Origin of the sequence: Thermodesulfobacterium sp. TA1 (genome assembly GCF_008630935.1) — a bacterium.
GTDB lineage: Bacteria > Desulfobacterota > Thermodesulfobacteria > Thermodesulfobacteriales > Thermodesulfobacteriaceae > Thermodesulfobacterium.
The window spans coordinates 57,672-115,155 of record NZ_CP043908.1 but is presented as its reverse complement, the minus strand read 5'-3'; the positions used below and the strand labels follow the sequence as shown (position 1 = coordinate 115,155).

Genomic DNA, 57,484 nt, shown 5'->3' with positions numbered 1-57,484 from the left:
ATTAATATCTAAGGATGTTGAAGTTTTATGTGTTGAGGACGGTTTCATAAGGTCTGTTGGTTTAGGTGCAGAATTTGTCCCACCAATGAGCATCGTCATTGATAAAACCGGCATTTACTACGATGCTACTCAAGAAAGTGATTTAGAAAGAATTCTAAATACTTATCAGTTTAGTAAAGAAGAGCTTAAAGAGGCAGAAGAAATACGGGATTTAATAATTAAGCATCGGATAACAAAGTATAACGTGGGAGCATCAAGACCTTTGAAAAGACCTAACTACGACAAAAAAATAATCCTCGTTCCTGGTCAAGTTGAAACAGACCAAGCAGTTATTTTGGGAAACGGAATAAAGACGAACTTCGAATTAATTAAAAGAGTTCGTACAAAGTATCCAGAAGAATACATAATCTACAAACCACATCCTGACGTAATTTCTAAGAACAAAAGAATGGAAAAAAACTTTAAAGAAATTCAAAAGATGTGTAATAGAATTGAAACTGAGACGGACATCCTTAGTTTAATTGAGGTGGCAGACGAAATCCACACCATAAGTTCTCTTTCTGGGTTTGAAGCTTTGATAAGAGAAAAACCTGTTTTCACTTACGGAGGTGCCTTTTACGCCGGATGGGGTTTGACCTTTGACGAAGTTAGTTTCCCGAGGAGAAAAAGAAAACTTTCCCTTTTAGAACTTATTGCAGGGGTTTTGCTAGTTTATCCTCTTTACTACGATTGGAAGTTAAAGGGATTTGTAGACTGCAAAACTATCATCTATAGAATTATTGAAGAACGTGAAAGGAATGTTAAAATTTTACGATCGAAATCTTTTTACCCTTTTAAAAAACTCAAAAACTGGATTTGTGCCTTGAAATGGTTACTAAGAGCGTAGTTTTATGGCAAGAGATGTAGAAAAGGAGCTTTTACCTTACAAAAGTGTTCTATTGCTTCAAGGACCGAAAGGTTTGTTTTTCTACAAACTTGGTAAGTATCTTAAAAGTCTTGGGAAAAAAGTTTATAAAGTAAACTTCAACGGAGGAGATTTGATAACTTATCCTGATTTTAAAAACTCTTACAACTTTACCGATAAGTTTGAAAACTTTAGAAAGTTTTTAGAAAACCTTATTGAGGAAAAAGAAATTGACTTAGTTCTTATGTACGGAGATTATAAACCATATCACAAAGTTGCAATTGAGGTCTGTAGAGATTATCAAATTGATTGGTATGTTTTTGAGGAAGGCTATGTGAGACCACACTACATTACTATGGAGAAGTATGGATTAAACGGATTTTCAAAAATTCCCAAAAATCCTCAATTTTACTTAAATTTACCTAATTTTGGAATTCCAGAACCAAAACCGAACGAGTTTCGGTTCTCAAAAAGGGCTTTAAGTTCCTTTTTACATTACTTGTTTTTAGAACTTCTGAGATGGAAATTTCCGCATTACAAACCATATAAAAACTACTTTCCTTACGTTCCTTATCTTTTATGTTTATTAAGAGGTGTTATAAGAAAAAAAATTTATAAAATAACCGAAAAACCTATTTTTTCGCTGTTAACAGGTGAGCTCAAAAAAAGGTATTTTTTGGTTCCCTTGCAGGTTTTTAACGATTCTCAAGTTCTTGTGCATAGTGAGTACAATTCTGTAAGTGAATTTATTGAAGAAGTCTTGGAATCATTTTCTAAGCACGCTTTAAAAGAACACTTCATCGTTTTTAAACATCATCCAGTTGACAGAGGCTTTGTGTGTTATAAAAAACTTATTAAAAACTTAGCAGAAAAATTTGGTATAAAAGGACGGGTATTTTACGTTCACGATTTGCATTTACCTACTTTAATTAAGAACAGTTTGGGAGTTGTGGTGATAAACAGTACAGTTGGATTGCAAGCCTTGTATCACAATATTCCTGTTAAAGCGATGGGAAGAGCAATTTACGACGTTCCTGGTCTTACTTTTCAAGGAGAATTAAATGACTTTTGGAAAGATCCTGGAACAATAGACAGAAAACTTTTTAAAAATTTTTACAATTACATCGTAAAAACCACGCAGTTAAACGGAAGCTTTTGGGGAAGGTTCCCCTTTGAGTAAAATTTTGTCAATCACAAAATTTAAAATCTTTTCTACGCTTTCTTCTACAGTGAGCAAATGAGTGTCAAGAATGAGGTCAGGATTTTCTGGCTCTTCATAAGGAGCAGAAACTCCCGTGTAGTTCTTAATCTCTCCTTTTTCTGCTTTCTCGTAAAATCCCTTAGGATCTCTTTTCTTACACACCTCAACAGGACACCTACAGTAGATTTCAACGAAGTTTTCGTTTCCTACTATTTTTTTGACCTTTTCTCTATCTTTTTTGTAAGGAGAAACGAAAGCACAGAGAACAACGATACCAGCGTCTAAAAAGAGCTTAATTACTTCTGCAATTCTTCGCAAATTTTCAGCTCTCTCCTCAGGAGAAAAACCTAAGTCACTACAAAGTCCGTGACGTATGTTGTCTCCATCTAAGGTGTAAGTTCTTACCTTTAGGTCATAGAGCTTTTTCTCTAAAGCGTGGGCGATAGTAGACTTGCCAGAGCTTGGAAGACCTGTAAACCAAAGAACAAGGCTTTTGTGCCCATTCAAAACTTCTCTCATTTGTCTTGTAACGAGAGGTCTATGCCAAACTACGTTGTTATTTCTTTGCCTGGTTATCATGGTTATGAAATTTTAACCTTAATTTCTAAAAAAGTAAAGATGAACTCATGGTTACAATTTAAAACGCCATAGGAAGAAAAGAAAGTGATCTTTAAAGTGACAGAGGAAGAAGATTTTGACGATGTATTTTAGAAATTTCATTTTTAGAAATTTCTTGAGTAAACTTAATAAAATTCTTGAGTAGCACTCATAGTGTCCCTTTTATTGTGTAAAAAATTTTCCGGGAAAGGCATGGTAGTTCCCCAATTCAATTTCATTAAACCCTCTTAACTTCCTTGAGTTTAACCTCTCATTCAGTTCTTTCAAGATTAAATATAACAACCTCTCAACAGAGCCTTCATCCGGAAATACTTCTATTACCTTTATCCTCCTTTTTATCTCTTTCGCTAACCCCCTTCCCTTCAGACCCAAATATCCAAAATCCAAGTATTTCTCTTCTCCCATCAGACTTTATCCCTAAAGCTAAATATACTGGCTCCTTTGCTACCTCATTTCGCCGAATAGACAAATAAGTTCTTTAACTTCATCTTCAGTCACCTTTATTAACCGGGAAATGCTTTTCAGCCCTCCTTCTTTCAGGAAGTAGGAAGACACGAAAAGTAAATCTCTGGTATAAAAACCATTTGCATAGGCTTCTTGCTCTTCTAAATAAATCCTTCTTTCTTCAAGCATAAGGTTTTCTAAAAGGTTTTTAATAAGATTGTTGACTTCTTGCTGAAAAAAGTTTAGAATCCTTTCTATAGGTTGTTTTGTTAAAGTTTTAGTTTTTTCTTTCACGGTAGCTTCCCCTCCTTTCTGGTAGTTTTGGTTATTATGCATTGGGGAAGCTACCATACCCTTCCCTTTCCCTCAAGTCTTTACACAATTAATGAGACACTACCTAGCAATTTATTAAGGAACTAATCTTTTTACTTCTGGAAGTTCGTCAAAATCTTCGTCGTATGAATAAATTTCTTTTACTTCATGTTCTAACATAAAAAAATAATTAAAAAGGTCTGCAAAAGAGACGTTTGTATTAGGAAATACTTCTAAAGTTTTTTCAAAAACAGCTTTATAAGGTAATTTCAACCCTCTCAAATTAATTAGAGGCAAAACTAAATTCTTTATTTCCTCTTTTGGAAGTTTATAATACTTTTGAAGAGTAAATATCAATTCAAAAATCACTAACGGGCTTGTAATTACTTTTTCTTCTCCCTTTTCTATTTTCTTTAATAAATCTAAAACCTTATAGGCCTTTTCTTCATCATCTTTTGTAAGATAACGAGGGAAAATATTGGTATCTAAAAATTTTCTCATTTAAGTTCCTCTATCACATTTTTTGCCATTTCTTTTTCCACGAAATTTCTTATTTCTTTGAAATTTTCTGGCTTCCTAAGTGCTTTTACTTTTCCAAAATTTTCTTCAAGTTTTGATTTTAAAGGAACAATTTTTACTTCATTTCCTTCAACTATAAAACCTATCCTTTCTCCAGATTTTACTTCAAGAATTTGTCTTATTTTTTTAGGTAAAGTAATTTGAAACTTTTTAGTAAGAACTGAGGAACTTGCAAGATTTTTAGTCATTCCTTACCTCCATTAAAGTATTACCTTAGTTTTAGTATTATAATTCTTTATAAAAATTATTCAAGTATTTAGGTAAGGTTGCATAGTGTCCCTTTTGACGATGTATTTTAGAAATTTCATTTTTAGAAATTTCTTGAGTAAACTTAATAAAATTCTTGAGTAGCACTTTAAAAGTGTTATAATAGTTTTTCGTGAGCAATATATCGAAAATAAAAGTTGATGAACGACATTTGAAATTTGAAGCCGTTTGGCATGACTTAGAGCCAGGATATTACCTAATAAGAGGAATTTTTAAATCTGATAAAGCTCTTTGTGAAGGAAAAATAATTATAAAATCTTCTAAAAAAGAACTTTGTTGGGTTCTTCCTATACCAAGAAGTGGAAGAATAAATCACATAGTAAACGCAGGTTCGTCAAAAATAGAATCGTTAAGTATACAAATTCCAATTACTAAAAATACGGTAATTCACGAAAAAATTTCTATAAGAAAGCTAAACTTCTTAGAAAAATTTGCCCACTTTTATAGAAGGATTTTGGGAATTTACTTTTCTAAAAGTCCTGCCACCAAAGAATTGCGCAAAGTTGTGAAAACGTCTTTACTTAGAGCTCTTTTAAATCCCGAAAAAGCTTATTACAGAATTAGTGAATTAAGACACAGAAGAATATGTGGAGCCAAATCTTATGAAGATTGGTTAAAAGCTTACCGAGAAGACGAGCTATTGTTTTGGAAAAAGAAAAGAAAGTTACCAAAATCACCTTCAATCCTTCTCGTAGTTATTCAAAACGAAACTGAGCAGTTAAAAAAAAGAACTATAGAATCTATTAAAAATCAAATTTGTAAACCAGAAAAAGTTGTTTTCTGTACCTCAGAAAACATAGAAAAAATCTTAAAAAAGGTAAAGGAAGATTACGTAATTTTTCTTGAAGAAGGAGACGTTTTGAGTCCGTCAGCTATACGTACTTTTAAGCACTTTGCTTTTTATAAAGACTATCCAGATGTTATCTATGCTGATAACGATTACTTTGACGAAAATGGAAATCCAAGGGATCCACAATTTAAACCAGATTGGGGTCCTGAATACTTCTTTGAATACGATTACATTCAATCTCCTGTAGCTTTTAAAAGGGAGATTTTAACGGACGTAAAGGAATTTGGTTCTAACTATGAAATCATTCTTCAAGCTCTTAAAAAGAAAAACTTAAAGATAAAACACATTCCTGCCTTGCTTTTAACGAAGACCAAAACAATTGAAAATAGATACGTTCAAAAGCTTAACAAGCTAAAAGAATATTTTGGGAAAAAAGCAGAAGTACTTTCCTCTAAAGGTTCAAATACTTTTAGAATTCTATACAAAATTAGTGAATATCCTAAGGTGTCTATTATCATCCCTACAAAAAACAAACCAGAGTTAATTAAAAACTGTATTAGAAGTTTGCTTGAAAAGACAATTTATCCAGACTTTGAAATTGTGGTAGTAGACAATGGATCAACAGATAAAGAAGTGATTGATTTTTATTCGGAATTAAAAAATGAAAGAAGGATTAAAATTTTAAGTTATGACATGCCTTTTAATTTTTCTGCATTAGTAAACTTTGGATTATCTAAAGCTGAAGGAGACGTTGTTTGTTTACTTAACAATGATGTTGAGGTAGTAAATGATAATTGGTTAGACGAAATGATGAGACATGCTACGAGAAAAGAAGTTGGCATAGTTGGAGCAAAGCTTTTATATCCTGATGGAACCATTCAACACGGTGGCGTAATAATGGGTATTTGGAATGGAGCAGACCATGCTTTTAAAGGTGAAAGCGACGGAATTGGATATATGTATCGTCTTTGCACAGTCCAAAATTATTTAGCAGTTACGGGAGCTTGCATGATGTTTAGAAAAAACGTCTTTTACGAAGTAGGAGGATTTGACGAAGAATTTAGAGTTGATTTTAATGACGTTGATTTTTGTCTAAAAGTTTATGAAAAAGGTTATAAAGTCATCTGGACTCCTTATGCAGTTTTAATCCACTACGAATCTCAATCAAAAGCAAAAGTAAAAGATAAAAAAATCGCCGAAAAGGAAATAAGACTTTTAAAAAAGAGGTGGAAAAAATACATAGAAAGGGATCCCTTTTACAATCCTAATCTAACAATTTACAATACAAACTTTGACCTAAGCTACCTTCCACAATTTCTCGCTTTGTAAAAACATTAAAAACGTTTGTTTTTTAAAGTGAATTTTAAGTTTTTTCGTAATAACTTTTTATCCTTGTAAAAACCTGTGTAAAAAAAACGTGAAAACCCACCATTTAATTTTACTAACTGCTATGTTATTATCATAATACACGGCAAGTTCTTTTTACAAAGCTTTATGAAGGTTTTTAACAAATTGAACGAAAAGAAAAATAAAGGACGCAGGAAATTGTGGTAAGAGAATTTTGATGATCTTTTATGTTTTTTGAATTTCCATTTGAGATAAAGAGGTTTATTTATACAACGAATCAACTTGAGAAGCTTTTTGAGGAAGTGAAACGGGGACTCAGAGTAATGGAATTTCTTTCAGATGAAGAGAATGTGGAGAAGATTTTATTTCTTATCTTTTTTTGAGCTTAGTGAGAAGCTTTCAAAAAGAAGACTTTCGGGTTTTGAATTTATATTTTTTGATAATACCTTTAAACTTTTTTGTCTCCTAGTCTATTCCTTCCACCTCCTATTAGTATTTTGCATATTATAAATAAGACACAAATTTAATCTTACCCCCTCCCTCCGTCATGTTTTATTCCCAAAGATAAATATACCGGCTCTTTTTCTACTCCATTTCGTCGAATAAATAACTTCCGTCTAAAAATATCGCAAAATATTTCTCTGAAAATGGTCTTCCCCTCCAAGCCTTTACTTCCTCCTCTGCAACCTTTATTAATCGGGAAATGCTCTGAGAAGAATAGTATGAACCATAGATCCTTTCTAAAACTGAGAAATCTTTCTTGTGCTTACTCCTACTGCATAAAGATTTACAACTACTTCTGTAAGGTCTAAATCAGCCCTTCTTCTTTCAAAAAGTATAATAGGACGAAAAGACTTTTTCTGACTCGAGGCACTCTTAAGCCTTCATTTTACTCCATCCCATACTAATTCTTCTTCCCTCAAGCATAAGGTTTTCCAAAAGTTTTTAAGCAGCATGTTGACCTCCTGGTGAAACAAGTTTAAAATCTCTTCTAAGGAATGAAAAGGTAGGTTTAGCTTTTGTTGTTTCATGGTAGCTTCCCCTTCTTTTTTGTAATTTTTGTGGTGTTAGCCTTTAGAAAAGCTACCATACCCTTCCCTTTTCCTCAAGGCTTTACACAATTAATGAGACACTAACTTTTTTCTCGCCCTTTTTCTCTAACGTGTGTTCTAAATACCAATTTTCCTTTAATCAGGTAGAGGTTTTTTATGCCTTTATACATTGTATATACATTTTTTTGAGTTTTTTTAAGTTCAAAAAAGCTTTTTTTATATATTTAAAAAAATTGGTGTGGTGTGGTAGGTTCGGTGTTTCTTCTACACCTGATAAAAAGCCAGATTGCTCTGGGGGTTTGTTGCAGAAAATTTTAGTTGTGAAGGTTGGACTTGAATCGGCACAGAGCTTTTATTTTCAGCTGGGGGAGGAGGACTCGAACCTCCACTCGTGGATCCAGAGTCCACTGTCCTGCCAATTAGACGATCCCCCAACACCTTTATTTTAAAAATTATAATATTTTCTGTTTTTGTCAATAGTGATCCACCGAAATATATCTCTTGATTATTTTTGTATCTTCATATTATATCCTATTTTGGACAATAGACCTAAAGTCATTATTTCTGTTTCAGCTTTCCAAAAAAAGGCCTCTCAAGTTGTTCTGTCAAGGTTATAAAAGTTCGGTCTTTAGACCTAACGTAGTTGGTGTTATTTGAAAAACAAGGTAGTTATTTTATAGGCGGTTACGATTACGATGAGAGTGGCAAAGATTTGTTTAATTCTTTTACTTGGAACATAAAGACTTGTGGCTCTCGCTCCAAGATAAGAAGCAACAGCTCCTACAGTTATTAACGCTATGGTAAGTGTAAAGTTCCAATGGGCAGTGCTTATATGAGGGAGAAGGGCAGAAAATGAAGGTGGACAGACGGCAAAAGCATTGATACCTGCCGCTCGTTTAGGATCAAATCCACATATAATAAGGGTCGGCATAAGTAAAAAACCTGGTCCAACGCCAAGAAGTCCGCTTAAAACCGAGATTGGAACAGCTAAAATTGCTGCTAACTTAAAGTTTGTCTTATCTTCCTTAACGGCTTTAATCGGTTTAAAAAGTCTGTAGGCAAGATAAAGGACTGAAAAGAAATAGATTACCCAGATTATATCTTGAGAAATATAGTGAGCCAACACCGCACCCACAGGTGCCGAAAGGGTAGTAATAATAGAAAGGTAAATGGCTTTTTTCCATTCAATAAACCCACTTTTAGCAAAGCCTAAAGCACTGAGAAGGGCTGTAACCCCGTTTAACAAAAGACTGAGAGGTTGTACTTGGTGCACAAGGTCATCCATGAACAAGCCCAAAAAGGGGATGGCAGAAAAAGCTACCCCAAGACCAATCATTCCTGAAACAAAAGCAAGAATAAAAATCCCAATAATAATTATTATACTTTCCATAGACAACCTTTCTTAAGACTTTTAAATTTTTAATTATATAAATGTATAAAAACTTTTTTAGGGCCCTTATTATTAACTTTTTTAGGTCTGGATTTTAATCCTTTTTCTTTTACCTCCGCTCAATTTTTTTCTGTCCAAGGTCTGCACAAAAAGCTATTACTGGGCACTCATACCTTTCTATAAGCCATTTTAAGATTACTAAATATCAAGCCAACCAGAATAAACTAAAACTACTTTTAAAAGGTTTCAAGAAACCCCATTAAAACGTGCTTAAATTTTGGAAGATCAGGCGGAGCCACCGTCGCAATCCCTTTTTAAGTAGGGCAGGTTTCAACAGGGGGTAGAGGTATGGTTTTAAAAGAGCTTTTAAAAGAAATGTCGCAATCCCTTTTTAAGTAGGGCAGGTTTCAACAAAATAAAAGTAAATGAAATAGAAATTTCAGAAGAAATATTGTCGCAATCCCTTTTTAAGTAGGGCAGGTTTCAACTCTTAGTGATAAAGTAATAATAGTCTTTTGCAAGGTAGAGTCGCAATCCCTTTTTAAGTAGGGCAGGTTTCAACCTAAAGAATACGTTTATAATCATAGAAATATTTTTAATGGTCGCAATCCCTTTTTAAGTAGGGCAGGTTTCAACACAAAAAAGTTGAACCAGCAGGAGGTCGCAAAAATACTTGTCGCAATCCCTTTTTAAGTAGGGCAGGTTTCAACAAAAAACAGGACTAACAACTTTGAATTATATCATAGAAAAAGTCGCAATCCCTTTTTAAGTAGGGCAGGTTTCAACAGGGGGTAGAGGTATGGTTTTAAAAGAGCTTTTAAAAGAAATGTCGCAATCCCTTTTTAAGTAGGGCAGGTTTCAACATTCAGAATGGGGTGGTGCAAAGAAGGGGATGCCCCTGGTCGCAATCCCTTTTTAAGTAGGGCAGGTTTCAACAGATGAGAAAGAAGGATGGATCGTAATCAAAGAAATAATTTGTCGCAATCCCTTTTTAAGTAGGGCAGGTTTCAACAAGGTTTATTTTTCGAAGTAGAAATTTGCGGGGAGGTGTATTTGTCGCAATCCCTTTTTAAGTAGGGCAGGTTTCAACTTAAGAGGTACCGAAAAATCACAAAAAATGAAAGATTTTCTCGTCGCAATCCCTTTTTAAGTAGGGCAGGTTTCAACAAAAAAGATGCCTTAACACTTACAAACACCGTTTTCGAAGTCGCAATCCCTTTTTAAGTAGGGCAGGTTTCAACTGGACTAAGTTAGACGACAACCGTGGGGAGTTGATTGAGAGGTCGCAATCCCTTTTTAAGTAGGGCAGGTTTCAACTTATATGAAGACTTTAATATCAAAAGAGAGTTTTTATTTAGCAAGTGTCGCAATCCCTTTTTAAGTAGGGCAGGTTTCAACTGATGTACCAGGTGGTAGTTATTGCGGTCACCCGCTGCAGTCGCAATCCCTTTTTAAGTAGGGCAGGTTTCAACAAAGAAATCGAAGAAAAACTACGAACCGAACGAGAAAAATGTCGCAATCCCTTTTTAAGTAGGGCAGGTTTCAACCATTATTTATAAGTTTTGAAAGATTTCTCCCATTGAAAGGAGTCGCAATCCCTTTTTAAGTAGGGCAGGTTTCAACCGAAGTAATTCGAAGTATAAATAATCCGTACATTTACAAGTCGCAATCCCTTTTTAAGTAGGGCAGGTTTCAACCTAAAGAAATCGCAAAATTGTTAAGAGATACAGAAGGCAAGTCGCAATCCCTTTTTAAGTAGGGCAGGTTTCAACAATGAAAGCATGGTATATCATAATTAAAAACAATTTATTTGTCGCAATCCCTTTTTAAGTAGGGCAGGTTTCAACTTTTTGACTTTTGAAAAAAAATTAAATTTACGCGGTCACGAAAGGTCGCAATCCCTTTTTAAGTAGGGCAGGTTTCAACTTATGGAAGTAATCCAGCTGCAGTAATTTATGATTTACTTGTGTCGCAATCCCTTTTTAAGTAGGGCAGGTTTCAACCCTAACTACTTAAAACCTTGATTTTATCAAGGTTTTTAAAATTTAGTATAAAACTAATTTTTACAAAACAGCCCCTCGCAACCCGCATGAATTCTAACCTCCAGAGCCAGCGATACAAACTTTTTCTTACATAAAATCAATAATTTATAAATATACCTTTTACCTCTTCTAACTGCGATTGAAACTCAAAAACACAGCCTTTAAAACCACCCTTTGCAATCCACATAATTACTTGCTTGTAAGGTAGCCTGTTTTTCATATAGTTGTTTACTAAATATACTTACATACACCCTTAACCAAATCACACCATCCCCATAATTTTCCCCTTGAAACTTTTGCCTTTTCACCTGCCCTGCCCGGCTATTCTATTGTCAAAGAACAACCTTTATTGTTTAATATTAACACAAAAATTTTTAAAAAACAAACCTCATTTTTTCCCAATCTGTCCCGATTTTTAGTATTTTACCCTTAGAATTTATTCTAAACACAGAAATTCTAAAATTTTTTTCCTCTTCCTAAAACAGCTTTTTATTAAACTTCTTTTGCTTCTAAAGTAAAAAAAAACACTCCTTTGCACATGAGGTCAAAGTTTTTTTAAGTTGCAAGACACTTTTAGAAAAAGCTTTTTCTGGACCTAAATAGTCGGTATATCCTTAATCTGTTTATGGTTAAAGTCTACTTAAAAACCTGAAAATTTTCAAAAATCTTTTTTTTTACTACCTGTCATCTTTTAAAAACTTTCTCTTTCGGTATTTTGACGTTTTTTTTAACTTTGACAAAACTGCGTTTATATTTATAATATTTTTATATTAAAAAGTTCTTTCGGAGGGGTTAAAAGATGAAAAAAATGTGGGTATTTCTCTGTTTAGTTTTAACCTTTTTTCTGACAACCAACTCTAAAAATCTTTTTGCACAAGAGGTAATAGATGTAAGCAAGGAAATCAACATAACCGGTGCTAATAAAGACCTTGTTTATTTTCCTGTGCCTTTTATTCCAGTATTAAAAGACCTTAGTTATCAAGGAGAACAAAGTGCCCTTTTAAAAACCGGCAAAGTAATCACAGGCATGCTTGTTTTCAAAGGAAACTACAAGGCTAATTCTTTGTTAGAATTTTATAAGGTCCAGATGAAAAACAACGGTTGGGAAGAAGTAGGGAGCTTTACCTCAAAAATTACTTTTATCGCCTATAAACGCCCTGAAGGACAAGCCTTTATCTCGGTTTCTGAAAGATATTTCTCTACAGAATTAAGAATCGTAGTTATTCTTAATCAAAACTAATTTTAAATATTTTTATAAGGAGAGAAAATTGTTTGCTAACGGATTTAAGGGAAAAAATGTACTTGTTGGGCTTACAGGCGGAATAGCCATCTATAAAGTTTGTGAGCTTATAAGAAAATTTAAAAACTCTGGGGCTAATGTTAAGGTCATATTATCTAAAGGGGCAGAAAAGTTTGTAACGCCTTTACTTTTTGCCAGTCTTTCAGGGCAAAAGGCTTATACTGAAGAAGACTTTTTTAAACCAACTGGAGAAATCTTGCATATAGAGCTTGCCAACTTTCCTGATGTGGTGGTGATAGCCCCTGCTACAGCCTCTTTTATAGCCAAATTAGCATCAGGTCAAGCAGATGAGCTTTTACTTTCTACCCTATTAGCTACTAAGGCTCCTGTATACATTTTTCCTGCTATGAACACCAACATGTGGGAACATCCTGCCACCCAAAGAAACATCGAAATTCTAAAAACCTGGGGATATAGAATTTATGAACCTGCTTCTGGAATTCTTGCCTGTGATACTACAGGTAAAGGCCGTTTGCCAGAGGTAGAAGAGATTTTTGAGACCCTGCAAGCCCATTTCGTTAAAAAAACGCTTCTTAATCACAAGGTTTTGATTACCGGAGGTCCCACTAAAGAATATATAGACGAGGTGAGGTGTATCACCAACGATTCCTCTGGTAAAATGGCTTTTTTACTGGCTAAAGAGGCTTATTACCGCGGGGCGGAAGTATATCTTATCTGGGGAGGTAAAGACCTACCAGGTGTTTTCCCAAGGATAAACGAATTTTTAGGAATTCCTTACCCTAAGGTTTTTCCTGTTTCTACTACTAAAGAAATGTTAGAGGTAGCTAAAAGAATTTTTCCTAAATGTAGGTTGGCAATCTTTGCTGCGGCTCCTTGTGATTTTAGACCAAAAACTGCTTTTAAAGGCAAGCTAAAAAAACAAGAGGTGTTAACCTTAGATTTAGAGCTTACAGAGGACATAGCTAAAACCCTTTCTTCTCAAAAAAAGCCAGACCAAATAACCATCGGTTTTGCCTTAGAAAACCCTGAAAATTTAGAAAAATATGCCCTTACCAAAAAACAAGAGAAAAACTTTGATTTAATCGTAGCCAACCCTATTAGCACTTTATCGGCTGAAATATCTGATTTTATCGTTTTTACTCCCAAAGACAAACTTTATTTTAATCAAGTTTCAAAAGACTACTTAGCCAAAGTTTTATTTGATTTAGTTGGTGTATAAGGGCAGAGAGGTTCTTCTTCTAAGTAGTCACCTGTAGCTTCATAGGCCCTGGCACGACAACCACCACACACCCTTATATATTCACACCGTCCACATTTACCTTTATACTTAGAGAAATCTCTAAGATTATTGAAAACCTCTGAATTTTCCCATACTTCTTTAAAGGTTTGTTCTCTTAAATTTCCGCAAGGAACCTCTAAATAGCCACAGGTTTGAACTATACCTACATGAGAGATAAAGCAAAAACCTGTGCCAGCAAGACAACCTCTGGTCATAGCATCAAGCCCAAAGTTTTCAACGGTTACTTCTTTGCCTTCCTTTTTTGCCTTTTGTCTTAAAATCCGGTAATAGGTAGGAGCACAAGTAGCCTTAAGCTGAAGGTTGCATTTATCTCTTTGCTCATAAAACCAGCCCAAAAGTTCTTCGTATTTTTCTGGGCTGATGGTGTCTATGGCTAAGTCCTTACCCCTTCCTACAGGGACCAACAAAAAGATATGATGGGCCACTGCTCCTAAAGTTTTAGCAAGCTCGTGCACCTTAGAGAGTTCCTCTAAATTCCAAGGTGTGATTGTAGTGTTTATCTGGAAAGGAACCCCAAATTTTTTTAAATTTTCTATTCCTTTTATAGCTCCTTCAAAAGCCCCTGGTACCTTTCTAAACCCGTCGTGGCTTTCTGGAGTGCTTCCGTCAAGACTAATACTAACCCTGGAAATACCAGTCTCTTTAATTTTTTGGGCTATTTCTTCAGTAATTAAAGTCCCGTTGGTAGCAAGCACCGGCTTAAACCCTAAGTCTATCGCTTTTTTAGCTATTAAAAATAGGTCTTCTCTCAACAAAGGTTCTCCGCCTGTGAGAATGATTATAGGTTCTGCTACTTCTTTTATCTCCTCAAGGATTCTAAAAACCTCTTCTGTGGTAAGTTCGTTAGAATAAGGACCTTGAGAGGCTGCTGCCCTACAATGCACACAATCCAAATTACAACTTCTGGTAAGTTCCCAAGCGATAAGTCTTGGTTTAAACTCTTTTTTCATGATAAAGCCCCTTTTATAAAATTTGATATATTTCTCTTAACATCACCGCTGTACTTTTAGGCTGTTTTTCCTTTTTTAGGTTTATTAATTCTATGATAACCACATCAGGAGGGGTTAAAAATCTCATCGGAGGTCCCCCTGTACCCACTCCTTTTGATACAAAAAGATAAGACCCCTTACCCAAATATTTTAACCCCCTATCGGTTTCATATAAAAACCTTACTAAGAAGGACCCTATCGGTCTATATAAACCTCCATGAGTATGTCCAGAGAGCATAAGGTCAAAATAACCCAAGGTTTCCTTTTTTACCAAAGGTTGATGTTTTAAAACCAAAACAAACTTATCCCGAGGGAGTTTAGACAAAAAGGCGATCTCGTCAAAATCTGTAGTACAGGCCTTAGCATAACGACAATCTTTATCATCAAGCCCGGCTATTACCAGAAAACCACCTACTACCTCTACCTGGTCTTTTAAAAGTTTAAAACCTGACCTTTCGATAAACTCTGAGGCCTCTCTCCAACCTCTGTAATATTCATGATTACCCATGATGGCATACTTACCAAGAGGTGCGGTAATTTTAGCAAGTTCCTCTGCCAAATAGTCCTTTTTTCTCATGTTTCCATCAACCAAATCTCCTGTTTCTAATATTAAGTCTGGTTTTTCTCGTTCCCAAACTTTTTTAACCAGTTCTATCTTCTCTTTTCCTAAAAGAGGTCCTAAGTGTAGGTCTGAAACCTGCATGATTTTAACCTGTTCTATATGAGAAGGGAGTTTATCGGTTTTAACCTGAAGCCTTATAACCTCTAATCCAAGGGTTTCGTAATAACTATAAACCGAAAAACCAAGGGCTAAGGCCAGGGCACCTAACAAAACCTTTTTTGAGGTAAGTGATTTCCAGCGAAAAATCAGGCGTATCAGGTCAAAAACAACACAAAAAAAGAAAAGATAAAACACAAATCCTATCCAAATAAGGACTACAAAGGCTATCCATTTAGAAAAAATAGGTTCTAAGAATCGATCAGCCCACCTGATAAAAACAGGTGAAACCACAAGCCAAACAAAGACCAAAAAGGAAAATTTACGAAGGTTAGCCTTTTTAACTATAGGCTTAACCTTCGTAAAATAAATATAAAGATGAATTAAGCCAAAAAAACAAAAAAAGAACAGTAAAAACCAGAACATGTGGTGTTATAAAGATGTTATGGTTTGACCCCGTTTTCCTCCCAATACTTATAGATTTTAGTCTTTACCTCTTCTGGGAGAGGTACATAGGTTAGCTTTTTAGCTATTTCATCCCCTTGTTTAAAGGCCCATTCAAAAAACTTAACCACCTCCTTGTTTACCTCTCCTTTTTCTTTAGAAAGTAAAATATAAGTTACTCCAGTAATTGGCCAAGCCTTCTCTCCAGGTGTGTTGGTAAGCCAGACATAAAAGTGTTTTTTTGGGTCTAAATCTGCAGCCCTAGCGGCTTCTTTAAAAGACTCTTCAGAGGGAGAAACTACAACCCCTTGTGCGTTTTTTAAACTTACCATAGAAAGCTTGTTTTGAACCGCATAGGCATATTCTATATACCCTATAGTATAAGGAGTCTTTTTTACATAATTAGAGACTCCTTCGTTTCCTTTAGCCCCTACTCCGGTTTTCCAGCTTACCGAAGTTCCTGTCCCTACTTCTTTTTTCCATTCAGCACAAACTTGAGAAAGATAATAGGTAAATATGGCTGTAGTCCCTGATCCATCAGCCCTATAGACCACTAAAATTTCTTTATCAGGGAGGTTTATGTCTGGGTTAAGTTTTTTTATCTCTTGATCGTTAAACTTCTTTATCTTACCTAAAAAGATATAACAAAGGGTTTTTCCGTCTAAAACCAAACTTTTATCTTTAAGCTCAGGTAAGTTAACCACTGGAACGACCCCTCCGATAACCGTAGGAAACTGAAGAAGTTTGTTGTCTTCTACCTCCTTAGGGGTTAAGGGTTTATCTGTAGCACCAAAATCAACGGTTTTTTCGATGATCTGTTTGATACCACCTCCAGAGCCTATAGATTGATAATTGACCTTAATACCTGTAAGTTTATAATACTCATTTGCCCAATTAGCATAAAGAATATAAGGAAAACTTGCCCCTGCTCCGTTAATAAACTTAGAAGCCTTTTCATTACCTCCTTTACAACCAAAAAGTCCTAAAACTAAAATTAAAATCAGAACCAAGGTTTTTAGCTTCATGAATTTACCTCCCTGCACCTTTTTGATAGGCTTTAATGATTTCTGAAAAAGTAAAAATAGATGTAAACTCATACCCTCTTTCTTCTATCCTTTCTCTTCCTCCCTCTTCCCGATCAACAAAAGCCATAACTTTTATGATTTTTATCTTTTCTTTTTCTAAAACCTCGATCGCTTTTAGTAAAGACCCTCCTGTAGTTATTACGTCTTCTACTAAAACTACCTCCATACCAGGATAAAAATTCCCCTCTATTTGCTTAGACGTGCCATATTTTTTAGGCTCTTTCCTTATCAAAAGTCCCTCTAAAGGATAGTCTTCTTCTTGGGCTTTAGAAAGGATGGCACAGACAATCGGGTCAGCTCCGATACTCATCCCTGCAACTCCGTCTACCCCAAGAAACCTTATTTCTTGCCAAAAAACACAACCTACTAGCTCAAAGCTTTTAGAATAAAGGGTCACCTTTCTGCAGTCTAAATAATAAGGACTTTCTTTGCCACTAGCTAAAACAAACGGCTTTTCTGGAGAATAAAGGAAGGCTCTTTCTAAGATAAAATTTAGAAGAGTTTCTCTTTTAGCCTGACGACAGATTTCACTCACAGTCTGTACCAAAGGATTAGCCTTACCTAAAAACCTTCTTAGTTCTTTAAAAGCTCTTTCTTCAGAGGGAAAATTGTAATAGATAAGATTTTTTAAATGTTCAAAGCTTTCAGGAGAAATGTAGGTAAACTTTATACCAAATCCCTTTCCTTCTTCCTTCCTTACCACTATACCTTTGATAAAAATCTTCACCTCAGGGCTTAAAAATAAGACTAAGACCACCTCTTGATTAGGTTCTGGACAAAACTTACTTTCTAAAAATACCCCTCCATAGCTTATGTCTTTTATCTTGGCTGGGTAACTCTCAGTCCCTACCAAAAACTCAACGTCTACAGGAATAGGTATACGAGTAAAAGAGCGTTTTTCCATCAGAACCAACCCCATCTATGTTTTTTTTTCTTACAAGGCTTACATTCACACTCAGGATTAACCACCTTACCCAACAGCTCAACCATTATGTTTTTAGCTACATCAAAACTTATAACTACCTTTGAAGTTTCATTTTTAAGTAAAAAGTTTCTTCCCCAAACTCTTAAAACCTCAAAAACATCCCCCTTTCTTAATCCCATCGCCTCTATTTTTTTTATTATAGCATCTTCTCCTAAAAAGTCTTCTATCTTTACCTTATCTCCGCATTTAGCGTCTATTAACAACATAAAAAATACCTCCACTATCCTGTCTGCCTGCATCTCTGACAGATACCAAAAATTTCAAGATGATAGGTTAAAGGTAAAAACCCTTTCCTTTTCATGTCCTTTTGTAGCAAAATTTCCAGTCTTTCGTCTATCATCTCCTCTACTTGTTTACACTTTATACAAATAAAATGTAAATGCAGTTTTTTCTTTAAAGTAACTTCATAGAAGGATCGGCCATTCTGTCTGTAAACTTCTTGAATATATCCTCCTTCTATCAAAAGAGGAATGGTTCTATAAACCGAAGCTTTTGAAATTTTATGTCCTTTGTTTTTTAAACTGAGATAAACGTCTTCTACATCAAAATGTTTAGTATATTCCAAAATTTCTTGAAAAATTTTCTCCCTTTCTGGAGTATACTTTAAACCTTTAGATTTTATAAAACTTCGAAATTTCCTTATCTCTTCTAACATCCTTTTAACTCCATTTTATTTGATTTTTAAACTCAATTAAATAAATATATAGTATTAACAAAAAACAAAATGTCAAGGGAGGATTGAAGCTAATTAAAAATTTCCTTTAGGATCCCTCTGCCTTATTCTTAAAATAGGTATTCTTAAGATAGAAATAAATTCAGAACCTGTTCCAGCCCCTAAAACAAATGGCTGTTTGAACCTGTGGCTCAGAAGGATAAAAAATTTTAAAAACATCGTGACCTGGTAGTAAATTTTTAAAAACCTATTATAATTTTTCTATGCTTGATAAACAATATCTTACCCTTAAAAATGCCTTAGACCTTCTTTTAGCTAAAATTCCGTTTAAAAGTTTACCCTCAGAAGAGATCCCTATAGAAGAAGCCTATTTTAGGATTGCTGCAGAAGACGTTTTTTCTCCTGAGAACCTGCCAGGTTTTAAGAGGTCTACCGTAGATGGGTTTGCAGTAAGGGCGCAAGATACCTTTGGTGCCAAAGACACTATGCCTGCTTATCTTACGGTAAAGGGAGAAATTTTGATGGGAGCGGTCCCCTCTTTTGAGCTAAATCCTGGAGAAGCCGCCTATATACCTACTGGTGGGATGCTTCCTAAAGGTGCAGATGCCGTGGTAATGGTAGAACATGTAAACGTAGTTTCCTCAGACCTGATAGAAATTTTAAAACCTGTAGGTCCTTTAGAAAATGTAATTTTAGAGGATGAAGACATAAAAAAAGGAGAACTTGTCATCTCTGCAGGAACTAAGCTCAAACCCCATCATATAGGTGGTTTAGCAGGATTGGGTATAACAAAAATAAAAGTAACCGCTAAACCGAAGGTAGGTATTATTCTCACAGGTGATGAAATCATCCCCCATCATGAAAAAGTCTCTCCTGGTAAAGTAAGAGATATAAATTCTTTTACCTTAGCAGGTATGATCTTAGAGGAAGGAGGTATCCCTGTTAAGTTTGGGATAGTAAAAGACGATTATCAGGCTATAAAAGAGTTGGTAACCAAGGCTTACCATCAAACAGACATGGTGCTTATTACCGGCGGAACCAGCGCAGGAACCAAAGACGTAACTGCTCAAGTTATAGATGAACTTGGCCCCCCAGGGGTTCTTTTTCATGGAGTTTCTATAAAACCTGGAAAACCGATTATTGGAGGCTTATGTGGAAATAAACCGATTTTTGGTTTACCAGGCCATCCTGTAGCGGTATATGTTTGTTTTTCCTTTTTAGTAAAGCCAGTTTTGCAAAAGATGATGGGACTTGCCTCTAAAAACTACACCCCTTTTATCAAGGCTAAAATGGCTAAAAGTATACAATCTCAAGCAGGTAGAACTGATTTCATCAGGGTATATCTGGAGGAAAAAGACGGAAAACTCTATGCCGTTCCCCTTATTTCTAAGTCTGGCCTTATTATGTCCTTAGTCAAAGCTGACGGAATAGTCATCATTTCTGAAGACCTTCTTGGTATAGAAAAAGACGAAGAGGTAGCGGTTTTTCTCTGCTAATTTTTTCACAAACCTTTTCCAAAATTTTTTGGTTAACTAATTTATAAAATTACAGTTAACACAAAACTTTTACCTTATTTTAAAAGGGGGAGGCTTATGCGAAAAAATTGGGTTGTCTTTTTTTTATTTTTTTGTTTTTTGGTTTTAAGTCCTGTGATCAGTTTAGCTGTGGAGCATGAATTTGGTGGGTCTTTAAGGTTTCGTTATGAGTTGTGGGATAACATCGTTTCCTTAGGTTATCAAGAAGAAATTAAAAATTCAAACAAAGACCGTAATTTTTTTAGACTGAGGGCCCAGGTTTGGGATAAAATAACCTTTAACAATTCTACCTCTTTTTATGTAAGACTGGCTACTGAACCCAAGTATCATATGGGACCAAACTATTTAATATTAAAAGACGCTCAAGAGAAAAGACATTTTGACCAAGATGAAATCTTTATAGACAACCTCTACTTAGACCTTAAAAAACCTTTAGGTTTACCTGTTAACCTTAGGATAGGAAGACAAGATTTCCTTGGCAAGGACATGTATGGAGAGGGCTTTTTGATTTTAGAAGGAACACCTAACGATGGCTCAAGGTCCTTTTATTTTAATGCTTTAAAAGCCACCTTACTTTTTAACCCTAACCATACGGTAGACATAGTTTTAGTTTCAAACCCTCAAAGAGACGTTTATCTCCCGGTAATACATCCTTCTTATGACGACGGAAAAGACATAAGTTATATCCAGCATAAAAAAAGGCTTACTGGGTCTAATGAAAGAGGTTTTTGGGTTTATGGAAGGCACAAGCTCTCAGAAAAGCTCAACGTTGAACCTTATTATATTTATAAAAAAGAAGAAAAATCACAAGTAATAAGCCATGCAAGCTATATTCATACTATAGGAATGAGGGCGGTCTATAAGCTTGGAGCTTATACTTTAAGAGGAGAGATCGCTAAACAATGGGGTGAATACTCAAACGAGGTTGATAGGTCAGGACTTGGAGGATATGCATTTTTAACCAGAAAGTTTGAAAAATGTCCGGTAAAACCAGAGGTTGAGATAGGTTATGTTTATCTTTCAGGAGACGACCCTAAAACCCAAAAAAACGAAGGGTTCAACCCTCTTTTTTCCCGCGCTCCTATCTGGAATGAACTCATTTTTTATACCTATATCTATGAAACCAGCTCCAAAGGAGGACCTATTCCTGGATACTGGACTAATCTTAAAGCACCGATGATTACCCTAAAATTTTATCCCTACAAAAACACCGAGTTTAAGATAAGTTATCAAAAACTTATGGCAGATGAAAAAGCAACAAGCTCTCCCAGTGGGATGTTTGGAAACGGTAAAAACAGGGGAGACCTTTTGGCCTTTCTTTTACAACATAGGTTTAACCAAAAACTTAGTGGATTTTTACAGTATGAAATCCTAAATCCCGGAGATTTTTATTTTGATAAGTCTAAAAGCGCCAACTTTTTTAGGGCGCAACTCTTTTATCAATTCTAACCTACAAATAATACTTTTCCCCTTAGGCAAGGTTTTAGCCTAAGGGGAACTTTTAAAATACTCATAAATCTTTTGAGAAAAACTTTGTTGAGCCTCCCAGTCTCCAAACAAAAGTCCTTTACCTACCAAAGATTTTATCAGTTTAACTAAGGTTTCTGGAAGTCTACCAAGAGGTTTGTTTAAGAAAGGGGTTTGAGGAAGAGGCATAAAGGTATGGGCATGCACCACCGCACCCATTCCAACTAAGTCTTCTATAACCTTTATCGTCTGAAGAACGTCTTCTTCTGTTTCTTCAGGCAGACCAAAAATAAAGTCTACTTTAGGTTTTAAGCCTGATTCGATGGTTAATCTTACTGCTCGATAGACATCTTCTACGGTATGGCCTCTTCTACAAAGATTTAACATCCTTGGACTACCTGTTTGAGCTCCTATTACTAAGTTATCGTTTGATGCATAGGTTTTTACCAAACAAATAGTCTCAGGGGTTACATGTTCAGGCCTTACTTCAGAGGGGAAGCTTCCGAAAAAAATCCTACCTTGATTTCCTACCAAGGCTTTGATTTCTTTTAATAAGGTTTCAAGACTTTCTAAGTTTATAGTTTTCCCATCTTCTGAACCATAGGAAAAAGCATTAGGGGTAATAAACCTTATATCTCTAAGTCCTCTTTTTAAAAGCAATTCTACCGCGGTTAAAATTTTATCTAAAGACCTGTGCCTAACTTTTGTTCCAAAAAGCCGTGAGGTTTGACAAAAATTACAACCAAAGGGACAACCTCTGGTAATCTCTAAAGGACCGAAACGTTTAAACTTAGGGCTAAAAGGCAAAAATCTATCAAGGTCTATTTGATGGCTTCGGGGGTTCACCCTTATTTTTCCCTCTTTATCTTTAAAAGCTATACCTTCTACATCTTCAAAAGATTTATCGTTTAAAACTCTCTCTAAAACCTCTATCCAGGCCTCCTCCCCTTCTCCTAAAACCACCACATCTGCACCTACCTTAATTACCCTTTTAAAATCTCCGGTAGAATGAGGACCTCCTGTAAAAACAACAACTTTATCTTGATAAAGAGCCTTTACTTCTTGAATGATAGGTAATACTGTCCAAACCTGAGTAGTAAAAAAGGAAAAACAGGCTAAAACAAGAGGATGTTTTTTTATACCTTCGGAAAGCTCTAAAAGCAACTCTTCTTTGGTTTTAGCTAAAGAAACTTCTATTTCAGAAAGGAGCTCTTCTTTGGTTTCTAAGCTTCCTAAGAGGGCGTTAATGCTGTATTTATTCTGGGGAAGGTCCAGGAAAACTAACTTAAGTTTTTTCACCTTTAACTAAGGTTTAAGTGCCTCTATAGTTTCCTCTAACTGAAGGATACAATAGTCTATTTCTCGGTAGTTGAGGATAAGCGGAGGCGAAAGTCTTAAAACATTAGGCTTGGGGGTAGTAGTTAAAATTCTTCTTTTTAAAAGCTCTTGATAAACAGGTTTTACTTCTATGACAAACTCAATCCCTATCAATAAACCTTTTCCTCTAACTTGTTTTATTATTTCCGGATACTTTTTGTGTAAGGCCTTTATTTTTTCTTGGATAATCTTGCCTTTAAGATCTACTTCTTCAAGAAAGGTAGGGTCTGATACTATTTCCAATACCTTACAGCCTACAGCACAAGCAAGGGGGTTTCCTCCAAAGGTAGAGGCATGGCTTCCTGGGGTTAAAACATCTATTATCTCTTTTTTAGCTATCATGGCTGAAAGAGGAAGTCCGTTAGCTAAGGCCTTAGCAAGACACATAACGTCTGGTTCTATCCCAAAATGTTCATAAGCAAAAAGCCTTCCAGTTCTTCCCAACCCGGTCTGGATTTCATCAAAAATCAGTAAAGCTGAATATTTTTGGCAAAGCTCTTTAGCTTTGTAGATAAACTCTTGGGTTAAAAGGTTTATTCCACCTTCCCCTTGGATAGGCTCCATGATGATGGCACAAACCGTTTCGTCAAAAGCCTCTTCCAGTCCTTTTAGGTCGTTTGGTTCAACCCAAACCACCCCCGGGACTAAAGGCTCAAAACCTTCCCAATATTTAGACTGACCGGTTACAGAAAGGGCCCCAAAAGTTCTTCCATGAAAGGAATTCTTAAGGGCGATAAACTTATGTTTCTTCTTTCCAAAATTTTGATAAGCCCATCTTCTTGCAAGTTTTAAGGCTGCTTCGACTGCCTCAGCCCCGCTGTTAGCAAAAAAAACCTTGTCTCCAAAGGAAAGTTCTACCAGTTTTTTAGCAAGTCTTACCTGGGGCTCGGTGTAATAAAGGTTTGAAGTATGCCATAAAAGCTCTGCTTGTTCTTTTAACACCTGCACTAATTGAGGATGGGCATGACCAAGATTACATACAGCAATACCTGCGGTAAAATCTAAATATTCTTCCCCTTTATCTGTAAAAAGTCGAGTCCCTTCTCCTTTAACAAAAACCAAAGGTTCTCTTTTATAATTCGGAGCAAGATAAACCTCTCCAAGGTCTGCAAGGTAACTCATTTCTTTTCTCCTGCAATTTTTATGCGTTGATTATCTCCTCTAAAGCAACCTTTTTTAGTTCAACCTTTCTTCCTAAGAACATCTCTGCAATTTTCCCAAAGTAAGGGGTAAGGTCTGAAACAAAGATTTCAAGACCGTTAAGCTGTAGGTTAGGCTTAAACTCTGGATTTTCTTTTATATATTTAACCACGCTAAGTGCTACTTCTTCTGAAGGGTCAACCAGTTTTATCCTTTTTCCTGCCTTTTCCTGGATTAGTTTTTTTATGATAGGATAGTGGGTACACCCAAGGATTAAAGTATCTATCCCTCTCATCTTAAGAGGGATGAGATATTTTTTTACTATCTTACGGGTTTCCGGCTTTTTAAGCCAACCCTCTTCTATTAACGGTACAAGAAGTGGAGCAGGATTGGAATAAAGCTTTATTTCTGGGTCTCGTTTAGCAAAAAGTTTATCATAAACCTTACTTGCTACGGTAGTCCGGGTGCCTATCAAGCCTATTTTCTTGTTTTTGGTCAAACTAAGGGCTTTTTCCATAGAAGGAGTGACCACCTCAAAAAAAGGAACTTCAGAAAAAGTCTGTTTAAGAACAGACATAGCGGTACTTGAAGCCGTATGGCAGGCAACAACTACTATTTTAGCACCAAGCTTTAGTAGAAACTTAGTATTTTCTATGGCATAACGGGTAACAGTTTCTGCGCTTTTGGTGCCATAAGGGGTCCTTGCAGTATCTCCGAAATAAATTATCTTATAACCTTCAAGTTTTGTCAAAAGCTCCTTTACTACCGTAAGTCCGCCTAAACCAGAATCAAAAACCCCTATCATTTCCCCATTCCAAAGTAAAATTCAAGACTAGCTCCTACAGCGGTCAATACAGCTAACCAAAGGGCCATTTTTAAAAACTGGTCTCGATTTAAGCTTTTTTTGGTAAATTTAGCCAAAAGCCCGTTAAAAATTATCGTAATACCTAACCCATAAAGACCGCTTCCTATCAGTATTTTACCTGAATGCCATAAAGTTTTTTCTAAATCTGTGGGATAAATCCTTAAACTTAAAAGCACCCACAAAAGTATCCCGATAAAAACCTTAGGTTGGAGAAACCAGCGTAGGTTCATTTTTTAACCCTTAAATTAATTTTTTCAAGTATAGGCTTGGGGCCTACAGCCTTAAAAAAAGCTTGGGCCCCTTTTCCTTCACAAATCTTAGTAAAAAGTTGATCAGGGTCCTTTACCACTGCCCCACAAAGCCAGGTGATCGGAGTAAACCGAAAAACCTCTGGACAAAGAGGGGTGCTCGGCCCCATCAACACCACCTCAGGCACTCCATAAAGACTCTCTAAACAGTCCTCTAAGGTTTTGTTAACCAAAGTAGATGAAGTAATAATTACTAACTTAAGCCTATCCTTTATATCTGCTACTGAAAAACTTTTCATATCTTCTTCTTTTTCTAATACCCAAATTTTTTTAACCCTACCTTGTAGTTTACGAATAACCGGGTCAAACCTTCCTATCATAAGGACTTCATCGCGATAGCCAAGTTTCAGCTCAAGAAAAAGGTCTCCTTCTAAGCTGTTTTTAAAGTTTTCTTTTTTAGAAGATAAAACGGCATTGATGGTAGCAAGTCCAACGATTACCTCAACTTGATTGTTAGAAAGATAACCCTTTATCGCTATATCCGCAGGCATTTTCCAAAAGTTTATACTGTCGTTTAGTTCACAACAACTCTTTATTTCAGGTAAAAGGGTATAGGCAAGCCCTGCCCCTAATCTTTCTACCTCAACCATCGTATAATGAATCCCTAACACCATCCTTTTTATCTTCTTAGCCCTAGAATAAGGAATGGCTTTTTCTACCAACTCAGTATAAATCCCCATTTACCTTATCCTAAATAACGCTCTTTCAAGCACCTGGTCTACTAAACCTTGTAAAAAATCTCTTTTTTCAGGTAGCTGAAACAACTTACTAACGTCTTCAAAAGAAGAAAGCTCCTTTATAAAAGGAATTTCAAAAACAAAAGGAGGCTTAGTTTTTTCCAAAAAGGCTTGAAAAGCCTCTTCTTGATCAAAAATTCCTGCGAAATTTTTTATCACCCCTAAAACCGGAACTTCTTTTTCTTTTAAAATACCCATTGTCCGCAAGGCATCGGCTAAAGCCATCTTGTTGGCTGTGGTAACCAACACAAACCCCTCTGGAGAGAAAAGGTCTAACATTGTAAGAAAGATATCTCCAGTGCCAGGAGGTAGGTCAAGCACCAAAAAATCAAGTGGTCCCCATTCTACCTTTCCCACAAGCTCTTGTAAAAGCTTAGAAGCCATCAAGCCTCTCATAAAAACTGGCTCTTTTTCAGAAACCATAAGAGCAAGGCTCATAACCTTTAGGTTTAAAGGCCCAAGAACCGGTTTTATCCTTCCGAACTCAACCAAAGGGGACTTATCCTTTAATCCCAAAGCTAAATTAACATTAGGCCCATAAAAATCCAAATCAAACAGTCCTACAGAATATCCGTTAGCCCTTAAACCAAGGGCAAGAAGGGTTGAGGCAGTGGTTTTACCAACACCACCTTTTCCGCTACCCACCGCCAAAACAAACCTAACATCCCTTAATCCAGTATGTTTTTTTAACTCTTCCTTTAAGGATTGAGCTCCTTTAGTAGGACAACCTTTTTCTTCCATAGCCTTTTATTCCTTTTAAAGATTTTTTAGCCCAAGCACGTCTTGCATACCATAAACCCCAGGGGTTTTTCCTACCACCCAGATGGCCGCTTTGATAGCTCCTCTGGCAAAGGTTTCCCTTGAACTTGCTTTATGGGTAAGCTCTATCCTCTCTCCTATACCAGCAAAAAGGACCGTGTGTTCTCCTACGATGTCTCCTCCTCTTATAGTCTGGATTCCAATTTCCTTAGCTGGCCTTTCTCCGATAATCCCTTCTCTACAAAACCGATAGTCTTTTTCAGTTCTTCCTAAAGCCTGAGCTATTACGTTAGCCAGCTTTAAAGCCGTCCCACTGGGTGCGTCTTTTTTCATCCTATGATGGGCCTCTATGATTTCTATGTCATAACCTTCGGCAAATACCTTGGCGGTTATCTCTACTAACTTACAAAGAAGATTGACCCCCATACTCATGTTGTAATCTTGGACTAAAGGAAAGTTTTCCTTAGCTAAGCTATGGATTTCTTCAAGCTCCTCTTTGCTAAAACCGGTAGTCCCAAGCACATAAGCCTTTTTGTATTTAGCGTTTAGCCTTATGTGTTCTAAAGAGGCCTTATGAAAAGTAAAATCTATAATAACATCCCCTTTTTCTATTACCTTTTCTAAAGAACCTTCTAAAACAATCCCTGTTTTAGGCAAACCTACAACCTCTCCCACATCTTTTCCTACCGCAGGATGTTCAGGATGTTCAAAAGCTCCTACCAAGTCTATCTCAGGATTATTAAAAATAAGGTTGATAATCGTTTTCCCCATCCTACCTGCAGCACCTGCTACTATCGCTTTTACCGGCATTTTGTCCCTCCTTTTTGTGATTTTTATGGTTTTTATTTCCTCCTTCTGGAGGAAAGGGAATTTGTCATCCATGTATTCCCAAATTAGGTAATACCTTGATCAAAACCAACCATACAACTACTATCCCTAACAAAACCAAAATCCCTTCTAAACTCATAGTTTTTTCTCCTGATTTTCTGCAAATTCTTTTAAATAACCAACAAAAGCCTCAAAAAGATAAGCCTCTACCTCTTTACCCTCTACAAACCTATAAAACTTACGAAAAAGCTCTTTCTCGTCTAAAGCATGCCCTTTATCCAAAGCCCAGTTATTAACATCCAAAAGACTGAAGTCCTTTTCTTGAGGCTCGACAGGTTTTTCATACCTAAGCTCAATAAGGTTAGGAAAAACCTTTCTTAACCTTTCGTAAGGATGAGGAACCGGGGTTTCATCCTTTAAGACCACCCGCACAAAACTTTCATCTCTCTTAAGCATAAGGTCTTTAAAATATCCTTCATAGGTTTTTAATCTGTATGGAGGGTCTAAAAAATAAGGTTCTGCTGTAAAATTTTCTTTTTCAAACTTAATAAACCAAATCCCTTTTTGATAACCGGCCTCTTCAAAACTATAAGGAAGTGGTGATCCCGAATAAAGCACCTTAGGTGCAGGAGACTGAAGCCTATGAAGATGACCAAGAAGACTAAGGTCAAACCTGCTTAAAAGATTTGTAGGTAAAACCTCTTCGTTTCCTAAGGTTAGTTGCCATCTACTTTTAGATACCTCTTCTCCTGAAAAAACAGCACTGTCTACTGCTAAATGCCCTACGAAAACAGCAGGCTTTGTTAACTCTAATTTTGAAAAAAGTAAACTTAAGAGGTCTAAAGTAAAGACCTGGCTTTTTTCTTCTAAAAGCTTTGAGGTTTCCTTAGGAAAGATTTCTTTAACCTTAGATATCAGCTCAAATACCGAAAGATAAGGCATTACATAAAAATAAACCTTTTCCTCAGAGGTTTCCCAGACAAAAGGTTTAAGAAAAAAAGATAGATCATCCACTAAATAAATTCTACCAAGCTCTAAAAATTCTTTAAAAAGGCTAATTCGTTTAGAATCATGGTTGCCTAAGATAAAAAGGGTAGGAACCCCGGTTGAGGCTATCATGTGAAGGACTTCTTTGTACCCTTTTAAAGTCTCATAATCAGGATTAGGCTTATCTACTATATCACCTGAAACTATAAGAAGGTCAGGAGTTAACTCCTTGATAAGTGGGATAAACTCTTTCTCAAAAAAGGAAAGTTGATAGTCTATTAATTTTTTATTAGCGATGGTTTTACCTAAATGCCAATCAGAACTGTGTAAAATCTTCATCTAACCTCGGTTTGGTCTTGGTTTTAAAGTTTTGGGCTATGATAAACATCTCTCTGCTTTCTTTTCTTGAGCTCTTGGGTTTAAAAAGTTTAACACTTTTAAAACATTTTTCAATTTGTTTTTTCAATTGAGGCAACTTCTGTCCTTCAAAAACCTTAGCTACAAAGTGCCCACCAGGTTTCAAAACCACTAAAACTAACTCTAAGGCCCTTTCTACCAAGCTTACAGACCTTACATGGTCTCCAAATTTATCTCCGGTGGTTTTAGGTGCCATATCACTAACTACTACTTCAAATTCTTCTATCCCTAAGGCTAAAAAGTCCTGCTTGGTTAATTCAAAAACATCTTTTTGTAAAAAATAAAAATTAGGAAAGTTTATTTTTATCTCTTGTAAATCAACCCCTACTACCTTTCCTTCTTTCCCTACCAGCTTACAAAGGTATTTTGACCAAGACCCTGGAGCAGCCCCTAAATCAAGCACCTTGTCTCCTTTTTTAACCAGATGATAAAACTCCTGAATTTCCATCAGTTTATACACCGAACGGGCAGGATATCCTGCCTCTTTTGCCTTTTTAGCCCAGCTGTCAAACCAAGGGTTCTTACTCATAAAAACCCTAATGGTATTTCTTGATTTCTGTTATTAAATGCTCTAAAGCCTCAAAGGCTTCATGTCTATGTTTTGCAAAGATAGCAAACCCTGTCACCCTATCTCCAACCTTTAAAAACCCTTGATTATGATAAATGATCGCCTCTATCAGACCAAACCTTTCTATGGTTTCCTTTCTTATGTCTTCCAGATGGTTAAAAACCTCTTCTTTAATATGTAATCCTTCTGCAGGCACAACCTTTCCTTCTTTTAAGTCATATTCTCTTACAAACCCGTTAAACTCAACGATACAACCGATTTTCCCCAATAATTTTTGAGTAAGTTCTTCTTTTTTTTGTAAATAGGCCTGATAATCCCTAAAAACCATAGGTCTATTCCTCCTTTTTTAGAGATTTGTTTAACTCTTTTTTTCGTGTTTTAGAATATCTTTCTTCTTCACTAAAAACACATCCACAATAAGCCTGTCTGTAAATCCCGATGTTTAAAGCCTCTTGCTGGCCAAGTTGGTATCCCTTCCTAAAGTCCTCATAAAAAAAGGGTATCTTGTATTTATGGCTTAGGTCTTCGGCTATCTCCCTTATAAGGTTGTGTCTCTGATAAATACTATAAAGTAAGGTAGTAGTAAAGGCCTCTGCCTTTAGCTCTAAGGCTTTTTTTACCGTTTGTTTAAGGCGAACTACATAGCAACGCTCACATCTTTTTTGAGGATTTTCCCAAACCATCAAAGTTTCTTTAATAAACCATCTGAGACCATAGTTCTTATCCCAAAGGATGTTTAACCCCTTTAAAGCTTCTACCTCTTCTAAAGCTTTTATCCTTGCCTTAAACTCTCGATAAGGATGAATGTTAGGATTATAAAAATAGCCTACTACCTCTATTCCTCTTTCTCTAAACCAAGCTAACGGGTAAAGTAGACAAGGACCACAGCAAACATGTATTAATATCATAAGTAAATAATACAATAATTTTGAGTAAATGCCAGTTCTTTATTTTCAAAAAAGGTTAAGTTTTAAGAATTTTGAGGTTGTTTCCAAATAACCTTAAGTAGTAGAGGAGGAAGAAAGGTGGTTATCGCAACAACAAACACTATCACTGCATAGAGCATCTCATCAAAAACTCCGCTCATTCTTCCAAATTCAGCAAAGATAAGTCCTACCTCACCCCTTGGTACCATAGAAAGACCTACGCTTAAGCGCTCTTTAAGATCTCCCTTCACTACCAGCCCTACCACCAACTTTGTTAAAATTGCTATTACTGAAAGAGCTATTCCTAAAAACCAGAAGGTAGGAGATAAAAAGTCTATAACCTTTAGATTAAGTTGGAGCCCTATATAAACAAAAAAGATGGGAGTAAACACCCAAATCAACGGATTAAGGGCTTCTTCTATCCTATGGATAATTTCTTTGTCTGTTTGCAAGCTCATAGCAAAAGGTATGGTAAACCTACGAGAAAAAGCTATCCCTGCAGTAAAAGCACCTAAAATTTCCGGAGAACCTATCTGATGGGCAGCATAAGCAAAAAAAAGCATCAAGGCTACTACTACAGGCGGTACAAAATCAAAGGTAGCCAACCTTTTAGCTACAAAAGATATAAAATAAGCAAAAATTTTCCCTAAAATCGGGGCTACAAGAAAAAAAGTGCCAATGTAAATCACAAACCAAATCGTATGTGTTATTTCAATCGTCTGGGTTTTAGCAAACTCAAAAAGCACAGAAAGTAATACTACTCCAAAAATGTCATCAAGCACCGCTGCCCCTAAAACTATTTGGGCAAACCTTTCGTTTAATTTTCCTAAATCTTCAAGCACCCTTACGGTTATTCCTATACTGGTAGCTGTAAGGGTACCTCCTATAAAAAGACTGGTTATTAAGTTTAGTTTCAATACATAAAAAGAAATAAAAATACCAAACAATAAAGGGAAAAATGCCCCGACAAAAGCCACCCCTAAAGCCCAGAGGCCTACTTTTTTTAGTTGTTTTAGGTCTGCTTCTAATCCTATGTGGAACAATAAAAAGATTATCCCAAGCTCTGCCAAAATTTGAATTGCCTTATTAACAGGAACTAACCCCAAAAGGCTTTGCCCAAGAAACACCCCTACTAAGATTTCTCCTATAACTGAGGGGATACCAAACTTTGCAAAAACATCCCCTGTTAACCTCGCCAAAAGGAGTATAATGCCAATATATAAAAATAAAGTATGAACCTCTATCCCTTCCATCTACAGAAACCTCCTACACATAAAAACTAAGTTTCAAATTCTTTTAAGTAAATTAATGCCTTACTAAGATCCTCTTCTTTTCCTATCAATATTAAAACGTCCCCTTTTTCTATCCTTTCCTCTGGGGATGGGTTTACCTTGATCTCAAGACCTCTTTTTATGGCGATAATGGTAACACCTGTTTTAGTCCTAAGGGCTATATCTTTTATAGACTTTCCGACTAACCTGCTATTTTCTTTAACCAAAAAGTTTTGAGTATTAACTTCCTTTAAAAACTCAAAGTTCTCTAAGTTTTCAAACTTTAAATCCTGAATGCTTCTAAATGCTTTGTAATGTTTACTTCTTAGATTATCTAAAAGCTCATAAATAACATTTCGAGGTACCTTGTATGTCTCTAAAACCTTTGCAAAAATCTCTATAGATACCTCAAACTCTTCTGGGATTACTTCATCAGCCCCTAACTTTATTAATTCTTCTATTTCGGCTACGAACCTACTTCTTACGATGATATAAAGCTGAGGATTTTCCTTTCTGGCTATAGAAACGATTTTACGAGCAGCTATAACATCGCTCATAGAAATGACTAAAGCTTTAGCTTCTCTTATTCCAAATTTTAAGAGGATTTCTCTGTTGGTAGCATCTCCAAAATATATAGGTTCTCCCTTTTGTTTATACTTTTTAACTGTAATAGGGTTCATCTCTAAGATTACATAAGGGATTTTTAGGGATTTTAAACCATAAACGACATTTTTACCCGCTACCCCAAACCCTACAACTATCGTGTGGTCTTTAAAAATTGTTTTATCCTCTTTTATAAGAGACTTTCTTTTCTGATAACGCCTATAAAGCTTAGGAGAAACCCTGGATAAAATAAAGTCGGTTATATTGTGGCTGAACTGTATCCAAAAGGGGGTTATAAATAAAGAAACGATAGAAGCTCCGATAAAAACTTGATAAAATTCCTCGGAGATAAGACCAAACTTTTTGCTTTCTAAGGCTAAAACAAAAGAAAACTCTCCTATCTGTAAAAGATAAAAGGTGGTTAAAAGAGATACCCTTAAGGTTTTATTTACCAAAAGGGTTGCTAAAAAAATGCCCAAAAATTTAACTACAAGGATGGCACCCAATAACAAAAAGGTGGTTAAAAAGTGTTCCCAAAGAAACTTAGGATTTACCAAGAGCCCCACTGAGACAAAAAATATAGCCATAAGTAGGTCTTTTAAAGGTTTGATTTCAGCAATACTTTGGTATGCATAGTCTGATTCAGAAATCACCATTCCGGCTAAAAATGCACCTAAGGCAAGAGAAAGGCCTAGTTTATAAGAAAAAAAAGCAGTTCCCAAGACAAGGGCTAAAATGGTCATCAAAAAAAGTTCACGACTTCTGGTCTTAACTATCTGATGGAATAAATAAGGGACCACATAATAAGCTACCAAAAACAAAAACATAAGAAGACCAAAAGATTTAGCTATAGAAAATAAAAGTCTAACTAAATGAGCGTCTTTACCCGCCAGAACAGGCAAAATAAGTATGATAAATACTACAGCTAAATCTTGAAAAATTAAAACCCCAAAGGCAGAACGACCGTAAGGAGTGTTTATTTCTCCCCTATCCATCAACATCTTAAGGACCAAAGCTGTGCTGCTCATAGCCACAAGAAATCCATAAAAAATTCCGTTTGATAAAGGTATCTTTAGGAAAACCAAGCTTAAAATTACTATTAAAACTACGGTAAACGATACCTGAAGAAATCCGGTAAAAAGGACTTCATTGCGATAGGCTATCAATTTTTTTATTGAAAATTCAATACCGATAGTAAACATTAAAAAAATAACACCCATTTCAGCTAAGGTTTCTATTAGATGAGCGTCTTTTAAAAGACCTACCCCAGAAGGACCGATCAAAACCCCTGCTATTAAAAATCCGATGATAGGAGATATGTTAAGCCTGATGGCTAATAAAACCGTGGGGATACAAACTACAAAGATAAACAAAAAACTTCTTAAAAGTTCAATCAAGTTTTCCATGATTTTAAATTATAACAGAAAAACAGAAAAACAGAAAAACAGAAAGAATGAAATCTTAAAAAAGTTAGAAAGAAATTTAAGGCTCTGCCTTTTAAAAGGCAGAGCCTTAAGGTAGTTTAAAGGATGATGTTTTCTTCGTCTGGAGTAAGGATTTTTTCTAACTTGATTTTAAAGATTAAATCTTCTCCTGCTAAAGGTGGGTTTAAGTCTAAAACTATCTCTTCTTCAGTAACTTCTAAAATAGTAGCCGGGAAAGTCATTTCTCCTTGAGGGGTATCTACGATAAGGTTTAACATTAACCCTGGTTCAGGGGTTACGTCTAAACTTAAGGCTTCCCTGGGAATAGACCTAACAAGGTTTTCGTCTTTTGGTCCAAAAGCCTTTTCTGAAGGGATAAGCACTTCTTTTTCTTCCCCCTCCTCCATACCAACCACCGCTTCTGAAAGTCCAGGAATAATCTCAGCAGAACCCACCTGGAAAATAAACGGCTCACCATCATAGGTGTTTTCAAAAACCTCACCGTTTTTTAGCTGACCTACACAATGGATGCTTACTACATCTCCTAACTGAACCTTACGCATAGCTAAACTCCTTATTTTTTGAAAAATTGATAGAAGTTGAAAGACAAGAGGATTGGACTCTTGAAACCCTCATCCTTCTATCTTAATCGTTAAAAATAACACATAAAAACAAAAAAACAAGTCTAATTACTGTTTTTTTAAAATTTAATCAATCTTTTTCATCACTACTAAACAAAAACACGCGATAGCTTCTTTATTTTCTCCTAAAAAAAACCCTTCAGCAGTCCTAGCCTTTAGCCCTATGTCTAAGGGACTAATTCCTGTAAGTTCAACTAAACGATTTCTCATAGCCTCATAGTATGGGCTTAGTTTAGGCTGATCACAAACAAAGGTAAGGTCTATCTGCTGCAAACCATAACCCTGTTCTTTTACCCTTAAAAGGGCTTGTTTTAAAAGTTTAGAGCTGTCTATGTTTTTATACCTCGGATCCTTATCAGGGAAAAGGGTTCCTATGTCAGGAAGATTGGCCGCAGAAAGCATAGCATCTATCAAGGCGTGAAGCCCTACATCCCCGTCTGAATGTCCCAAAAGTCCTTTTTCAAAAGGTATTTCTACTCCGCAGAGTTTTAATGGCCTTCCCTCAACCAATCGATGTAGGTCAAAGCTAAATCCGACCCTCAAAATTTATCCTCCCCTTTAGGTCTAATTACCATTTAATTTTAATAAATATACCATCTATTTACTCAAACCAAAAGAAAATTTTTGAGTATACCCTAAAGCCTGCTGATTGAACTTTTTTTTAACCAAGTTATAATATTATGAGATTATTTATTTAAAAATGTATCCCAACCTCTTAGAAAGAGTGCTTCTTTGGTAGGAAAAACTTTAGTTCACGATAAAAAGGCTTTAGTTCTTTTGATAGGTACCAATCCTTTAGCTAACTATATAATCCCTCTTTATTTTAAAACCTTCCATCGGTATAAAAATTTTGTGTTCATTTTTTCTGAAGATAACCAGGAACAAAAGGGCACCCAAGCTTATGCTGAAAGAGTAAAACAGCTACTTCATTTAAGCCCTAATCAAGTGTTGTTTGTCCCTCTAAAAGACATTGGCAATGTTCAACAGATTATAGAAGACCTTGATACTATCGGTATTTGGGAAAAATTTGACGAGGTTCATCTAAATTACAAACCAGGAACTAAACCTATGGTAGTTGCGATTTACAACTACCTTAAAAACCTTTATAAAGACCGCTTTTCTGCTTCCTATTTAGATACCAGGCGTTTTAAACTGGTATATGACAACGGCGACATATTCCCGGTAATAGGGGACTTACGGAATTACTTTTTTCTTGAGATTAAAACTTTGCTCAGGCTTTCTTTTTATGAAAAACTAAAAGTTGAGAGTTGGGAAGAATTTGAGTTTAAAGAAACCTTAGAGGCTATCAAAAATTTAGTAATTGAAGAAAAACGAATAGACGAGTTTTTATCTTGGCTTGAAAATCCATTTAGAAAAATCTTTAAAGCTGACAAAGATCTTTTTAAAACAGCTAAAAGATTTAAAGACCATCTAAAAAAACCAGAGATAAAAGAATATATAGAAAAGTTAGAACTATCTACCCCTGATTTTATCTGGAAGGTGCTTGAGAGTCTACCTGAGGAGAAAAAACTTACCGTAGGGAAAACCCTTTGGATCCCTCCTGAAAACTTAGGTAAAGATGCGCTTAAACGAAGGGTCAAAGATTCTATAGAATTTTTGGACGGACTCTGGCTTGAATGGTATGTATATAGAGAGCTAAAAGACAAACTTGAAGACCTTGGACTTAAAGAAAAACTTCAGTTTGGACTTTCTCTTAAGGCTCAAAAAGACTCTAAACCTTTTGAACTTGACCTTTTTATCGTAAACGGCTACCAATTGATAGGAATTTCTATCACTACAGAAGATAGGTCCAATGTGTGTAAACTTAAAGGTTTTGAAATCATCCATCGGGTTAAACAGATAGGAGGAGAAGAAGGTAGAGCTTTTCTGATTACAGGACTTTCTAAAGAAAAGGTTAAAGAGATCCAAAAAGACCTAAGTTTTATAGACGGAAGCTTAGAATCAAAGATCGTTATCTACGGCAAAGATGACTGGGAAGAAATAGGAATAAAACTTATAGACGAAATCTTTTAGTCTTTCTTAAGTTTGAGAAGTTCTTCTACCACCTTTTTAAGTTTTATAAAACCTTCTTTAGACCCCCCTTGGTCAGGGTGTAACACTTTAGCCATCTTCCTAAAAAGAATTAATATCTCTTTTTTGTTGGCCCTTTTTATCTCGTCTATCGAAACTCCAAGATAATAGGCAGCCTCAACATAAATCCTTTCATAAAAGGTTTTATAAAGATTCTCTCTTTGATAAAACCTCGGTTTGTTATCAAAGTATAACCAAATATACCTGCAAAAATAGGTGCATAAAACTTCTTCTTTGGTTAAACCCATCCTAAAATCCTCGTCCTCTAAAACCTGACAAAGGTTTTTCAAAAACAAGTCGTCTACCTCTTCCTCTCTCATCTGATATGGTAGCTTTAATACCCCAAAAATCGCCCTTACATATTTCATTTTTTCTCTATGGTTTAACTCATCTTCCATATCCCAGAAAAAATTTTCTAATTCATCCCTTGATTTTTTAATGATATTTTTTAAAAACGGAAAAGGATAAGAAAGAAACTTTTCAGGCTCAAGGACCCCAAGTTTTAAAACTATATACCTTTTCACATCAAAAGGATGAAAAAGGTCTAAACTAACCGGTTTTTCCGACCTTTTTATACTTTTGGGTTTGGTAAACTGACTTATAATTCTCTGGGTTTCAGGGTTTAAAAACCTAAAAAACAGGTTTTCTAATTCTTGCTGGTCTGTAGAATATCCTAAGTTAGCTAACTCTTCCTCTAAATCTATAGAAAACGCAACTTCACTATAATAAGTAATGTACTTTGCTGGATCGGTCCCTAAGTTTAAGATCAGTTTACTTTTCCAATAAGGCGGGTCATAATAAGATTTTTTAAGGCTATACTCATAACCACCATTAACCGGCTTTCTGGCTATATACATCAAAGGTCCTCATTTAAAAAACATATTTTATCAAAAAACCTGTCTGATAGTATTTCCAGCCTGAAGCTGTGCCTGCAGCATAATTTCCACCCTCTAAGGACATCTCCACACTCAAATTCTCTTTTAGCTTAACACCCAATGTGCCTGTGCCTCCATAAGCCTTATCATAGGACCAAAGCCCATTACGTCTAAAAGTCTGATGTCCGATAAAAGGCTCTAAATAAACATACATTTTTGGTGTCTCATAATATACTGTCAAAAACACCTGGTTTGACCAAAAATCATCAGGATCAAAATATCCGTTTCTCATTTGTTTTTTAAAATCTAAATAAACTGCTCTATATCCAAGGATTACCAAAGGATTACCAAACTTAAGCTTATATCTGATTGAGGCTTGAACAAAATCTGCCTGGTTATCGTCTGAATACCAACGATGATTATAATTAGCATATAAAGAGATACGGTCGGTTATCACCTGGTCGATAAAATAGTTTACTGTAGAAATCTTAATACCGTTTTCCATAAGTTCTGCTGTATCGATAAGAACGCTCTTGTTAAAAGAAATTCCAGTAGTCCCCCTCCAGACCAATAAGTTTAATCCTGCACCACCGACTACAAAATCCTGGTCTCCTTTAGCCTGAGAAATACCAAAGTTTACATAACCCCACAAAGATTGGGTAAACCTTTTACCTATCTCGAAGGTTAGTTCATCTGAGTAGGCTGTTCTTAGATTGTCTGACCCTTCACGATAAAAATAATTACCTACTATCCTAAGGTCCTTTAGATAGGTTTCAAAACCCAAACGATAAGTATAAACCTCGTTTTCATCTGTATCCTGAAAATAAGAAAAACCTGTAAAAACAGCAGGATTAAAAAGAGACCTTCTATAAGTTTCAAGGTCATCTATGTCTTTTTTCTGATAAGGATACTGCGGTTTTAAAAGTTTAGCGTTTTCTTCTACTTTAGAAGATATCCTTAGGTTAGCATAGGAATAAGCCTTTCCTAATCTAGCGTCAAAATCTTCCCTTTTGGCAAGGATCTGGTCGTATATCTCTAAGGATTTATCCGCCCTTCCTAAAAACCTCAAGGCATTTGCCTTAACCAACAAGGCTTCTTCGTCGTTTGGGTCGTTTTTAAGAAGACTATCAACAAGGCTTAAGGCCTCTATCTGCCTTCCTTGCCAAGAAACAACCCTTGCCAGCTGTAGTTTAGCCCTACGGTTTTGAGGTTCCTTTTTTAAAACCTCCCTTAGGATCTCTTCTGCCTCCTTTAGTTTGCCGCCCCAGGAAATCCTGGTAGCCATGGTAACAATGTCTTCTATTTCATAATTTTTATAAAGCTTCAAAGCCTCTATATATTCCTTGGCGGCGTTTTTCATATCACCCTTTTTAAACCACTCATCTCCTGCTGTTTTATGTTGCAAAGATAGGGCTTTGGTTTCATCTTGTGAAACTGACGGAATCGTTTCTGCCCAAACCCAACCTTTCATTAAATAAAAACCAACCAAACAGGCTAAAACTAACCATAGGAACCTTCTCATAGGGCCTCTCCTTTCATTACCAAGTTCTTAAAATCCTGCAGGTTAAAATAGTGATTTAAGTTAAACCTTGGGATAAGTCTTTGATTTAAATTGGGGTTATAGTAGGTGCTCTTTAAGGTTTTACCTTCTGAAATAAATATATATTTAAACCCAAGTTTTTCTAAAACCTTAACATGCCCCTCTGTTAAAGTTTCTCCTAAAGGAGAAGAAAAAATGGTAACTTCTTTTTTTAAATATTTGTAGGCTTCTTCTTTAAATCTTGTAAGGTCTCTCTCAAAATCTTTCAAAGTTAACTTTTTGCTCCAATTTAGAAAGTGAAAATCATAGCTATGACAACCTATTTCAAGTAGTCCATCCTTCATTATTTCTCTATATTCGTCCCAGCTTATAAACCATCCTTTACCTACTTTACTTCCTATCACGTTCATCACTACCTTAAAATCATAGGACTTAAGCACAGGATAGGCGTATTCTAAAAAGGTATAACTGCCATCATCAAAAGTAATTATTACCTTTCTTTGTTTTTTTGTCAAAGCTGTATGTATCTCATCAGGTAATATAGTTTTAAATCCCAAAGAATAAAGCAGTTCCATCTGAGAGAAAAAATCCTCTGGAGTAACGGTATAATCGGTAAGAGGTTCATAGGCTATCTCGTGATAGAGTAAAACAGGAAAACTTTCTTCTTGATAGGTTTTTTTGAGGTTTTCAGAAAAAACCGCAGAAGTATCAAAAAAACTACCGAGACTTGACAAGGCTAATATCTTTAAAAAATCTCTTCTTTTAAGTCTCTTCATTTTTCAAATACCTTTTTAAGATAAAATAACTCTTTTTTAGGCGGGTGTGAAACGAAGGCATCTCCCATCCATCCCATAAATAGGTTTTAACCTGCTCTTTAGTAAAAGGTTGAGGCACAAAGTCTAACAGTTTTAAAGCCCTGGGAGGGTTTTCCAGGTCAGGCTTATAACTTATCGCTACCACCCTTATCCCGTCAGATTGTTTATATAGATTATTTCCTTCTTTCCAAAACATCTTTCTTGAGCTTGGGTCAGAAAAATTTAAAAGCTCCCAAGGAAGTCTTACCTCTATTAGATTATCTTTAACATAAAAATCTGCTAAAGAGTTAAAATCTTTGCTTTCAGGTTTAAGGCTACCAAACCTTAACATACTTAAATTAAAAAATTTGGGACCAAAAAATCTCTTAAAATCCTTGGTTATACGTCTCATGTTAGTTTTACACAAGACTAAACTCCATTTTCCTTCTAAACTTTTCTGAGGAAATACCTCTTTCTTTGGAGAAAAAAACTTACCGTGAGAAAGCATTTTATTATAAGCAGAGGCAACAAGGATTCTTGAACTATTTTTTCCTGCAAGATGAATTAAAAACTTAAGTCCCACAGGAGAAATAAGGTCTATATCCAAAGGAAAGACAAATTCTCCATATTCTTGATATCCAGTATCTATTCCCACCAAAAAATTTACCTTTTTAAAATCTATCTTTTTATAAGTTTCTATCAAAAGGTATAAAAACCCTTCGTCATGGGTTAATCTTATTGATTTTATCTCTCCCTCTTGGGTTAGGGATTTGTTTGTTTTATAAACGGTAAAAGCGTCTTCCCATTCTTTAAGATTCCCTTCTAAAGTGATTTTTTTCTTAGGATAACCTGGATAAACCTCAACCAATCCATAGTTTTCTTCAGGGTCTTGTAGGTTAAACCAAAGACGTTTTCGGTCTCTCGGTAAGTAATAGTTCATAAAAAGCCAGTTTACTTTAAACCATTCATCAGTCCAGCTAAAAATCGCATAACCTGCATACCCTGCCTCTTTTATGTCTTTTATCATTTCTACTAAAATTTTGCCTTGCTCAACTTCGTTTTTACCTCCATGGGTCCAGCCATGTGGGTGCCAATGGGCTGAAGCCCTACTGGTTGGTATTCCAAACTCTGCAACCACCAAAGCCTGTCCTTGGTGACGCGCTTTTAAACGTTTAAGATAGGCTAAATAAGGTCGTTTTTCCTCTAAAAATTCATAGTTCATAAAATCCGGGTAGTAAGGATAAATATGATAAGAAGAAAAAAAACAGTTAAAACTACTTTTTATCTTAAAAGTATCAAAAACCTCCATGTCCTCGTTTTCATTACATCTTTTAAGGTTAGGTCTTCTTCCTGTAAAAAAGGCCTCTTCTTCTTCTATGTGAGATTCAGTAGGATGCTCTAAAGGGTCAAGGGTAATCCAGTTTACTACTGAAACAAGAGGTATACTCTGGTAGGTTTCATAAGAATAGGTTAAAAGGTGGTCTAAAATTTTTGCGTTCCAAACCTCAAAAGGATTTCCCTTTTCTACATAAAGATATTTTCCATAAAAATCTTGGGTTTTTCTTTCATAAAGTTCGTTATAAGCTTTGACTAAGCAGGCTTCAGGCTCCCTTCCAAAAAGATATCCTAATAAATAGGGGGAGACATCCCATAGATATCTTCCTGAAGGCAACCCTGGTTTTTCTGGTAAAGTGGTATTTCCATGAATAGCATCAACTACATCTTTTAGATGCTCCTTTAGTCTTTTTAAAAACCTTTCATCCTCAAGGTCTTCTGCCTTTTCAGGTTCATACCATATTCCTTGCAACAAAAAGAGTTTAGGCTCATCCTGGTTGAATTCAAACAAAGCTTGGTAAAATCCAGGAGATTGAAGGGCATAAACCCTTATGGTGTTTACCCCCATCTCATAAATAAGGCTAAACCATTTTAAATAGGTTTCCATTTTAATAGGATATTCTCCGGGAAAATAACCAGGAAGACTTAGACCAAGGTTAACCCCTTTAATAAAAAATTTTTCCCAACGCTCTTGCCTTTTAATCCAGAGGAAATCTTCTTCAGCTTTAAATTTTATCCGCTGGGTTGACTTTTTAGGCTGCAATGTCTTTAGTTGCTCGGCAATCTCTTCTATTTTAAGCTTGGCCTTTTCGTTTTCTGGGTCTATCTCAAGAAGTTTATGGTAAGCCCAAATAGCCGATGGCAAATCGTTTAAAAGATAGTATGCCTCGGCAAGTCCAGCCCATACCTCTTTTTTCTCCCCTTGGTTTATAGCTTCTTTGAAAAGGTTAACTGCTTCTTGATAGTCCTTTCTGTTTAAAGCCTCTTGTCCAAGAGATAAATATTCATTAGCTTTCATATTGAGTCGCTCTTCCAGACTTTTTAACGACCTCCCACTTTCTATAACCTAATAAAAACTGTATCGTTGCTTGGAACCTAAAAAAACTGGTTATCTGTCTATATCCAAAATTTTCTGCTACCCCATACAAAAGAAGCCTAAACACATGAGTCCATCGAGGATATCTTCTAAAACTCATTTCTTCTAAAAAAATACCTCCTACAGAAAGAAAAACCCCATAGCCTATCGCTAAAACTAAAAATAAAACTAAGAACTCAAAGCTTAAAATCCCAAACAGGTAGCTCAAAAAAACCGTAGGATAACCTATGGTCTCAACCACCGAACCCACCGCTTCAAAAAAATATAAGGGCATAACCAGGCATCCTATCCTGCCATATCTTGGATTTAAAAACATATGCTTATACAACCAAAAGGTTTGTAATAACCCAAGGTGCCATCTTCTTCTTTGTTTAGATAACTCAGATAAAGTTTCTGGAACCTCAGTCCAACAGACAGGGTCAGGGATAAAACCTATGTAATAGGATTCTTTTTTCTCTCTAAAATGTTTGTGTAGCCTTACTATTATTTCAAAATCTTCTGTAACGGTAATACTGTTAAAACCACCTACTTTAAACAAGGCTTCCTTATTAAAAAGACTAAAGGCACCTGAAAGGATAAAAGTCCCTTTAAGCCTTTCCCAACCAAGCCTTCCAAAAAGAAAACCTCTGATATATTCAACTATCTGGAAAAGAGGTAAAGCCTTTTTAGGAAGTTCTATGGCTAAAATATTTCCTTCCTTTAACTTTACCCCATTTAAAACCCTAACTACACCGCCTAAAGCTACCACAGGGACATCGCTTTCTACGATTTTCCTCGCTAACCTTAAAAGGGACTCTTTTTCAAGCACACTGTCTGCATCAACGGTGCAAACATAGGGGTATTGAGCAAAATTTAACCCACAGTTTAAAGCGTCAGATTTACCTCCCCTTTCTTTATCTATGACCACAAGGTTAGGATAAGATAAAGAACGGTAAATTCCTCTTACCTTAGAAGTTTTTATCCTTTCCCTGTAGATAAAAAAAGGTATTTTCTTTAAGTTTAATTTTTCTATCAAAACCTCCAAGGTTTCATCTGTAGAACCATCATTAACCAAGATGATCTCTAAATAAGGATAATCAAGGGTTAAAGCTGAATCTATCGTCCTTAAAATCACCTCTTTTTCGTTATAAAAAGGAATGATTAAGCTTACAGGAGGAAGTTGTGGAAAAACCTTTAACTCTTGGAAATCATAAAACCTAAGATATTTCAAATAATCAAGAATAGACAAAAAAGATAGGACTAAAAGCAGGGTATAAATACTGTTTAAAGAAAAATAATAAAAACCGACAAAATAGTTAAACCCAAGTAAAAAATCCTTTAAAATCTCCATCTTTTCCTCCTGCAATTTTTATGTTAAGGTTTGTTTAACACATTTTGTTTTGTATAATAAAACAAAAGCTTATAAGTTAGAGAGGGACAGGGACTCCATTTTTGGTAGGCCTTTGAGCCTCTTAAGGAGTATGTCCCTCTGTCCCTCAACACCCGATAAGTTGGTTGGGCTACCAAAGCCCCAGCTACTCGGGAGGATGGTGTGAGGGACAAAAATCTTAAAAAGGAGGTAGCATCATGACCCATTACATCGGTGTTGACATTTCTAAAGATAACTTCCACTTCTGCATCCTTAACCATGAAGCTAAAACCCTCTCCTCCGGCAAACTCTCTATGTCTCTTCAAGGCTTCTCTGATTTCTTTAACCTTCTCAAAACCCTCTCTGACCCTATCGTTGTTATGGAATCCTCTGGTAGGTTCCACATCCCCCTTTACTGCTTCCTCGTTGAAAAAGATATCCAAACCTTCATCCTTAACCCTAAAATCGTCCACAGATTCTTTGAATTTATCTCCGCTAACAACCCCTCTAAATACGACACAAAAGATGCCAAAATCCTTGCACTCTTCGCTCTTAATAACCCTGAATTCCTTAAATCCTATCCTGAAAACTCTGAACTCCGTAGTGCTTCTCGTCTTATCCAAAAACTTAAACATGAACTTGCTGAAGCTAAAACTCAAATCAAATACGCCCTCACTGTTCTTTTCCCAGAAGCTGAAAAGCACTTTAATATTTACTCCCACTCCTTCCTTAACATACTCCTTAAATTCCCCTCTGCTAAAACCCTTAAAAAAGCTAAACCAAATGAAATTTCCGAAATTATTAAATCCTCTGTTCCTAAAGGTAAAACCCCTTCCTTTTCTCCCGATGAAGTCATAAACCTTGCTAAAAACTCTATCGGGGTTGACAATCCTTATCTCTCTCAAACTCTTATCATCTACATCGAAAAACTCTTTTTCCTTGAGCCAAGAATAAAAAAGCTTGAAGAGATGCTTGTAGAGAAAATGGATGAAGACCAGCAAGAACAAATTAAGCTCATTTCCTCTATAAAAGGTATTTCCTCTAAACTTGCAAGTCTCTTTTTGGCTGAAATCAGAGACGTAAAAAGATTTTCTAATGCCAAAAAGCTCATAAAGTTTGCGGGCACAGACCCAGTAACAAAACAATCTGGTAAGTATAAAGCTAAGATGAGCATATCTAAGCAAGGGTCGAGCTTTCTCAGAAATGTTCTTTTCCAGATGGCGGTAGGTGTAGTAAAATGGAATTTTTACTTCAGATCCTATTTTATACGTAAGAAGAAAAACTTTGGCAGTTATAAGAAAGCTATGATAGCAGTTGTAAACAAACTTATAAGAGTTATCTATGCAATTTGTAGAAAAAAAACTTTCTTTAATCCTGCTTTTTCTAAGTTCCCTGTTCTGGAGGTCTCTCATGTTTAATTCCTATTTTCTGATAGTTGACTCTTTTATGCTAATTTATAATGCAACTGCAAAAGGCTCTTTATTTTTTCCACATAATCCTTTAACGTTTCTTTAAACCTACCTTCCTTTAATCTCTCCCAAAAACCGCTTATCACCATCTCCCCAACCACCGCATCTCTACCATAAGGATCTTTAATCTGAAGAAAATTAGGTAGATTAATAATTACTGCTTCTTCAGGTAGTTTAAACAAAACCTTAGCAGCCTCTTTTCTTACTAAAGCGTTTTCATCCTCTAAAAGAGGGACGATATATTCTACTATTTCTGGTCTTATGTTTTTTCCCAAAACCTTTAAAGCAGACAACCTTACAAACCAAGCAGGATGTTTAAGGAAAGGAAGAACGTCCTCTAAAGCTATTTTCTCAATCTTGCTTAATACTTTTAAAGCCTTGGCCAAAATTTCTGGATCTTCAAAGGTAAGTTGATCCTTAACTATCTTAAGCAAGGTTTCATCTAAATGTTTAGCATAATAAATCCCGTCTAAAAGCCCTATCCTAAAAGATACGGAATAGCTGCCTTCTTTTAAAAAATCGTAAACAGCAAAACTTGCCTTTTCTTTAAATCTCTCTACAAACTCGGTTATGATTAAGCTAACACACCTTAAATTCAAAACCCCTTCCCTTTGCTTTTCATAAAGAAGTTGTAAAAAGGTTTTAAAATGTATAGTATTAAGAAGTTTACAACAGCTTAAAAAGCCTACAAAAGCTACTTCTGGATGTTTCTCTTTTTTTAAAGCTTCAAGCATCTTTGCTAAACTTTCTTTTGAAAGAAAACTCTCAAGTATCCTAAAGGCCTCTCCTCTTATATAAGGCTTAGAAGAGTTAAGTTTATCTTCGTACTCCTTTATAAAACCAAAATTTTGGGCAAGCACTCCTATTTTATCAGGCATCTTAGGAAAAAACTCTAACATTACCTCTAAGAGTGCCTGTTTTTTTAAAGGTGAAAAAAAATTAAGTTTGTTTTTAAATTCCTCAAGGTTTAAAGAAGAAGACTGAAACGCTTCTGAAAAAACTTTAGTAAAATATGCACGAGCTTGGTCTAACCTTTGATGTTTTATCTGAGTTAAAAATCTTTTCAAAAAATCATAACCTACTAAAAAAATACTAACCATAAAAACCGATAAAATCATCACCAATAAAACGTTCATCGTAAAAACCATCTGTTATTGCCCTCTATAAAATTTTTGATATATTTTAATTATAAGGATGTTTAATTTCAAAGTCAACAATGCATAATAAAGGGGTTATATTTGCTACTTCAGTATCATCAAAGACTCTTTCTTATCTTTTTAGTTTTTTGAAGACCTTCTTATAAGCTTTCAAGTTTTGACTTATATCAAGGAAAAAAAACTTTATCTGGGTTATTTTAATTTAAAAATACACAACAGGAGGTAGAAAGATGTTTTGTAATCAGTGTGAACAAACCGCAGCAGGAAAGGCTTGCACGGTAAAAGGGGTATGTGGTAAAACCCCTGAAACTGACCTTTTACAAGACCTTTTAATCTATAACCTGGCAGGTCTTTCAGAGGCTTATCTATTAGCCCATCCTAAAGGATATAACGCACCAGAGGTAGACTTTTTTATCATGGAAGGGATGTTTGCAACCCTTACTAACGTTAATTTTGACCCTGAAAGTATTAAGGCTTACATAGAAGAAGCCTCATCCCTTAGAGAAAAGATTGAAAATGCCTATCAAGTAAAATCTTCGTTAGATAAAATTCCTAACTTAGACCTTGATGAACTTATTGATCTTGCTAAAAAATACGAAATAGACCCAAGGTTTAAAGAGGTCTGGGGAGAAGATATCTTTTCTCTAAAGCTCTGTGTACTTTATGGTTTAAAAGGAATAGCCGCCTATGCCTATCATGCCCATAAATTAGGGGTATGGGACCAAGAAGTATACCATAAATTCAAACAGCTTTTGGTAAACATCTATCAAGAAAAAGGAGACATAGAAAGTTGGGTAAAAAAGGCTTTAGCTACCGGAGAGATAAACCTAAAGGTAATGGAGCTTCTTGACCAAGCAAACACCCAAACCTTTGGTCACCCAGTGCCTACAAAGGTTCCTCTCGGTACTAAAGCTGGTAAAGCTATCTTAGTCTCTGGGCATGACTTAGAAGACCTTTATGAACTGCTTAAACAGACCGAAGGAAAAGGAATTTACGTTTATACCCACGGAGAGATGCTTCCAGCCCACGGATATCCTGAGCTAAAAAAGTTTCCCCATCTTTATGGAAATTATGGAACAGCCTGGCAAAACCAGCAAAAAGAATTTGCAACCTTCCCCGGGCCTATTGTGATGACTACTAACTGCCTTATGCCCCCTAAGGAGGAATATAAAGATAAAGTTTTTACCTTAGGACCGGTTGGATTTCCAGGGATAACTCATATAAAAGGGAAAAATTTTTCTCCAGTCATAGAAAAAGCCCTTGCCATGCCAGGTTTTACAGAAGATAGACCTGATAAAGAAATCTGGGTAGGGTTTGCCAGAAACGCCATCCTTTCTGCAGCAGAAAAGTTGATAGACCTCGTTAAATCGGGTAAGGTAAAACATTTCTTTTTAGTAGGTGGTTGCGACGGAGCCAAACCAGGGCGTAATTACTATACTAAATTTGTAGAATTGGTCCCCAGGGATGCCTTTATTCTTACCCTTGCCTGTGGAAAATACCGATTTTATGATAAAGATTTGGGGGATATAGAAGGTATACCCAGGCTGCTTGATGTAGGACAGTGTAACGACGCCTATTCTGCCATTCAGATAGCCTTAGCCTTGAGTCAAGCCTTTGGGGTAGGTGTAAACGACCTTCCCCTTTCCTTGGTTGTCTCCTGGTACGAACAAAAAGCTGTAGCCATCCTTCTTACCCTCTTATATCTCGGAATTAAAAACATCTTTCTTGGACCAAGCCTTCCAGCCTTTCTATCTGAAAACGTCTTAAACTTCTTAGTAGAAAACTACAATATAAGACTCATTTCAGAACCTGAAGAAGACTTAAAAATGATGCTTAAGGCTTAAAACTGAATAAAAGGAGGGGGGAGCCCCTCCTTTTATTTTTAGTTTATCCAAACAAAACATCTCATTTAAAAAAAACTTGTCATCCCCTTGATAAAAAATTTGTTAAACTTATTTTAAAATTATAAAACAATAAAACAAATATAATCAGGAGGTGGCCATGGTCGAAATTAAAAACATATTAGTACCTGTAGATTTTTCTGAGGTTTCTGAGTTTGTGGCTGAATGGGCTAAAGATTTCGCCAAAAAACTTAACGCCAAGGTTCATGTAGTGTTTGTATTAGAAGATTTTGCTGCCTATGAAGGGCTTTATGGCTCGATAAAAACTCTGACAGACCTTGAAAACGTTCTTTTAGAAAGTGCTCAAAAGTCTATGGAAGAGTTTATAAAAAAACACTTTGCCGACTATCCTGAGGCTCAATCCATCATAGTTAAAGGAGATGTGGTAGAAAAAATCATCGAAACAGGACAAAAACTACAGGCAGACCTTATCATCATGGGAACCCACGGAAGAAAAGGGCTTGATAAAATCCTTTTCGGAAGCGTAGCTAATGGAGTGGTGAAAAACTCTCCTATTCCAGTTTTAACCATTAACCCCTATAGACTTAAAAAAGGTTAAAAACTACTTTATACCTAAAAGTTTTTTAGCTTCTTTAGCCTCTTTGCTTGTTGGGTATAATTTAACGATACGTTTTAGTAAAATAGTATAAGCATCCTTGTCTCCCAAAGCTTTAAAGCTTAAAGCTTGTTTATACATAGCTGAGGACTTTAAAGTGGCTGGTCCTGGAGTTTCTATCACCTTTTGAAAAGAAAGAATGGCATCTTCATAGGCTTTTTTGTTATAATAAATTTCACCAAGCCAGTAATAACTTTGGGCTAAAAACTTACCTTTAGGATATTTTTGGATATACTCTTTAAAAGCTGTTATAGCTTCATCGAACTTTTTCTGTTGATAAAGGTCAAAGGCTCGATTGTAAAGGTCTATCTCAGAAGGCTCCTTTCTATCTAAGGACCCTTGCTGTAAGGTTTCATCGGTTGAGGCCTTAACCTCTGAGGGTTTAGTTTCTACGGTTGCGTTAGAAACTACCTTGGCTGTTTGATTAGAAACGGACCCGTTAGATGAGGGTTGAGAAGATTCTTGTGGTTTGGAAGCGACTTTTTCTTCTAACGCTTTTACTTTAAGCTCAAGAGCCTCTATTCTGGTTTTAAGTTCTTCAGACTGCTTGTTAAAGGTCTTATATAAATCTTCCTTTGAGGATGAAAGGTCTTCTACCTGAGAGACAAGTTTCGCCTGAGAGGATTTAAGATCCTCTAATTCTGATAAAGCCTTAGTTTTTATCTCTAACAGAAGATCCTCTCCTAATTTCTTTTCTAAACTCTCTACCCTTTCTCTTAACTGACTAAGTTCTTTTTCTACAGCCTTTTGGTTTTGTGTTTGGGTTTGAATGGTGGTTTCCAAATTAAGGACCTTTACTTTTAAAGTTTGAATTTCATCTTGAGAAGCTACACATCCCCCTAATAAAACACTAACCCCGAAAAAAACCAGATATAGAAACCTTTTCATGTTTTTTCCTCCTTTTTATTCTATAGTAAAAGCCGTCAGGTTTTTTTCTACCTCTTGTGTTAGGTCTAACGGGGTTTCTGTTTCAACACCTAACTTTTCCTCACACAGATATTTTAAAGTAAACACCAGTAAAGGCAACTCTCTTTTGACTTCTTCCTCTCTAATTTTTACAAAAAGTGGATTTTTTTCTCCTTCAAGTTTTTTCAACCCTGAAAGATGATGTTTAAGCAATTTAAGTTCGGTTTCTTTCCATAAAGGAATAAACTCAGGCGTACGAAGGTTTAACCTGAAGTAGGTAAGAGCTGGTCCTTCGTCAAGTTCTGGGGTTACCCGATGGATCATAGCCCCTGTTTCCATGGCCCTTGCGCTGATAAGCTGCCAAATAACCTCTTGCCAGGAACCTTTAGGACCTCCTGGTAAAGAGGGATGTAGGTTTATCAGTTTTAAACGTTTACAAAACTCTTCAGAAGTTATCCACATATAACCTGCAAGTACGCCAAAATCTATCTCTAAATCAAGCCTTTTCAGCACTTCTTCGTGATATTCCTTTCTCCAAAAGTCTCTTTGAGTTTTTCTAAGCTCAGGCTTAAACCTTTCTGCAGAAAACCAAATAACCCTAAGTTGCATCTCTTCTGTAGCTTCTTTTATCAATCTTTCTGCCCACTCTCCCTCATCTGGAGCCTTACTTACAAACACATAAGCAAGTTTGGCAGGAATGTTTTCTCTTTTTATTTCTGTATAGACAATCCTTAAAAGGTCAAGGGCTGCCTTATCCCTTCCGGTAGTAAACCAACCGATCGTTTTATAACTCATATCCTATGCCTCCCCAAACTGTCTCTATCCCTTGCCAGGGTTTAGGCACAAAGTGTTCAAAATACTGATAGATAGCATATCTATCAGTCATCCCAGATATATAATCAGCAATCAACCTCTCTTTGGGTTCTTCAGGAAAAAGGCTTTTAGCCTTTATTAAAAAAGGTATGTTTTCAAAGTTTTGGGTGTAAAACTCAAAAAGTTGTAAAAGCACTTTTTTAGCCTTTTCAAACTCCTTTCTTACCGGCTGGGAAAAATAGATTTTTTCAAAAAGAAACTCTCTGAGCTCGGTTAAAGCCCTAAGCACCGAATCTTCTATCAGAATGGCAGAATAGTTAGCCTCTCTTGTAGAGTAAACAATATTTTTAACCAAGGTTGAGATCCTTTGAGCATGGGTTTCCCCTAAGATTTTTCTGGAATTTTGAGGAAGTTCTTTAAGAGTTATCAGCCCAGCCCTTAAGGCATCGTCTACATCATGGTTTACATAAGCAATCACATCCGAAATCCTTACTATCTCAGCCTCAAGGGTAGAAGGCCTATCTCCTTGTGGACTTAAAATAGGTCCTAGTCCTTTTGAGTGCTTTAAAATTCCCTCTCTTACCTCAAAAGTAAGATTTAGTCCCTTCCCGTCTTTTTCCAGTTTATCAACCACTCTAAGGCTTTGTTCGTTATGTCTAAATTCTCCAGGTAAAAGCTCGTTTAAAACCTCTTCTCCTGCATGTCCAAAAGGGGTATGCCCAAGGTCATGTCCTAAGGCTATAGCCTCTGTAAGGGCTTCGTTAAGGTTTAAAGCCTTAGCGATCGTCCTTGCGATTTGAGCTACTTCTAAGGTATGGGTAAGTCGAGTACGGTAGTGGTCTCCTTTTGGGGCTAAAAAAACTTGGGTTTTATGTTTTAATCTTCTAAAAGCTTTAGAATGAATAATACGGTCCCTATCCCTCTCAAACACAGTCCTAATCTCACATTCTTCTTCAAGATAATTTCTCCCACGAGAAAACTTAGACTTACAAGCAAAAGGAGACAAATAAAGTTCTTCCAAACGCTCCTTTTCTTCTCTAATAGTACTCATCTTACATCAACTACCTTTATTTCTAAGTTATTTCTGTAGCTATTAACAAAGGGTTGACCTAACACCAACCTTATTCTTTCGTCTTCTACTATGCGGTTAAACCAGATAGCGCTTATCTCGTTTATCCCTTTTTTTAGTACAAACTTAGAATGCTTTTCTTTTAACAAAAATTTTTCTTTAATCTCAAAGTTTTTGATAAGAATGGTGGGAGGATGATGAGCTTCTCCGTAGGGATGAAGATAGGTAAGTGCTTTTAAGTTTTCTGGATGCAAAAGTTCTGTAAGGTCTGCCTCTGCCTCTATATAAATTACCTCTTCTTCAGGTTTAGAGATAGAGGCTATTTTTTTTATTTCTTTAGACAAACGCTCTTTAAGGGCATCAAGCTTTTCAAGGTTTACCTGAAAACCTAAGGCGTATTTATGACCTCCATATTGAATAAGCAAGTCTTCACACCGAGAAATAGCTTCAAACAGGTTAAGCCCTTCAGGAGACCTGCCTGAGGCAAAACCTATACCATTTTCTATAGAAATAAGGATAGTAGGCACTTGATATTGATTCTTAAGTCTATTAGCAATAAGTCCTAAAAGTCCTTTAGGAAGGTTTTCAACCGCTAAGAAAATAAAAGGGTATTTTTCTACTTCTTTTTTAGCCAGTTCTTCAAGAGAGGAAAGCACCTCTACTTCTAACTCTTGTCTTTTTTGATTAATCTCTTCTATGTTAGAAAGAAGGGCTCTTGCTTTAGTTTCGTCTTTTTCTTTTAAAAACATAAAAATTAATTCCGGAGACCCCATCCTACCTGCAGCGTTTATCTTAGGTATAACTCGATAAAACAAGTCTTCCTCAGAAACTACTCCGTTTGTCCTTGAATTTTCCAAAAGGAGTTTGGTGGCTAAAAACGAAGGAGAAGAAAGGTCTCTAAACCCATAAAAGGTTACCGTGCGATTTTCTCCTATTAATGGAACCATGTCAGCAAGGGTAGCCAACCCAACTATTTCAAGATATTTTCTTATCTGTGGTATCTCTACAGAAGAAAAAAAACCTTGTTCATAAAGATACTTTCTTAAAGCCCTTATTAAAGCAAAAGCTACTCCAGCACCACAAAGATGGTAAAAGGGAGAAGTTTTAGGGGTAAGCTTTCCGGAAACTACTATGGTATTAGGTTTATTTATTACCTCATGATGATCGGTAATGATTACCTCTATCCCTAAGGCTTTAGCCTGATTTACCGTCTCTCCTGCAGAAATTCCTACATCTACGGTTATTAAAAGACCTACCCCTTTTTGTTTAAAGTAAGGTAAAAACTTGGCGTGAAAACCATACCCTTCTTTTTCTTTGCTGGGGATAAGCCATTCAACCTTACATCCAAGACCCACCAAAAAATCGTATAATATAAAACTCCCTAAAATACCGTCTGCGTCTGAGTCTCCGTAAATCCCTATGGTCTCGTTAGACTTTATCGCTTGATAAATCCTTTTTACCGCAACCTCCATATCAGGGATTAAAAAAGGGTCGACAAAATCGGTGAGCTGAGGGAAAAGAAAACAGTAAGCTTCTTCTAAATTGGTAAAACCTTTATTTATTAAAATCTGAGCAAGAAATGGAGTAAAAAAACCTTGATTTACAAAATAGCGTAACAGATCTGAATCTACCGGTTTATTAACCCATACTTTGCTTGACGACATATGGAAATTATTGTATCATATTTGAAACAAAAGTAAAACAGGATTAAAAAAATGACTAAACCTAAAATTTTGATCACCGGTGGTTGTGGATACATAGGTTCTCATGTAGCCAAACTCTTAACTAAAAAGGGATATCAAGTAGTTATTATAGATAACCTAAGTGCCACAGGCAAAAAAATTCCTTATGGAAAAATCTACCCTATCGACCTTTCTGAAGAAAAAGAGATTATCAAGGTTTTAAAAGAAGAAAAGCCTGAAGCGGTTATGCATTTTGCAGCCTCTATCGTCGTCCCTGAAAGTGTAGCCTATCCTTTAAAATATTATCGCAACAATGTAGAAAACACTTTAAAGCTTCTTTCAGCGATGGAAAAAGTAGGGATTAGAAAGTTTGTATTTTCTTCTTCGGCGGCCGTATATGGAATACCAGACACCGTTCCTGTACCAGAAGAAGCCCCTTTAAATCCTATCAATCCCTATGGAAGAACCAAAGCGATGATAGAAGAAATTTTAAAAGACCTATCTGAGGCAGGGTCGTTAGATTATATAGCCTTAAGATATTTTAACGTTGCAGGAGCTGACCCAGAAGGTGAATTAGGTCCAGCCTACAACCAGCCTACCCATCTTATCATCAGAGCTCTTAAAACGGCTAAAAGAGAATATCCCTATCTTGAAATCTATGGGACTGATTATCCCACCTCAGACGGAACTTGTATCAGAGATTATATTCATGTGATGGATTTAGCCAAAGCACATTTACTTGCTTTGGAATATTTAATGTCAAACGGCAAAAGTTTGGTTTTAAACTGCGGATATGGGATAGGTTTTTCAGTAAAAGAGGTGGTAAAAACGGTTAAAAAGGTAACCAACATAGATTTTAAAGTAGTAGAAACTGAGAGAAGACCTGGAGACCCTCCGGTTTTGATTGCAGATAATAAAAAAATCAAAACCATCCTTTCTTGGGAGCCAGAGTTTCAAAGTTTAGAAACCATCATAAAACATGCCTGGGACTGGGAACAAAAATTTTAAATAAAAAAGGGTAAGATGGAAAAACCTTTAGAGAAGGTAAAGATAGCTATCATCGGAGGTGGTCCTGCAGGAATTGCCTGTGCAGTAGAGGCTAAAGCCCAAGGTATTGAACCTGTGGTAGTTCTTGAAAAACATAAAGATGTGTGTTACACCATTTCAAAGTTTTATAAACCAGGGAAAAGGGTCGATGCCGATTATCGAGAAAAAAACGTAAAACCCATCGGTATTTGTTCTTTTGAAACTGAAACCAAAGAAGAATTTTTAAATAGAATCAATTCTTGGATAAAAACCTGGAATCTTGACATAAGGACTAACTCTGAAGTTACAAACATCGTTAAAAAAAACGGCTATTATGAAATTTGGGTTAAAGATGAACCTAAATTTTTAGCTCAATTTGTAATCATTGCTATAGGGATCTTTTGTTATCCCAACAGGCCCGAATATCCTATACCTTCTGAGTTAAGAAATAAAGTTTTCTTTGAGCCGCCAGACATACCCTTAGAAAATAAGAAAATCTTAGTAGTCGGAGGAGGCAACACCGCGGCTGAGGTGTGCCTTCAACTTTGCGATAAAAATGAAGTACACCTCTCCTATCGTAGACCTTCTTTTTTTAGGATAAACGAAATCAACCTAACCCTTCTCTATCAAAAAGAAAAAGAGGGTAGAATAAAGCTTTTATTAGGTACTGACATAGCCGGTATCTCCCCTGAAGGAGAAAAGATAAAGGTTTTCTTTAAGGACGGAAAAACCGAAGTTTATGAATTAATAATATATTGTTTGGGGGGAACAACCCCAAAAAGTTTCTTAAAAAAAGTTGGTATAGAGTTAGACGAAAAAGGGAACCCTATTTTAAATGAATATTTTGAAACCAACCTTCCTAAGGTTTTTCTTGCTGGAGACCTTGCGATAAAAGCTGGAAACATCCTCAAAGCCTTTAACTCAGCTCATGTTGTCATAAAAAGAATAGCAGAATATCAAGTAAAAGAGGCTTAAACCTCTTCAAGGACGATTAAGTTATCTCGGTGGATAACCTCTTTATTAGGCTTTTCTTCAGAAGCAAGAAAGTTTTGTAAATCATAAGAGGAGAAAGCTACAAGGCCCTTAGCTATGGGTTTACCTTCGTGGTTTATACATTCCACACAAGCACCTTTAGGGAATTCTCCTTCTATTTTTTTAATACCTGGTAAAAGCAGACTTTTTCCTTTTTCTAATAAGGCCTGCTCAGCCCCTTGGTCTATATAAATCCTGCCTTCTGGCTTGATGTAGTATTTTATCCAAAGTTTTCTCATACTAAGTTTTCTTTCTTCAGGCCAAAATATGGTGCCTATCTCTTGGCCTTGCCAAAACTTTTCTAAAATAAAGGGCTCTTTACCAGAAAGGATAACCATAGGAATACCCATAGAGTTTACCATCTTAGCAGCTAATAGCTTAGAATACATCCCGCCTCTTCCAAGGCTTCCTGGTTTTCTCCCTGCCATCTTAAAAACTGTCTCGTCTATTTTAAAAACCTCGGCTACCCTTTCAGCCTTAGGATTTTCCCTTGGGTCTTCTCGGTAAAGCCCGTCTATGTCTGAAAGGATGATTAAAAGGTCTGCTTCGATCGTTCCTGCAACCAAGGCAGAAAGGATATCGTTGTCGCTAAACCTAATACCTTCTGTAGTAACGGTGTCGTTTTCATTAACGATAGGAAGTACTCCCCACTTAAGTAAAGTTTCAAAGGTTTTTTTAGCATTAAGATAGCGGTCTCTTAAGGATAAGTCTTCTGCAGTAAGAAGGATTTGGGACACAAAAATTTGGTATTGATTAAAAAGGTTTTCATAAGCTTGTATCAAGGCCGCCTGACCGATAGAGGCTAAAGCTTGTTTTTCGCAAAGAGCAAGGGGTTTCTTATAAAACTTAAGTTTAGCCCTTCCACAAGCAATAGCTCCAGAAGACACCAAAACCACCTTATATCCTGTATTAACTAAATATTGAAGTTGATATACTAAGTTTTGTAAAACCTCATAGTTTAGTCCTTCATCTTGATTGGTAATTACCGCGCTTCCAACCTTAACTACTATTCTTTTAACTTTTTTTAAGACCTTTTTAAGCCTCGTTTGTCTGTCCATTTACTATATCCTTTTTTCTTGAGATAAAATTTTTTGAAGTGTTTGCCAAAGAGTATAAACTAAAGCAACCACCCCTTGACCTGAAACCGCAGAAATAGGAAAAATTTTAGGTTGATCTTTTTCTGGAAAAAGACGAATAATATTTTCTATCTCTTTTTCATCGGCTACGGTATCTATTTTATTCAAAGCGATAAAATACTCCTTTTCTAATAAACGCGGATTAAACAACCTGAGTTCTTCTTGGAGCACCTGATAATCCTTTAAAACCTCTTCTTTTTTAGTAATATCTAATACATAAAGCAAAATCCTTGTACGTTCGATATGTCTCAAAAAGTCATGTCCCAGCCCAATTCCTTTATGAGCCCCTTCTATCAACCCAGGGATGTCTGCTACGACAAAAGACCCTCCCTCTAAAAGACTTACTACCCCTAAATTAGGTTCAAGGGTAGTAAAAGGATAATTTGCTATCTTAGGTTTAGCCGCTGAAATCCTGCTAAGAAGGGTAGATTTTCCGGCGTTTGGAAGCCCAACCAAGCCTACATCAGCTATTAACTTTAACTCTAATACAATCCATCTTTCTTCACCTGGAGTTCCCTTTTCAGCTATCCTTGGAGCCTGTCTTACTGGGGTAGCAAACCTTGCGTTTCCTCTACCTCCTTTACCACCTTTTGCCACCACCAAGGTTTGTCCAGGGGTTACCAAATCTCCTAAGATTTCTCCGGTTTCAGCGTCTTTTACGATAGTCCCTACAGGCACCCGCAAGATAAGGTCTTCTCCGTCTCTTCCTTTCATCTTTTTTCCCATTCCAGGTTTTCCGTTCTCAGCCCTAAAATGCACTTGATGATAAAAATCATAAAGGGTATGTACTTGGGGGTCTGCTACCAAAATAACATCTCCTCCGTCTCCTCCGTCTCCTCCATCAGGACCGCCTTTAGGTACATACTTTTCCCGTCTAAAACTGATACACCCATCTCCTCCGTTACCTGCTTTTACATAAATTTTAGCTTGGTCTACAAATCTTGACATAACTAATCTTTCACCTTCTCTTTTTTATCCACTAACTTAAAATATTTATCAAAAAGCTTGATAAGTTTATCGGTGTTAAAAAGTTCAGGAGAAGTAGACAGGTTAGAAAAGGGGATTTCAGCCCGAGCCTTTTCTCGATGTCCTCCGGCAAAACCTATATCCTTAAAAAGACGGTTAGCCATCTTACCTGCATTTTTTTTATAACCATCACAACGGATGATGATGGTTAAAACTTTTTTGTATTCTCCAGCTACAAATACCCAAGAGGTTTCATACACCTTGTTTAAAAAATCGGCTATAAGCACCAAAACATCCGTATTACTTACTTTTCCTACATAAGTAAACATCCTGTTTTTTCTAAATTTTAGTTGGTCTAAAGCGATCTTAACATACCTG

General features: G+C 36.0%; 56 protein-coding genes, 1 tRNA gene, 2 pseudogenes and 1 CRISPR repeat array (2 of these 60 only partly in view). Of the genes and pseudogenes, 14 read left to right on the top strand and 45 right to left on the bottom strand.

Annotation, left to right across the window (positions count from 1 at the left end; genetic code table 11):
• Positions 1 to 886 carry the 3' portion of a capsular polysaccharide biosynthesis protein gene (locus F1847_RS00560; RefSeq protein WP_150071171.1) on the top strand. It extends 1,151 nt beyond the left edge of the window, so only the last 886 of its 2,037 coding nucleotides appear in the window; its start codon lies beyond the left edge, outside the window; its stop codon occupies positions 884 to 886.
• 4 nt (positions 887 to 890) lie between these two features.
• Positions 891 to 2,084 carry a capsule biosynthesis protein gene (locus F1847_RS00555; protein ID WP_150071170.1) on the top strand — a complete coding sequence of 398 codons (1,194 nt, stop codon included), beginning with the start codon at positions 891 to 893 and terminating at the stop codon, positions 2,082 to 2,084.
• Here F1847_RS00555 and cysC read toward each other — a convergent pair.
• The 6 genes and pseudogenes from cysC to F1847_RS00525 form a co-directional block, all read right to left on the bottom strand.
• Complete coding sequence (gene cysC / locus F1847_RS00550) at positions 2,046 to 2,684, bottom strand: adenylyl-sulfate kinase (protein ID WP_150071169.1); 639 nt, start codon at positions 2,682 to 2,684, stop codon at positions 2,046 to 2,048. The genes F1847_RS00555 and cysC overlap by 39 nt on opposite strands.
• A gap of 201 nt (positions 2,685 to 2,885) precedes the next feature.
• Complete coding sequence (locus F1847_RS00545; RefSeq protein WP_150071168.1) at positions 2,886 to 3,128, bottom strand: transposase; 243 nt, start codon at positions 3,126 to 3,128, stop codon at positions 2,886 to 2,888.
• Positions 3,129 to 3,135: 7 nt separating this feature from the next.
• Positions 3,136 to 3,192: pseudogene (locus F1847_RS09470) on the bottom strand (hypothetical protein); the annotation flags it as partial.
• Positions 3,168 to 3,518, bottom strand: coding sequence for a hypothetical protein (locus F1847_RS00535; protein ID WP_150071166.1), 351 nt, complete (start codon positions 3,516 to 3,518; stop codon positions 3,168 to 3,170). The pseudogene F1847_RS09470 and the gene F1847_RS00535, both read right to left, overlap by 25 nt.
• Positions 3,519 to 3,575: 57 nt before the next feature.
• The gene (locus F1847_RS00530) at positions 3,576 to 3,980 is read right to left on the bottom strand and encodes a PIN domain-containing protein (RefSeq protein WP_150071165.1); all 405 of its coding nucleotides are present in this window, start codon (positions 3,978 to 3,980) and stop codon (positions 3,576 to 3,578) included.
• Positions 3,977 to 4,246 (bottom strand): AbrB/MazE/SpoVT family DNA-binding domain-containing protein, encoded by a 270-nt coding sequence (locus F1847_RS00525; RefSeq protein WP_150071164.1) that lies wholly within the window; start codon positions 4,244 to 4,246, stop codon positions 3,977 to 3,979. The genes F1847_RS00530 and F1847_RS00525 overlap by 4 nt, the downstream gene beginning before the upstream one ends.
• Positions 4,247 to 4,437: 191 nt before the next feature.
• On the opposite strand from F1847_RS00525, the gene F1847_RS00520 reads away from it, so the two are divergent.
• Entirely contained in the window at positions 4,438 to 6,444 is a 2,007-nt protein-coding gene (locus F1847_RS00520) for a glycosyltransferase (RefSeq protein WP_150071163.1), read from the top strand.
• A 245-nt stretch (positions 6,445 to 6,689) separates the two neighbouring features.
• Positions 6,690 to 6,845, top strand: a complete 156-nt coding sequence (locus F1847_RS09465; RefSeq protein ID WP_150071162.1) for a transposase — start codon at positions 6,690 to 6,692, stop codon at positions 6,843 to 6,845.
• A 202-nt stretch (positions 6,846 to 7,047) separates the two neighbouring features.
• Here the strand turns inward: F1847_RS09465 and F1847_RS09460 are convergent.
• From F1847_RS09460 to F1847_RS00495, 4 genes and pseudogenes are all read right to left on the bottom strand, one after another.
• Positions 7,048 to 7,301 (bottom strand): annotated as a pseudogene (locus F1847_RS09460) (transposase).
• A gap of 45 nt (positions 7,302 to 7,346) precedes the next feature.
• Positions 7,347 to 7,493, bottom strand: a complete 147-nt coding sequence (locus F1847_RS09170; RefSeq protein WP_168194223.1) for a hypothetical protein — start codon at positions 7,491 to 7,493, stop codon at positions 7,347 to 7,349.
• Positions 7,494 to 7,876: 383 nt separating this feature from the next.
• Positions 7,877 to 7,948, bottom strand: a tRNA-Gln gene (locus F1847_RS00500).
• Between the two features lie 215 nt (positions 7,949 to 8,163).
• Positions 8,164 to 8,904: a sulfite exporter TauE/SafE family protein gene (locus tag F1847_RS00495; protein ID WP_150071161.1), complete on the bottom strand. Its 741-nt coding sequence runs from the start codon at positions 8,902 to 8,904 to the stop codon at positions 8,164 to 8,166.
• Between the two features lie 300 nt (positions 8,905 to 9,204).
• A CRISPR array of direct repeats spans positions 9,205 to 10,907; the repeat unit is 35 nt; unit sequence GTCGCAATCCCTTTTTAAGTAGGGCAGGTTTCAAC.
• A gap of 838 nt (positions 10,908 to 11,745) precedes the next feature.
• On the opposite strand from F1847_RS00495, the gene F1847_RS00490 reads away from it, so the two are divergent.
• Positions 11,746 to 12,186 carry a hypothetical protein gene (locus F1847_RS00490; protein ID WP_150071160.1) on the top strand — a complete coding sequence of 147 codons (441 nt, stop codon included), beginning with the start codon at positions 11,746 to 11,748 and terminating at the stop codon, positions 12,184 to 12,186.
• 28 nt (positions 12,187 to 12,214) lie between these two features.
• Positions 12,215 to 13,426, top strand: a complete 1,212-nt coding sequence (gene coaBC, locus F1847_RS00485) for a bifunctional phosphopantothenoylcysteine decarboxylase/phosphopantothenate--cysteine ligase CoaBC (protein WP_168194222.1) — start codon at positions 12,215 to 12,217, stop codon at positions 13,424 to 13,426.
• Here coaBC and ahbD read toward each other — a convergent pair.
• The 6 genes from ahbD to F1847_RS00455 form a co-directional block, all read right to left on the bottom strand.
• Positions 13,387 to 14,457 (bottom strand): heme b synthase, encoded by a 1,071-nt coding sequence (gene ahbD, locus F1847_RS00480; protein WP_150071158.1) that lies wholly within the window; start codon positions 14,455 to 14,457, stop codon positions 13,387 to 13,389. The genes coaBC and ahbD overlap by 40 nt on opposite strands.
• Positions 14,458 to 14,470: 13 nt before the next feature.
• A complete protein-coding gene (locus F1847_RS00475) occupies positions 14,471 to 15,526 on the bottom strand; it encodes a metallophosphoesterase (protein WP_240702801.1) in 1,056 nt (351 codons plus the stop codon).
• Positions 15,527 to 15,657: 131 nt separating this feature from the next.
• The gene (gene pstS / locus F1847_RS00470; protein ID WP_150071156.1) at positions 15,658 to 16,683 is read right to left on the bottom strand and encodes a phosphate ABC transporter substrate-binding protein PstS; all 1,026 of its coding nucleotides are present in this window, start codon (positions 16,681 to 16,683) and stop codon (positions 15,658 to 15,660) included.
• Positions 16,684 to 16,687: 4 nt separating this feature from the next.
• On the bottom strand, positions 16,688 to 17,647 hold the full coding sequence (gene pyrE / locus F1847_RS00465; RefSeq protein WP_168194221.1) for an orotate phosphoribosyltransferase: 960 nt from the start codon (positions 17,645 to 17,647) through the stop codon (positions 16,688 to 16,690).
• The gene (locus F1847_RS00460) at positions 17,647 to 17,934 is read right to left on the bottom strand and encodes a FeoA family protein (protein WP_150071154.1); all 288 of its coding nucleotides are present in this window, start codon (positions 17,932 to 17,934) and stop codon (positions 17,647 to 17,649) included. Before F1847_RS00460 ends, pyrE begins: the two co-directional genes overlap by 1 nt.
• Before the next feature lie 14 nt (positions 17,935 to 17,948).
• Complete coding sequence (locus F1847_RS00455) at positions 17,949 to 18,383, bottom strand: Fur family transcriptional regulator (RefSeq protein WP_150071153.1); 435 nt, start codon at positions 18,381 to 18,383, stop codon at positions 17,949 to 17,951.
• A 281-nt stretch (positions 18,384 to 18,664) separates the two neighbouring features.
• Between F1847_RS00455 and glp the strand changes: the two genes are divergently transcribed.
• Entirely contained in the window at positions 18,665 to 19,897 is a 1,233-nt protein-coding gene (glp, locus tag F1847_RS00450; RefSeq protein ID WP_150071152.1) for a gephyrin-like molybdotransferase Glp, read from the top strand.
• Between the two features lie 96 nt (positions 19,898 to 19,993).
• Positions 19,994 to 21,385 (top strand): alginate export family protein, encoded by a 1,392-nt coding sequence (locus tag F1847_RS00445; RefSeq protein ID WP_150071151.1) that lies wholly within the window; start codon positions 19,994 to 19,996, stop codon positions 21,383 to 21,385.
• 39 nt (positions 21,386 to 21,424) lie between these two features.
• Here the strand turns inward: F1847_RS00445 and F1847_RS00440 are convergent, their stop codons facing one another.
• From F1847_RS00440 to ispF, 15 genes are all read right to left on the bottom strand, one after another.
• On the bottom strand, positions 21,425 to 22,702 hold the full coding sequence (locus F1847_RS00440; protein WP_150071150.1) for a TIGR04013 family B12-binding domain/radical SAM domain-containing protein: 1,278 nt from the start codon (positions 22,700 to 22,702) through the stop codon (positions 21,425 to 21,427).
• 6 nt (positions 22,703 to 22,708) lie between these two features.
• Positions 22,709 to 23,902: an aspartate aminotransferase family protein gene (locus tag F1847_RS00435; protein WP_150071149.1), complete on the bottom strand. Its 1,194-nt coding sequence runs from the start codon at positions 23,900 to 23,902 to the stop codon at positions 22,709 to 22,711.
• 19 nt (positions 23,903 to 23,921) lie between these two features.
• Positions 23,922 to 24,725, bottom strand: coding sequence for a glutamate racemase (murI, locus tag F1847_RS00430; RefSeq protein WP_150071148.1), 804 nt, complete (start codon positions 24,723 to 24,725; stop codon positions 23,922 to 23,924).
• Positions 24,722 to 25,015 carry a hypothetical protein gene (locus F1847_RS00425; protein WP_150071147.1) on the bottom strand — a complete coding sequence of 98 codons (294 nt, stop codon included), beginning with the start codon at positions 25,013 to 25,015 and terminating at the stop codon, positions 24,722 to 24,724. Before F1847_RS00425 ends, murI begins: the two co-directional genes overlap by 4 nt.
• On the bottom strand, positions 25,012 to 25,773 hold the full coding sequence (locus F1847_RS00420; protein WP_150071146.1) for a Rossmann-like domain-containing protein: 762 nt from the start codon (positions 25,771 to 25,773) through the stop codon (positions 25,012 to 25,014). The genes F1847_RS00425 and F1847_RS00420 overlap by 4 nt, the downstream gene beginning before the upstream one ends.
• Complete coding sequence (locus F1847_RS00415; protein ID WP_150071145.1) at positions 25,774 to 26,571, bottom strand: P-loop NTPase; 798 nt, start codon at positions 26,569 to 26,571, stop codon at positions 25,774 to 25,776.
• A 15-nt stretch (positions 26,572 to 26,586) separates the two neighbouring features.
• The gene (gene dapB / locus F1847_RS00410; RefSeq protein ID WP_150071144.1) at positions 26,587 to 27,399 is read right to left on the bottom strand and encodes a 4-hydroxy-tetrahydrodipicolinate reductase; all 813 of its coding nucleotides are present in this window, start codon (positions 27,397 to 27,399) and stop codon (positions 26,587 to 26,589) included.
• 153 nt (positions 27,400 to 27,552) lie between these two features.
• Positions 27,553 to 28,743 (bottom strand): exonuclease SbcCD subunit D, encoded by a 1,191-nt coding sequence (locus F1847_RS00405; protein ID WP_150071143.1) that lies wholly within the window; start codon positions 28,741 to 28,743, stop codon positions 27,553 to 27,555.
• Positions 28,721 to 29,350 carry an RlmE family RNA methyltransferase gene (locus tag F1847_RS00400; protein ID WP_150071142.1) on the bottom strand — a complete coding sequence of 210 codons (630 nt, stop codon included), beginning with the start codon at positions 29,348 to 29,350 and terminating at the stop codon, positions 28,721 to 28,723. The genes F1847_RS00405 and F1847_RS00400 overlap by 23 nt, the downstream gene beginning before the upstream one ends.
• A 7-nt stretch (positions 29,351 to 29,357) precedes the next feature.
• Positions 29,358 to 29,717: a molybdenum cofactor biosynthesis protein MoaE gene (locus tag F1847_RS00395; protein ID WP_150071141.1), complete on the bottom strand. Its 360-nt coding sequence runs from the start codon at positions 29,715 to 29,717 to the stop codon at positions 29,358 to 29,360.
• 4 nt (positions 29,718 to 29,721) lie between these two features.
• Positions 29,722 to 30,297, bottom strand: a complete 576-nt coding sequence (locus F1847_RS00390) for an epoxyqueuosine reductase QueH (protein WP_150071140.1) — start codon at positions 30,295 to 30,297, stop codon at positions 29,722 to 29,724.
• Positions 30,298 to 30,359: 62 nt separating this feature from the next.
• Positions 30,360 to 31,568 carry a cation:proton antiporter gene (locus tag F1847_RS00385; protein WP_206202411.1) on the bottom strand — a complete coding sequence of 403 codons (1,209 nt, stop codon included), beginning with the start codon at positions 31,566 to 31,568 and terminating at the stop codon, positions 30,360 to 30,362.
• Positions 31,569 to 31,594: 26 nt separating this feature from the next.
• Entirely contained in the window at positions 31,595 to 33,595 is a 2,001-nt protein-coding gene (locus tag F1847_RS00380; protein WP_150071139.1) for a cation:proton antiporter, read from the bottom strand.
• 116 nt (positions 33,596 to 33,711) lie between these two features.
• A complete protein-coding gene (locus tag F1847_RS00375; protein ID WP_150071138.1) occupies positions 33,712 to 34,176 on the bottom strand; it encodes a peptidylprolyl isomerase in 465 nt (154 codons plus the stop codon).
• A 144-nt stretch (positions 34,177 to 34,320) separates the two neighbouring features.
• Entirely contained in the window at positions 34,321 to 34,797 is a 477-nt protein-coding gene (ispF, locus tag F1847_RS00370; protein ID WP_150071137.1) for a 2-C-methyl-D-erythritol 2,4-cyclodiphosphate synthase, read from the bottom strand.
• A gap of 189 nt (positions 34,798 to 34,986) precedes the next feature.
• Here ispF and F1847_RS00365 point away from each other — a divergent pair, with 189 nt between their 5' ends.
• Positions 34,987 to 36,288, top strand: a complete 1,302-nt coding sequence (locus F1847_RS00365; RefSeq protein ID WP_150071136.1) for a DUF1887 domain-containing protein — start codon at positions 34,987 to 34,989, stop codon at positions 36,286 to 36,288.
• On the opposite strand, the gene F1847_RS00360 is transcribed toward F1847_RS00365, so the two are convergent.
• Genes F1847_RS00360 through F1847_RS00335 form a run of 6 tightly spaced genes read right to left on the bottom strand, consistent with a single transcriptional unit; the run spans position 36,285 to position 43,596 of the window.
• A complete protein-coding gene (locus F1847_RS00360) occupies positions 36,285 to 37,202 on the bottom strand; it encodes a hypothetical protein (RefSeq protein ID WP_150071135.1) in 918 nt (305 codons plus the stop codon). The two genes, F1847_RS00365 and F1847_RS00360, sit on opposite strands and share 4 nt — an antisense overlap.
• Positions 37,203 to 37,215: 13 nt before the next feature.
• On the bottom strand, positions 37,216 to 38,742 hold the full coding sequence (locus F1847_RS00355; protein WP_150071134.1) for a M48 family metallopeptidase: 1,527 nt from the start codon (positions 38,740 to 38,742) through the stop codon (positions 37,216 to 37,218).
• Complete coding sequence (locus F1847_RS00350; RefSeq protein WP_150071133.1) at positions 38,739 to 39,536, bottom strand: polysaccharide deacetylase family protein; 798 nt, start codon at positions 39,534 to 39,536, stop codon at positions 38,739 to 38,741. The genes F1847_RS00355 and F1847_RS00350 overlap by 4 nt, the downstream gene beginning before the upstream one ends.
• Entirely contained in the window at positions 39,523 to 41,907 is a 2,385-nt protein-coding gene (locus tag F1847_RS00345; protein ID WP_150071132.1) for a tetratricopeptide repeat protein, read from the bottom strand. Before F1847_RS00345 ends, F1847_RS00350 begins: the two co-directional genes overlap by 14 nt.
• Positions 41,897 to 43,315 carry a glycosyltransferase gene (locus tag F1847_RS00340; RefSeq protein WP_150071131.1) on the bottom strand — a complete coding sequence of 473 codons (1,419 nt, stop codon included), beginning with the start codon at positions 43,313 to 43,315 and terminating at the stop codon, positions 41,897 to 41,899. Before F1847_RS00340 ends, F1847_RS00345 begins: the two co-directional genes overlap by 11 nt.
• Positions 43,316 to 43,338: 23 nt before the next feature.
• The gene (locus F1847_RS00335; protein ID WP_150071130.1) at positions 43,339 to 43,596 is read right to left on the bottom strand and encodes a hypothetical protein; all 258 of its coding nucleotides are present in this window, start codon (positions 43,594 to 43,596) and stop codon (positions 43,339 to 43,341) included.
• Here F1847_RS00335 and F1847_RS00330 point away from each other — a divergent pair.
• Positions 43,552 to 44,751 (top strand): IS110 family transposase, encoded by a 1,200-nt coding sequence (locus F1847_RS00330; RefSeq protein WP_150071129.1) that lies wholly within the window; start codon positions 43,552 to 43,554, stop codon positions 44,749 to 44,751. The two genes, F1847_RS00335 and F1847_RS00330, sit on opposite strands and share 45 nt — an antisense overlap.
• A gap of 26 nt (positions 44,752 to 44,777) precedes the next feature.
• Here the strand turns inward: F1847_RS00330 and F1847_RS00325 are convergent, their stop codons facing one another.
• Positions 44,778 to 45,950, bottom strand: a complete 1,173-nt coding sequence (locus F1847_RS00325; protein WP_150071128.1) for a HEAT repeat domain-containing protein — start codon at positions 45,948 to 45,950, stop codon at positions 44,778 to 44,780.
• 239 nt (positions 45,951 to 46,189) lie between these two features.
• Between F1847_RS00325 and hcp the strand changes: the two genes are divergently transcribed.
• Both hcp and F1847_RS00315 read left to right on the top strand, forming a co-directional pair.
• Positions 46,190 to 47,803: a hydroxylamine reductase gene (gene hcp, locus F1847_RS00320; RefSeq protein WP_150071127.1), complete on the top strand. Its 1,614-nt coding sequence runs from the start codon at positions 46,190 to 46,192 to the stop codon at positions 47,801 to 47,803.
• A 157-nt stretch (positions 47,804 to 47,960) separates the two neighbouring features.
• Positions 47,961 to 48,419, top strand: a complete 459-nt coding sequence (locus F1847_RS00315) for a universal stress protein (protein ID WP_150071126.1) — start codon at positions 47,961 to 47,963, stop codon at positions 48,417 to 48,419.
• A 3-nt stretch (positions 48,420 to 48,422) separates the two neighbouring features.
• Here the strand turns inward: F1847_RS00315 and ybgF are convergent, their stop codons facing one another.
• From ybgF to recJ, 4 genes are read right to left on the bottom strand one after another with little or no spacing between them, the layout of a single operon-like run.
• Positions 48,423 to 49,364 carry a tol-pal system protein YbgF gene (ybgF, locus tag F1847_RS00310; protein ID WP_150071125.1) on the bottom strand — a complete coding sequence of 314 codons (942 nt, stop codon included), beginning with the start codon at positions 49,362 to 49,364 and terminating at the stop codon, positions 48,423 to 48,425.
• A gap of 15 nt (positions 49,365 to 49,379) precedes the next feature.
• Complete coding sequence (locus F1847_RS00305; protein WP_150071124.1) at positions 49,380 to 50,177, bottom strand: formyltransferase family protein; 798 nt, start codon at positions 50,175 to 50,177, stop codon at positions 49,380 to 49,382.
• Positions 50,167 to 51,246 (bottom strand): deoxyguanosinetriphosphate triphosphohydrolase, encoded by a 1,080-nt coding sequence (locus F1847_RS00300; protein WP_150071123.1) that lies wholly within the window; start codon positions 51,244 to 51,246, stop codon positions 50,167 to 50,169. Before F1847_RS00300 ends, F1847_RS00305 begins: the two co-directional genes overlap by 11 nt.
• Complete coding sequence (gene recJ / locus F1847_RS00295) at positions 51,243 to 52,928, bottom strand: single-stranded-DNA-specific exonuclease RecJ (RefSeq protein WP_150071122.1); 1,686 nt, start codon at positions 52,926 to 52,928, stop codon at positions 51,243 to 51,245. The genes F1847_RS00300 and recJ overlap by 4 nt, the downstream gene beginning before the upstream one ends.
• Before the next feature lie 51 nt (positions 52,929 to 52,979).
• Between recJ and galE the strand changes: the two genes are divergently transcribed.
• Positions 52,980 to 53,954, top strand: coding sequence for a UDP-glucose 4-epimerase GalE (gene galE / locus F1847_RS00290; RefSeq protein ID WP_150071121.1), 975 nt, complete (start codon positions 52,980 to 52,982; stop codon positions 53,952 to 53,954).
• A gap of 15 nt (positions 53,955 to 53,969) precedes the next feature.
• Positions 53,970 to 54,947: an NAD(P)-binding domain-containing protein gene (locus F1847_RS00285; RefSeq protein ID WP_150071120.1), complete on the top strand. Its 978-nt coding sequence runs from the start codon at positions 53,970 to 53,972 to the stop codon at positions 54,945 to 54,947.
• On the opposite strand, the gene proB is transcribed toward F1847_RS00285, so the two are convergent.
• The 3 genes in view from proB to F1847_RS00270 are tightly spaced (at most 3 nt apart) and all read right to left on the bottom strand, a layout consistent with a single transcriptional unit that may run on beyond the window.
• A complete protein-coding gene (gene proB / locus F1847_RS00280; RefSeq protein WP_150071119.1) occupies positions 54,944 to 56,062 on the bottom strand; it encodes a glutamate 5-kinase in 1,119 nt (372 codons plus the stop codon). The two genes, F1847_RS00285 and proB, sit on opposite strands and share 4 nt — an antisense overlap.
• 3 nt (positions 56,063 to 56,065) lie before the next feature.
• Positions 56,066 to 57,088 carry a GTPase ObgE gene (gene obgE / locus F1847_RS00275; RefSeq protein ID WP_150071118.1) on the bottom strand — a complete coding sequence of 341 codons (1,023 nt, stop codon included), beginning with the start codon at positions 57,086 to 57,088 and terminating at the stop codon, positions 56,066 to 56,068.
• 2 nt (positions 57,089 to 57,090) lie between these two features.
• Positions 57,091 to 57,484 carry the 3' end of a bifunctional oligoribonuclease/PAP phosphatase NrnA gene (locus tag F1847_RS00270; RefSeq protein ID WP_150071117.1) on the bottom strand. The gene runs 641 nt beyond the window's last position, so the window shows 394 of its 1,035 coding nt (coding positions 642-1,035); the start codon falls outside the window, past its right edge — the gene reads right to left on this strand; its stop codon occupies positions 57,091 to 57,093.

Coding starts and splice junctions, on each gene's coding strand:
- F1847_RS00555 (WP_150071170.1), top strand. CDS start 891: ATGGCAAGAGATGTAGAAAAGGAGCTTTTACCTTACAAAAGTGTTCTA.
- cysC (WP_150071169.1), bottom strand. CDS start 2,684: ATGATAACCAGGCAAAGAAATAACAACGTAGTTTGGCATAGACCTCTC.
- F1847_RS00545 (WP_150071168.1), bottom strand. CDS start 3,128: ATGGGAGAAGAGAAATACTTGGATTTTGGATATTTGGGTCTGAAGGGA.
- F1847_RS00535 (WP_150071166.1), bottom strand. CDS start 3,518: ATGGTAGCTTCCCCAATGCATAATAACCAAAACTACCAGAAAGGAGGG.
- F1847_RS00530 (WP_150071165.1), bottom strand. CDS start 3,980: ATGAGAAAATTTTTAGATACCAATATTTTCCCTCGTTATCTTACAAAA.
- F1847_RS00525 (WP_150071164.1), bottom strand. CDS start 4,246: ATGACTAAAAATCTTGCAAGTTCCTCAGTTCTTACTAAAAAGTTTCAA.
- F1847_RS09465 (WP_150071162.1), top strand. CDS start 6,690: ATGTTTTTTGAATTTCCATTTGAGATAAAGAGGTTTATTTATACAACG.
- F1847_RS09170 (WP_168194223.1), bottom strand. CDS start 7,493: ATGAAACAACAAAAGCTAAACCTACCTTTTCATTCCTTAGAAGAGATT.
- F1847_RS00495 (WP_150071161.1), bottom strand. CDS start 8,904: ATGGAAAGTATAATAATTATTATTGGGATTTTTATTCTTGCTTTTGTT.
- F1847_RS00490 (WP_150071160.1), top strand. CDS start 11,746: ATGAAAAAAATGTGGGTATTTCTCTGTTTAGTTTTAACCTTTTTTCTG.
- ahbD (WP_150071158.1), bottom strand. CDS start 14,457: ATGAAAAAAGAGTTTAAACCAAGACTTATCGCTTGGGAACTTACCAGA.
- pstS (WP_150071156.1), bottom strand. CDS start 16,683: ATGAAGCTAAAAACCTTGGTTCTGATTTTAATTTTAGTTTTAGGACTT.
- pyrE (WP_168194221.1), bottom strand. CDS start 17,647: ATGGAAAAACGCTCTTTTACTCGTATACCTATTCCTGTAGACGTTGAG.
- F1847_RS00460 (WP_150071154.1), bottom strand. CDS start 17,934: ATGTTGTTAATAGACGCTAAATGCGGAGATAAGGTAAAGATAGAAGAC.
- F1847_RS00455 (WP_150071153.1), bottom strand. CDS start 18,383: ATGTTAGAAGAGATAAGGAAATTTCGAAGTTTTATAAAATCTAAAGGT.
- glp (WP_150071152.1), top strand. CDS start 18,665: ATGCTTGATAAACAATATCTTACCCTTAAAAATGCCTTAGACCTTCTT.
- F1847_RS00445 (WP_150071151.1), top strand. CDS start 19,994: ATGCGAAAAAATTGGGTTGTCTTTTTTTTATTTTTTTGTTTTTTGGTT.
- F1847_RS00435 (WP_150071149.1), bottom strand. CDS start 23,902: ATGAGTTACCTTGCAGACCTTGGAGAGGTTTATCTTGCTCCGAATTAT.
- murI (WP_150071148.1), bottom strand. CDS start 24,725: ATGATAGGGGTTTTTGATTCTGGTTTAGGCGGACTTACGGTAGTAAAG.
- F1847_RS00425 (WP_150071147.1), bottom strand. CDS start 25,015: ATGAACCTACGCTGGTTTCTCCAACCTAAGGTTTTTATCGGGATACTT.
- F1847_RS00420 (WP_150071146.1), bottom strand. CDS start 25,773: ATGGGGATTTATACTGAGTTGGTAGAAAAAGCCATTCCTTATTCTAGG.
- F1847_RS00415 (WP_150071145.1), bottom strand. CDS start 26,571: ATGGAAGAAAAAGGTTGTCCTACTAAAGGAGCTCAATCCTTAAAGGAA.
- dapB (WP_150071144.1), bottom strand. CDS start 27,399: ATGCCGGTAAAAGCGATAGTAGCAGGTGCTGCAGGTAGGATGGGGAAA.
- F1847_RS00405 (WP_150071143.1), bottom strand. CDS start 28,743: ATGAAGATTTTACACAGTTCTGATTGGCATTTAGGTAAAACCATCGCT.
- F1847_RS00400 (WP_150071142.1), bottom strand. CDS start 29,350: ATGAGTAAGAACCCTTGGTTTGACAGCTGGGCTAAAAAGGCAAAAGAG.
- F1847_RS00395 (WP_150071141.1), bottom strand. CDS start 29,717: ATGGTTTTTAGGGATTATCAGGCCTATTTACAAAAAAAAGAAGAACTT.
- F1847_RS00390 (WP_150071140.1), bottom strand. CDS start 30,297: ATGATATTAATACATGTTTGCTGTGGTCCTTGTCTACTTTACCCGTTA.
- F1847_RS00385 (WP_206202411.1), bottom strand. CDS start 31,568: ATGGAAGGGATAGAGGTTCATACTTTATTTTTATATATTGGCATTATA.
- F1847_RS00380 (WP_150071139.1), bottom strand. CDS start 33,595: ATGGAAAACTTGATTGAACTTTTAAGAAGTTTTTTGTTTATCTTTGTA.
- F1847_RS00375 (WP_150071138.1), bottom strand. CDS start 34,176: ATGCGTAAGGTTCAGTTAGGAGATGTAGTAAGCATCCATTGTGTAGGT.
- F1847_RS00360 (WP_150071135.1), bottom strand. CDS start 37,202: ATGTATATAGCCAGAAAGCCGGTTAATGGTGGTTATGAGTATAGCCTT.
- F1847_RS00355 (WP_150071134.1), bottom strand. CDS start 38,742: ATGAGAAGGTTCCTATGGTTAGTTTTAGCCTGTTTGGTTGGTTTTTAT.
- F1847_RS00350 (WP_150071133.1), bottom strand. CDS start 39,536: ATGAAGAGACTTAAAAGAAGAGATTTTTTAAAGATATTAGCCTTGTCA.
- F1847_RS00345 (WP_150071132.1), bottom strand. CDS start 41,907: ATGAAAGCTAATGAATATTTATCTCTTGGACAAGAGGCTTTAAACAGA.
- F1847_RS00340 (WP_150071131.1), bottom strand. CDS start 43,315: ATGGAGATTTTAAAGGATTTTTTACTTGGGTTTAACTATTTTGTCGGT.
- F1847_RS00330 (WP_150071129.1), top strand. CDS start 43,552: ATGACCCATTACATCGGTGTTGACATTTCTAAAGATAACTTCCACTTC.
- F1847_RS00325 (WP_150071128.1), bottom strand. CDS start 45,950: ATGGTTTTTACGATGAACGTTTTATTGGTGATGATTTTATCGGTTTTT.
- hcp (WP_150071127.1), top strand. CDS start 46,190: ATGTTTTGTAATCAGTGTGAACAAACCGCAGCAGGAAAGGCTTGCACG.
- F1847_RS00315 (WP_150071126.1), top strand. CDS start 47,961: ATGGTCGAAATTAAAAACATATTAGTACCTGTAGATTTTTCTGAGGTT.
- ybgF (WP_150071125.1), bottom strand. CDS start 49,364: ATGAAAAGGTTTCTATATCTGGTTTTTTTCGGGGTTAGTGTTTTATTA.
- F1847_RS00305 (WP_150071124.1), bottom strand. CDS start 50,177: ATGAGTTATAAAACGATCGGTTGGTTTACTACCGGAAGGGATAAGGCA.
- F1847_RS00300 (WP_150071123.1), bottom strand. CDS start 51,246: ATGAGTACTATTAGAGAAGAAAAGGAGCGTTTGGAAGAACTTTATTTG.
- recJ (WP_150071122.1), bottom strand. CDS start 52,928: ATGTCGTCAAGCAAAGTATGGGTTAATAAACCGGTAGATTCAGATCTG.
- galE (WP_150071121.1), top strand. CDS start 52,980: ATGACTAAACCTAAAATTTTGATCACCGGTGGTTGTGGATACATAGGT.
- F1847_RS00285 (WP_150071120.1), top strand. CDS start 53,970: ATGGAAAAACCTTTAGAGAAGGTAAAGATAGCTATCATCGGAGGTGGT.
- proB (WP_150071119.1), bottom strand. CDS start 56,062: ATGGACAGACAAACGAGGCTTAAAAAGGTCTTAAAAAAAGTTAAAAGA.
- obgE (WP_150071118.1), bottom strand. CDS start 57,088: ATGTCAAGATTTGTAGACCAAGCTAAAATTTATGTAAAAGCAGGTAAC.